This is a genomic window from Halorhabdus tiamatea SARL4B (assembly GCF_000470655.1).
Taxonomy (GTDB): Archaea; Halobacteriota; Halobacteria; order Halobacteriales; family Haloarculaceae; genus Halorhabdus; species Halorhabdus tiamatea.
The window spans coordinates 2,750,451-2,808,121 of sequence record NC_021921.1; the positions used below are offsets into that span (position 1 = coordinate 2,750,451).

Annotated in this window: 51 protein-coding genes and 2 tRNA genes (2 of these 53 cut by a window edge); 25 read left to right on the forward strand and 28 right to left on the reverse strand. The window is 60.4% G+C overall.

What is annotated here, in order from left to right:
* The 5 genes from HTIA_RS13550 to HTIA_RS16470 form a co-directional block, all read left to right on the forward strand.
* Positions 1-462, forward strand: the end of a protein-coding gene (locus tag HTIA_RS13550) for a tyrosine-type recombinase/integrase (RefSeq protein ID WP_021029403.1). The gene continues 645 nt to the left of window position 1, outside the view; only the last 462 of its 1,107 coding nucleotides appear in the window; its start codon lies off the left edge, out of view; its stop codon occupies positions 460-462.
* A gap of 89 nt (positions 463-551) precedes the next feature.
* Positions 552-785 carry a hypothetical protein gene (locus HTIA_RS16460; protein ID WP_021029404.1) on the forward strand — a complete coding sequence of 78 codons (234 nt, stop codon included), beginning with the start codon at positions 552-554 and terminating at the stop codon, positions 783-785.
* Entirely contained in the window at positions 775-1,161 is a 387-nt protein-coding gene (locus HTIA_RS16465; protein ID WP_148290967.1) for a zinc ribbon domain-containing protein, read from the forward strand. The genes HTIA_RS16460 and HTIA_RS16465 overlap by 11 nt, the downstream gene beginning before the upstream one ends.
* 4 nt (positions 1,162-1,165) lie before the next feature.
* A complete protein-coding gene (locus tag HTIA_RS15990) occupies positions 1,166-1,537 on the forward strand; it encodes a DUF2085 domain-containing protein (protein WP_008525387.1) in 372 nt (123 codons plus the stop codon).
* 1,304 nt (positions 1,538-2,841) lie between these two features.
* Positions 2,842-3,513: a hypothetical protein gene (locus HTIA_RS16470; RefSeq protein WP_008525386.1), complete on the forward strand. Its 672-nt coding sequence runs from the start codon at positions 2,842-2,844 to the stop codon at positions 3,511-3,513.
* Positions 3,514-5,217: 1,704 nt separating this feature from the next.
* Here HTIA_RS16470 and HTIA_RS13560 read toward each other — a convergent pair.
* The gene (locus HTIA_RS13560) at positions 5,218-5,844 is read right to left on the reverse strand and encodes a tyrosine-type recombinase/integrase (protein WP_021029408.1); all 627 of its coding nucleotides are present in this window, start codon (positions 5,842-5,844) and stop codon (positions 5,218-5,220) included.
* Between the two features lie 528 nt (positions 5,845-6,372).
* Here HTIA_RS13560 and HTIA_RS13565 point away from each other — a divergent pair.
* A tRNA-Leu gene (locus HTIA_RS13565) sits at positions 6,373-6,457 on the forward strand.
* A gap of 542 nt (positions 6,458-6,999) precedes the next feature.
* Here HTIA_RS13565 and HTIA_RS13570 read toward each other — a convergent pair.
* From HTIA_RS13570 to HTIA_RS13590, 5 genes are all read right to left on the reverse strand, one after another.
* Positions 7,000-8,829, reverse strand: a complete 1,830-nt coding sequence (locus HTIA_RS13570; protein WP_008525383.1) for an FAD-binding protein — start codon at positions 8,827-8,829, stop codon at positions 7,000-7,002.
* A 4-nt stretch (positions 8,830-8,833) separates the two neighbouring features.
* Entirely contained in the window at positions 8,834-9,769 is a 936-nt protein-coding gene (locus HTIA_RS13575; RefSeq protein WP_008525381.1) for a succinate dehydrogenase/fumarate reductase iron-sulfur subunit, read from the reverse strand.
* Entirely contained in the window at positions 9,766-10,134 is a 369-nt protein-coding gene (locus HTIA_RS13580) for a succinate dehydrogenase hydrophobic membrane anchor subunit (RefSeq protein ID WP_008525379.1), read from the reverse strand. Before HTIA_RS13580 ends, HTIA_RS13575 begins: the two co-directional genes overlap by 4 nt.
* Positions 10,135-10,137: 3 nt before the next feature.
* A complete protein-coding gene (gene sdhC / locus HTIA_RS13585; protein ID WP_008525377.1) occupies positions 10,138-10,527 on the reverse strand; it encodes a succinate dehydrogenase, cytochrome b556 subunit in 390 nt (129 codons plus the stop codon).
* A 91-nt stretch (positions 10,528-10,618) separates the two neighbouring features.
* Positions 10,619-12,847 carry a beta-glucosidase gene (locus HTIA_RS13590; RefSeq protein ID WP_008525375.1) on the reverse strand — a complete coding sequence of 743 codons (2,229 nt, stop codon included), beginning with the start codon at positions 12,845-12,847 and terminating at the stop codon, positions 10,619-10,621.
* A gap of 252 nt (positions 12,848-13,099) precedes the next feature.
* Here HTIA_RS13590 and HTIA_RS13595 point away from each other — a divergent pair, with 252 nt between their 5' ends.
* Both HTIA_RS13595 and HTIA_RS13600 read left to right on the forward strand, forming a co-directional pair.
* Entirely contained in the window at positions 13,100-13,351 is a 252-nt protein-coding gene (locus HTIA_RS13595; protein WP_008525374.1) for a type II toxin-antitoxin system HicB family antitoxin, read from the forward strand.
* Positions 13,348-13,593, forward strand: a complete 246-nt coding sequence (locus tag HTIA_RS13600) for a type II toxin-antitoxin system HicA family toxin (protein WP_008525373.1) — start codon at positions 13,348-13,350, stop codon at positions 13,591-13,593. Before HTIA_RS13595 ends, HTIA_RS13600 begins: the two co-directional genes overlap by 4 nt.
* Positions 13,594-13,941: 348 nt before the next feature.
* Here the strand turns inward: HTIA_RS13600 and HTIA_RS13605 are convergent.
* Positions 13,942-14,025 (reverse strand) — tRNA-Leu (locus HTIA_RS13605).
* 122 nt (positions 14,026-14,147) lie between these two features.
* On the opposite strand from HTIA_RS13605, the gene HTIA_RS13610 reads away from it, so the two are divergent.
* Positions 14,148-14,630 (forward strand): DUF309 domain-containing protein, encoded by a 483-nt coding sequence (locus HTIA_RS13610; protein WP_008525372.1) that lies wholly within the window; start codon positions 14,148-14,150, stop codon positions 14,628-14,630.
* Between the two features lie 7 nt (positions 14,631-14,637).
* Here HTIA_RS13610 and HTIA_RS13615 read toward each other — a convergent pair whose 3' ends face one another.
* The 8 genes from HTIA_RS13615 to HTIA_RS13650 form a co-directional block, all read right to left on the reverse strand.
* On the reverse strand, positions 14,638-14,898 hold the full coding sequence (locus tag HTIA_RS13615) for a hypothetical protein (RefSeq protein ID WP_049816611.1): 261 nt from the start codon (positions 14,896-14,898) through the stop codon (positions 14,638-14,640).
* Positions 14,899-15,372: 474 nt separating this feature from the next.
* Complete coding sequence (locus HTIA_RS13620; protein ID WP_008525370.1) at positions 15,373-16,176, reverse strand: CBS domain-containing ParB/RepB/Spo0J family partition protein; 804 nt, start codon at positions 16,174-16,176, stop codon at positions 15,373-15,375.
* A gap of 48 nt (positions 16,177-16,224) precedes the next feature.
* Positions 16,225-17,889 carry a DHH family phosphoesterase gene (locus HTIA_RS13625; RefSeq protein ID WP_008525369.1) on the reverse strand — a complete coding sequence of 555 codons (1,665 nt, stop codon included), beginning with the start codon at positions 17,887-17,889 and terminating at the stop codon, positions 16,225-16,227.
* 101 nt (positions 17,890-17,990) lie between these two features.
* Positions 17,991-20,006, reverse strand: coding sequence for an acetate--CoA ligase (acs, locus tag HTIA_RS13630; RefSeq protein ID WP_008525368.1), 2,016 nt, complete (start codon positions 20,004-20,006; stop codon positions 17,991-17,993).
* 207 nt (positions 20,007-20,213) lie between these two features.
* The gene (gene lrpA1 / locus HTIA_RS13635; protein ID WP_008525366.1) at positions 20,214-20,642 is read right to left on the reverse strand and encodes an HTH-type transcriptional regulator LrpA1; all 429 of its coding nucleotides are present in this window, start codon (positions 20,640-20,642) and stop codon (positions 20,214-20,216) included.
* Positions 20,643-20,741: 99 nt separating this feature from the next.
* Positions 20,742-21,677: a thiamine pyrophosphate-dependent enzyme gene (locus HTIA_RS13640; RefSeq protein ID WP_008525364.1), complete on the reverse strand. Its 936-nt coding sequence runs from the start codon at positions 21,675-21,677 to the stop codon at positions 20,742-20,744.
* A gap of 2 nt (positions 21,678-21,679) precedes the next feature.
* The gene (locus tag HTIA_RS13645; RefSeq protein WP_008525361.1) at positions 21,680-23,575 is read right to left on the reverse strand and encodes a 2-oxoacid:acceptor oxidoreductase subunit alpha; all 1,896 of its coding nucleotides are present in this window, start codon (positions 23,573-23,575) and stop codon (positions 21,680-21,682) included.
* Between the two features lie 289 nt (positions 23,576-23,864).
* Positions 23,865-24,935: a Gfo/Idh/MocA family protein gene (locus tag HTIA_RS13650; protein ID WP_008525360.1), complete on the reverse strand. Its 1,071-nt coding sequence runs from the start codon at positions 24,933-24,935 to the stop codon at positions 23,865-23,867.
* Positions 24,936-25,060: 125 nt separating this feature from the next.
* On the opposite strand from HTIA_RS13650, the gene HTIA_RS13655 reads away from it, so the two are divergent.
* Positions 25,061-26,092 carry a sensor histidine kinase gene (locus HTIA_RS13655; protein WP_008525357.1) on the forward strand — a complete coding sequence of 344 codons (1,032 nt, stop codon included), beginning with the start codon at positions 25,061-25,063 and terminating at the stop codon, positions 26,090-26,092.
* A gap of 136 nt (positions 26,093-26,228) precedes the next feature.
* Positions 26,229-26,642 (forward strand): universal stress protein, encoded by a 414-nt coding sequence (locus tag HTIA_RS13660; protein WP_021029763.1) that lies wholly within the window; start codon positions 26,229-26,231, stop codon positions 26,640-26,642.
* Positions 26,643-26,679: 37 nt separating this feature from the next.
* Here the strand turns inward: HTIA_RS13660 and HTIA_RS13665 are convergent, their stop codons facing one another.
* The 6 genes from HTIA_RS13665 to HTIA_RS13690 form a co-directional block, all read right to left on the reverse strand.
* Positions 26,680-27,282, reverse strand: coding sequence for a chemotaxis protein CheC (locus HTIA_RS13665; RefSeq protein WP_008525354.1), 603 nt, complete (start codon positions 27,280-27,282; stop codon positions 26,680-26,682).
* A 104-nt stretch (positions 27,283-27,386) separates the two neighbouring features.
* Positions 27,387-28,049, reverse strand: coding sequence for an O-methyltransferase (locus HTIA_RS13670; RefSeq protein ID WP_008525353.1), 663 nt, complete (start codon positions 28,047-28,049; stop codon positions 27,387-27,389).
* Positions 28,050-28,117: 68 nt separating this feature from the next.
* Complete coding sequence (locus tag HTIA_RS13675; protein ID WP_008525352.1) at positions 28,118-29,062, reverse strand: mechanosensitive ion channel family protein; 945 nt, start codon at positions 29,060-29,062, stop codon at positions 28,118-28,120.
* A gap of 76 nt (positions 29,063-29,138) precedes the next feature.
* Positions 29,139-29,720, reverse strand: coding sequence for a thioredoxin family protein (locus tag HTIA_RS13680; protein ID WP_008525351.1), 582 nt, complete (start codon positions 29,718-29,720; stop codon positions 29,139-29,141).
* Between the two features lie 145 nt (positions 29,721-29,865).
* Complete coding sequence (locus HTIA_RS13685; RefSeq protein ID WP_044950824.1) at positions 29,866-31,131, reverse strand: MFS transporter; 1,266 nt, start codon at positions 31,129-31,131, stop codon at positions 29,866-29,868.
* Between the two features lie 81 nt (positions 31,132-31,212).
* Positions 31,213-31,527 carry a hypothetical protein gene (locus tag HTIA_RS13690; RefSeq protein ID WP_008525349.1) on the reverse strand — a complete coding sequence of 105 codons (315 nt, stop codon included), beginning with the start codon at positions 31,525-31,527 and terminating at the stop codon, positions 31,213-31,215.
* A 108-nt stretch (positions 31,528-31,635) separates the two neighbouring features.
* Between HTIA_RS13690 and HTIA_RS13695 the strand changes: the two genes are divergently transcribed.
* From HTIA_RS13695 to HTIA_RS13710, 4 genes are all read left to right on the forward strand, one after another.
* Positions 31,636-32,124 (forward strand): Lrp/AsnC family transcriptional regulator, encoded by a 489-nt coding sequence (locus tag HTIA_RS13695; RefSeq protein WP_008525348.1) that lies wholly within the window; start codon positions 31,636-31,638, stop codon positions 32,122-32,124.
* Positions 32,121-33,266 carry a pyridoxal phosphate-dependent aminotransferase gene (locus tag HTIA_RS13700; RefSeq protein ID WP_008525347.1) on the forward strand — a complete coding sequence of 382 codons (1,146 nt, stop codon included), beginning with the start codon at positions 32,121-32,123 and terminating at the stop codon, positions 33,264-33,266. The genes HTIA_RS13695 and HTIA_RS13700 overlap by 4 nt, the downstream gene beginning before the upstream one ends.
* 95 nt (positions 33,267-33,361) lie before the next feature.
* Positions 33,362-35,896: a type II/IV secretion system ATPase subunit gene (locus tag HTIA_RS13705; RefSeq protein WP_008525345.1), complete on the forward strand. Its 2,535-nt coding sequence runs from the start codon at positions 33,362-33,364 to the stop codon at positions 35,894-35,896.
* Positions 35,893-37,932 (forward strand): type II secretion system F family protein, encoded by a 2,040-nt coding sequence (locus tag HTIA_RS13710; RefSeq protein ID WP_008525343.1) that lies wholly within the window; start codon positions 35,893-35,895, stop codon positions 37,930-37,932. Before HTIA_RS13705 ends, HTIA_RS13710 begins: the two co-directional genes overlap by 4 nt.
* Before the next feature lie 25 nt (positions 37,933-37,957).
* On the opposite strand, the gene HTIA_RS13715 is transcribed toward HTIA_RS13710, so the two are convergent.
* The 5 genes from HTIA_RS13715 to HTIA_RS17225 form a co-directional block, all read right to left on the reverse strand.
* Complete coding sequence (locus HTIA_RS13715; RefSeq protein WP_008525341.1) at positions 37,958-38,824, reverse strand: DUF7289 family protein; 867 nt, start codon at positions 38,822-38,824, stop codon at positions 37,958-37,960.
* A complete protein-coding gene (locus tag HTIA_RS15510; RefSeq protein ID WP_020936477.1) occupies positions 38,824-39,252 on the reverse strand; it encodes a DUF7266 family protein in 429 nt (142 codons plus the stop codon). The genes HTIA_RS13715 and HTIA_RS15510 overlap by 1 nt, the downstream gene beginning before the upstream one ends.
* Positions 39,253-39,317: 65 nt before the next feature.
* A complete protein-coding gene (locus HTIA_RS13725) occupies positions 39,318-40,214 on the reverse strand; it encodes a DUF7261 family protein (RefSeq protein ID WP_021029669.1) in 897 nt (298 codons plus the stop codon).
* Complete coding sequence (locus HTIA_RS13730) at positions 40,208-40,780, reverse strand: DUF7288 family protein (protein ID WP_021029668.1); 573 nt, start codon at positions 40,778-40,780, stop codon at positions 40,208-40,210. The genes HTIA_RS13725 and HTIA_RS13730 overlap by 7 nt, the downstream gene beginning before the upstream one ends.
* 1 nt (position 40,781) lies before the next feature.
* Positions 40,782-41,630: a DUF7287 family protein gene (locus HTIA_RS17225; protein ID WP_242401903.1), complete on the reverse strand. Its 849-nt coding sequence runs from the start codon at positions 41,628-41,630 to the stop codon at positions 40,782-40,784.
* A 100-nt stretch (positions 41,631-41,730) separates the two neighbouring features.
* On the opposite strand from HTIA_RS17225, the gene HTIA_RS13740 reads away from it, so the two are divergent.
* From HTIA_RS13740 to HTIA_RS13760, 5 genes are all read left to right on the forward strand, one after another.
* Positions 41,731-47,355, forward strand: coding sequence for a CARDB domain-containing protein (locus tag HTIA_RS13740; RefSeq protein WP_008525334.1), 5,625 nt, complete (start codon positions 41,731-41,733; stop codon positions 47,353-47,355).
* Between the two features lie 509 nt (positions 47,356-47,864).
* Positions 47,865-50,054, forward strand: coding sequence for an elongation factor EF-2 (locus tag HTIA_RS13745; RefSeq protein WP_008525333.1), 2,190 nt, complete (start codon positions 47,865-47,867; stop codon positions 50,052-50,054).
* Between the two features lie 292 nt (positions 50,055-50,346).
* The gene (locus HTIA_RS13750) at positions 50,347-51,318 is read left to right on the forward strand and encodes an aldo/keto reductase (RefSeq protein WP_008525332.1); all 972 of its coding nucleotides are present in this window, start codon (positions 50,347-50,349) and stop codon (positions 51,316-51,318) included.
* Positions 51,319-51,404: 86 nt separating this feature from the next.
* Positions 51,405-51,620, forward strand: coding sequence for a ribbon-helix-helix domain-containing protein (locus HTIA_RS13755; protein ID WP_008525331.1), 216 nt, complete (start codon positions 51,405-51,407; stop codon positions 51,618-51,620).
* Between the two features lie 137 nt (positions 51,621-51,757).
* The gene (locus tag HTIA_RS13760; RefSeq protein WP_008525330.1) at positions 51,758-52,036 is read left to right on the forward strand and encodes a UPF0058 family protein; all 279 of its coding nucleotides are present in this window, start codon (positions 51,758-51,760) and stop codon (positions 52,034-52,036) included.
* An 87-nt stretch (positions 52,037-52,123) separates the two neighbouring features.
* Here the strand turns inward: HTIA_RS13760 and HTIA_RS13765 are convergent, their stop codons facing one another.
* Positions 52,124-52,906: an enoyl-CoA hydratase/isomerase family protein gene (locus HTIA_RS13765; protein WP_008525329.1), complete on the reverse strand. Its 783-nt coding sequence runs from the start codon at positions 52,904-52,906 to the stop codon at positions 52,124-52,126.
* Positions 52,907-53,013: 107 nt separating this feature from the next.
* Between HTIA_RS13765 and HTIA_RS13770 the strand changes: the two genes are divergently transcribed.
* The 4 genes from HTIA_RS13770 to HTIA_RS13785 all read left to right on the forward strand — a co-directional run bounded on the left by HTIA_RS13770 (position 53,014) and on the right by HTIA_RS13785 (position 56,532).
* Positions 53,014-54,426, forward strand: a complete 1,413-nt coding sequence (locus HTIA_RS13770; protein ID WP_008525328.1) for a cryptochrome/photolyase family protein — start codon at positions 53,014-53,016, stop codon at positions 54,424-54,426.
* A 214-nt stretch (positions 54,427-54,640) separates the two neighbouring features.
* Complete coding sequence (sod, locus tag HTIA_RS13775) at positions 54,641-55,252, forward strand: superoxide dismutase (protein ID WP_044951224.1); 612 nt, start codon at positions 54,641-54,643, stop codon at positions 55,250-55,252.
* Between the two features lie 207 nt (positions 55,253-55,459).
* The gene (locus HTIA_RS13780; protein WP_008525325.1) at positions 55,460-55,732 is read left to right on the forward strand and encodes a DUF5827 family protein; all 273 of its coding nucleotides are present in this window, start codon (positions 55,460-55,462) and stop codon (positions 55,730-55,732) included.
* Positions 55,729-56,532, forward strand: a complete 804-nt coding sequence (locus tag HTIA_RS13785; protein WP_008525323.1) for an ATPase — start codon at positions 55,729-55,731, stop codon at positions 56,530-56,532. Before HTIA_RS13780 ends, HTIA_RS13785 begins: the two co-directional genes overlap by 4 nt.
* Positions 56,533-56,551: 19 nt before the next feature.
* Here HTIA_RS13785 and HTIA_RS13790 read toward each other — a convergent pair whose 3' ends face one another.
* Positions 56,552-57,127, reverse strand: coding sequence for an MBL fold metallo-hydrolase (locus HTIA_RS13790; RefSeq protein ID WP_008525321.1), 576 nt, complete (start codon positions 57,125-57,127; stop codon positions 56,552-56,554).
* A 144-nt stretch (positions 57,128-57,271) separates the two neighbouring features.
* Between HTIA_RS13790 and HTIA_RS13795 the strand changes: the two genes are divergently transcribed.
* A protein-coding gene (locus HTIA_RS13795) for a response regulator transcription factor (RefSeq protein WP_008525319.1) crosses the window boundary here: on the forward strand, positions 57,272-57,671 show its 5' portion. It continues 185 nt past the right edge of the window; only the first 400 of its 585 coding nucleotides appear in the window; it begins with the start codon at positions 57,272-57,274; its stop codon lies off the right edge, out of view.

Consider the following 57,671-nt stretch of genomic DNA (forward strand, 5'->3'; position numbering starts at 1 on the left):
GGCCTTCGACCTGTTGAAGTCGGACGTGCCCGTGTCTCGTGGATCGACCTGTCCAATGCACGACTGTTGATTCCCGCAGAAGAGGCATCGAAGAGTCGTGATAACTGGAAGGTCGCTTTACGAGAACGGACAGCAACCATGTTAGAACGGTGGCTTGAGGAACGTGAGTTGTACGACAAATACGACGAGACAGATGCACTATGGTTGACCCGTGAGGCACACCCCTACTCGTCACGGTCCCTCAAGTACCTCTTGGGGAAGTTGTGTGAGACGGCAGGGATCGACACGTCGAATCGGCAAATCAGTTGGTATGCCATACGCCACTCGACGGGCACGTACATGACCCGCCAAGAGGGGCTTGTAGCCGCCAGTGAGCAATTGCGTAACTCACCGAAGACGATGCAACGGTACGACCAAGCTCCGACAGAGGACAGACGTGACGCCCTGAATCGGATGGGGTAAGGCAGGAATCTATTCGCACTCACCGATATACAGGGGCGAATTCTAACCCAACGGTAGTTTTTTGCCTCTTTCCTGAATGGGATTAAGATATGATAGTTGAATCGTTATGGATTCCCTTATCAGGGCTATCCCTTCTCACGCTCGGGTTCGTAAGCTGTTGTTGTGGGGGGAGTCAACAACAACAGCAACAAATCTTAAAAGATGACGACGACGAGCCAAAACGAATATGTCCTGAATGTGGGTTAGAAAATCCAAGAGAGGCTGAATACTGTGGTGACTGTGGATTTTCGTTTAAGAGGGACAGTGAAGACAATGACAACTGAAGAAGACAAGTCATTCACTGATAGCGTAGAAGAAGTTCCAACAGCAAACTACGAAGAAGATCAAAGTCAAAAGGATAGTGACAATTCAGATGGGGCTTTAGTCGGTGGATTAGGGTTACTATTGGTAGTAGTTAGCTGGTTTTTCTTCGCTCAGGGACAAGTAGTTATCGCCGTGTTTTTTCTTGTTCTTGCATTTGTGATTTTGATTGTGTTTAAACCAGAAGATGCTACACCTTTCAAGGATATTAGTGAAGGTTTGGAACAGGCACAGTCATCTTCTAAACCCAATCAAAAGAAGATTTGTCAAAATTGTGGGTGGCAAAATCCCAAAGATAACAATTATTGTCATGACTGTGGGGAAGAATTGAATCCATAGACAAATGAGTCAGATTCTTGAATGGGTATTTCAGAAGTCGCAGCTGTTCCGTTCCTATCCCTTCTGCCACTCACGTCCAGATCGTTCCTTTTGTTACAATGGTCGATATTTTGGACTCTGTGCCCGTTGCACAACGATGTATTTGGGCGGCATTCTGACTATACTATCCTCCCCAATTTGGTCAATACTCAGCCCGCAATACGCGATTGTATTAGGAGCCATTTCACTAGTTCCAGGGGGGCTTGACGGAACAACTCAAATGTTTGGTGATCGGGAAAGTAATAACAGACTGAGAGCAATTACAGGATTTCTCTTAGGTGTCGGAATAGTATTCATTTCTTATGGAGTAGTCACACTTATCACAAACATTGGGTAGTATTTTATCTGATAGGATTTCCCAAACTCTGTTATAGATGTTTCTTTCTCTCTAAGGCTGTCATAGGGCTCTCACGCCGTTTGATGAATTATACAATGGTTGGCACTCGATTGGCGAACAAATCGATTGTTTCCCTATTCACGGCCCTTAGAATTGACTGTGGGGGCAGTGACGTGGGGCACAGTTGGTTTGAAATGAGAATAGGATGGTTACCACTTGTTTTCTCAACAAACTTCACAGAACACCACTCACGCCGATATTTGAGGGACTGTAACGATCATGATGGTACAGGGGCTTGGGGGTCTCCGTGCAGAGCGACACGACCACTCGGGGATCATCTCCACTACGTTCCGATGCTTTCCCCAACGCTGGGTCGTCTTCTCTGCTCGACCCCAACAGCATTAGGAAGGCAGGCAACCAACTCAATCGACCCGCAATACCGTGTAATCAGCTGGGGGCCGTCTAACAGAGATTTGAAGGCATACGTTCGAATGAACGTGATAATCCATATCTCTGTTCTCAACTAGGTAACTGTGACATGGGAGTGAAACAGCGGGTGAACGTCGATTACGAAGTAATCGTAAGTGAACCCCGTTGTTGAACGACTACTTACCTGTTGGCGTTACACCCAACTAGTTCTAGTACAAGTATGTATAGTAGGTATCTACGCGCGTAACCCTCACTCCCCTGCCCCCCATATGATAACATTGTAGGCCAAAGATATGACGTATTAGCCACTCTACTGTTTGATTTTGAGGGGTGGTTTATATCAATAGTTTACTAATTAATTACAGTATTGTTAGAGTAGTAATTTAACCCCGAAAAAATAGTCTGTTTAGGTATACTACTGCCGAATCATATGTAGTCAGATACTATCAATATTCAAATCATTTAAGTATCTCTCGTTACAATGTCTAGATATGTGGGGGAAGTAATGACAGAATGAGTATGCAACTACGAACGGGCAAGTGGTGTCGATTGCAAACAACTAATCGCAGTACATCGCCGTGTAGTCAGATATTTCACTCTATGTCACGCAAGTCTATCCGCGTTGATCGACAGATTGCTGACCAGTTGAATAGTCAGTTTGACGACAAAACATACTCCCAAACAATTGCAATATTGGCGGGAGAGTTTCTTGGACGGTCAGGTTCGTGTAGTCACGGCCACATTGAACGTTCGAGGGAGGAAACTACGCCGATCAAGGTTTCCAGTAGTTGTTACACAGTTTTGAATGAAATGAAATCAGACATTTTCCATGAGCCAGATACGGTTTCGATTAACGACGTGCTTGAAGTGATAGCATGAGTCGGAGTGACAGATGGGTCAATAAGAATGACCCGACAGACGTAGGTAAAGATTTTGACAGTGATTATATTAATCAGGATAATGACGGTGAACCCGCAGACGATTGCATTTCAGACACCGTTGGTCCGAGAGAACACCTGTTTGACCCGAAAACAGATCCCGATGACGAATTTGAACATGGGGACGATACAGACGAATATGAGTCAAACACTTCACTGCCGAATGAGTCGGGTGCCCGTACAATTTGGGACGGGAAAGACGCTAATGCGTTCGAGAAAGGTGGATTGCGCTACAAACACCATGTAGGTCTGCCGACTATTCGGGGTGATGGTGGTGAGTTTGACCGAAACAAAGACGATAATTACCGATACGTCAATACGATAGTTACGAAACTGTTCCCATCGAAAGAAGAGTGGTTTACAGATCGGGTGACGTACATGGTGATGGATGACCCGTATCTAAATTCAGCATGGTCACGTCACTACGACGGTATCATTGGAGCAACAGTCGGCTATTGCGGGGTGATTATGGACGATGACTCCCCCATAGAGACGATTGTGAGTGAGATAGGTGTTCAACCTAATTTCGAGGAAAAGACCGACATAGCCGACTGTATTGGCTATGCTGAAAAACGGATTGAAGAACGTAAAGATGTAACTACACCTTAGTAAAGGGGCAACAGGGAGAAATGATAACCCCCGTTCCCCTGGAATTTGACATTGATTTGACGACCTCTCCACGGAAGCCGCAGAGAGTTGAGTGGGGAATCTCACCCCACTCACTTACAAACCTTCTAGGCCAAAGACAGTTGTATTAGTCTCTCTACTACACGTTTCTGGCCTAGAAGGTAATGATATGAAGAGGTTGAAAGTATGAGATATTTGAAGCAAGGTCTTGAAGTTGGAGAGGAAATCGAGTTTGGAGAGCTCAATCACGTCGAATTGAAGTCGTCTAGTGGGGGTGTGGCGTTAGAAGCAATCTCACAGGGCGAAGAGGAACCTCACGTTATTCTAAAAGAAAGTGGACTTGACAGAGGAGAGTCGATCGACCTGCATGAAGACGCCAAATTGCTAGGTCTTTCGTCGGGCAATTCGTTTGTCGGGTCAAGTGTTTGGTATGCGTTGCCAAGGAGCGTGTATAACGAATGAACCTGTCGTCTAAGATGATTCAAGAGTGCGATGGGCAGGTTCGTGACGATCGGCCAGATTATGTTGAAGAACTTACCTTACAGAGAAAGGTCGGGTGGCAGGAAGGTTCCCCCATCGTTGGCGATCCCGTTGGGCTCGGAGACGACTTGAGTCAAGGTTACGAACATTACCGACGTAGGGACGAATTGTTTCAACCTGATGCGGGCAAGTTCCTATCTGAGTTATTCGAGTCAGACTATATCACGTCACTCGAAGACGCTAGTGAAGAGTTAAATACGGAAAAATCTACCCTGGAAAAAGCCTGTGACCTTCACGGTATTGACCTGCCTGAATCACAGTCGAGTGACCCACAGGAACCTGAATCCGATACGTTCGTATTCCCGAATGGAGAGAGTTGGCCCCTCGAATTGCTACAAGAGCCTGTATACGCCGACGTGAGGGTCCTTAGTCAGCTGTTGGCTACGAACGGTATGTCCGTTGAGGAATCCGCCAGGTACATATCAGACCGCTTTGAGAGCAACGTGACTGCTAGTGACGTTCGGCAAGAGGCTCAGAGAGTGAACATTCTCTAATGCCAATATCCCGTGACGACTTGTGTGACGGGGAGAGAGTGAGGGAATTGCACAGAGAGGCACAACTGTCTGATAAAGTTGGTGACAATCCCGTCATGGCACTCGATTTCTACCTAAGACATGAATACGAAAAGGATGGGAACATCCGTATCTGTGATGTCGCTACTGCCCTAGGTAGGTTTACTGACGTTGACCCACATGACTCTCTGAAATCATCTGCTATGGTTGCCCGCATACACAGGGAGAGCGAGCGAAGTTGAGTGGTGGACTCCTGACAATTACGTAACATCTTTTTTGACAGAGTTAATCAAATACGGGTGAGGGGGCGGGGACACACCCATTTCCTGTTAGAAATATAATGAGAAAGTCGGTTGATCGGTACATTCCCGTGTCGAAGGTGGGGGTTGACCCGAAAGATCATGGTTCCAGTAGGACTCTGACCCGTAACCGACTCTCTTTTCACATATTTCTACTAGAAACAAACCTATGATAGTCTCTGTTCTCACATTTTGTTCTTCCTCTTTCCAATGCTGTTGCTGGCGAGAAGACGAACCGAACGTTGGGGGAAACTCACGGAGTGAGGAAACCCGAGTGTTCGTGTCGCTCGCCAGATAACTGTGCTGTCACTTTCTTCGAGAGAAACAATTCCGTATTAGACTCGACGGAAGTGATCGTAAATCTGTTCTGTGGTTTGAATACTTCTGTGCCTGAGACGGTTTCTCACATCGTATAGCGTGTTCCCCTCTTCAACGTTCATCATGCGATATGCAACGCTGTGACGGAGCGTGTGAGGAGTTACGTTCGAAGGTCCCACAGGTTCGTTTTTCTTCTTTGTCGTTAAGGGACGTATCTCACCCACCTCTGCCGCCTTTGAGACGACATTACGGACGGATTCCGTTGTCATCCGTGCCGACTGGCGTGACGGGAATAATGCCTCACTGTCTTTCCACCGATTCGAGAGGTATTTCCGTAGGTCCCTGACTGTCGAGTCGGCTAATTCTATTTCTGTGTACGTCGGGGAATTGTCGTTCGGATAATCCTTCTGGATGTCGGGGGGTAGCCGTATGATCCCGTCATCACAATCAACCATGTCCACGTCGAGAGCAACTACTTCCCCGACACGTAACCCCGTGTCATAGATTAACTCAATCAACACGTCGTTCCTGTCGGCCAAGTAGCTGGCAGAGGTTTCGATTGTAGCGTCACGGAGCTTCTCGACTTGCTCAGGTTTCAACCAGTAGGTGGCTGTCTGAGTTTGGGAATTTGTTGATTCGGGCATGATCGTACCCCGTCGTATATAAACGAATGACCCGCAGGCACTTGTGAGTTTGGGTTTCTATTAGAGAAGTCCCAATGACACTCATTTGATAGTTGTGAAAGCCAAATCCGTTGCCATACGCGCCTTACGCGCACGCAGACGCTTCTAATAGATTTTTCTGGCCCTTTCACACCCGTTTTCTAATCAAATCTCTGGCTACTTTCATACGAATCATGTTCAAGTCGAATAAAATGTTGTGTATTGTTGGCAATCGGAAAGTTTCGTGAAGGCACGTTCCTACTGGACCCGAAGAACCTACCCCCCGTCACAGGCCTTCACCCGTTTACGGGCTTGCGATTTGACGAACGTGGGTAGCCTATGGACAATCGACACAGTGATTTAAGGCAATCGGGTGATTGAGTCTACAGTGACGGCAGAAAACTATCAGTCATGTCCACTGTGAGAGTGAAGGAATGTCGGGGACGGAAGCCAAACGAAAGCGACTTTAGTATGCCGACTACAACAGTGGAATGCAGACAGCGAACAAGCGCGTGGGTAGCCAAGCCAGGCCAACGGCGCAGCGTTGAGGGCGCTGTCCCGTAGGGGTCCGCCGGTTCGAATCCGGTCCCACGCACTATTCTAATCGAGCAACGCGAGATTTGATAGTGGTCAGACCGGATTCGAATCCTGAAAGTCACAGCCCGGAACGGCGCGTAGCGCCGCATGCCCGGAATGTCTTCATCCTGTTCAAATCCGGTCCCACGCATCTTCTGAAGGAACGGACGTGACTGAAGAGATGCATCACGTCCGATTCGAGCATCGTCACGAGTGGAGCGAAGTGACGGAAGTTCGAATCCGGTCCGATACTCGATTTGAGAACGTTGGCTGTTTGCGAACAGCTGGGACGTCTGAACCCGATCTCCGCACCGATCAAGCGACCCATGTGCCTCATCTTAAAATCAGATATGATAATTCCAGAGTAACATTTATACCATTCCATGCCACTAATGGAAATGTGGCACCGCAAGGTGCCCGACTTTCCCACCCCCCCACCCCCACCCCTATTCGTTCGCCGTGACCAACGTTCGGAAGCGACTGCTCGCACTGTTTCGCTACTACACGTAATTCTGGCAGAGACGACGGTTCGGTTCGACCACGAAAAGTGCAATCGGCGTCCTAGTAACTGCGATCGACTGGTTCGTAGGTCTTCTCGTCGCCTTCGAGGATGACCGGGACGAAATAGAGGTCGAGGTCGCCGTCGTCCCACGCGATCATCGTGTGTTTGAGCCACTCGTCGTCCTTGCGGGTCTGGTGTTCGGCCCGCCAGTGTGCGCCGCGGAACTCCGTCCGGGCGAGTGCGCCGAGCGCGATCGTCTCCGCGAGGTCGATGATGTTACGCGTCTCCAGGGTGTGGATGAGATCAGTGTTGAAGGTTCTCGAGGGGTCCTCGACGGCGACGTCCTGATAGTCCCGTCGGGCGTCCTGGAGTTCCTCGAGTGCCGTCTCGAGCCCCGTTTCCGTCCGGAAGACGTTGACGTGTCCGGTCATCGTCTCCTGGACGTCAGCCCGGACCTCGGCGTGGTTGGTGCCGTCGCGTTCGAGAAGGGTTTCGATCCGTTCGCGTTCGGTCTCGACCTGCTGTTCGACGACGGCTGCGGGGTCGGCGGCGACGCCGCCGTCGGCTGCCACGTCCTCGTTCGCGTTTTCGAGTGCCCCCGGCTCGACGCCGGGTGAGACGTCACTGGTCTCCGTACGGGCAGAGGGGCCGACCGGGATTTCGGCGGTCTTCATGTCCCGGCCGGCGGCGTGATAGCCAGCGCGCTTGCCGAAGACGAACAGTTCGGGCAGGGCGTTGCCACCCAGCCGGTTCGCGCCGTGGACCGAGACGCAGGCACACTCCCCGGCGGCGTACAGTCCCTCGATGCAGGTCTCGCCGTTCTCGTCGGTCTCGATGCCACCCATCTGGTAGTGTTGGCCGGGCTTGACCGGCATCGGCTCTTCCAACCCGTCGACACCCTCGAAGTCCGCCGCGAGGTGGAGGATGTTCTCCAGACGATCCATGATCCGCTCCTCGCCGAGGTGACGCATGTCGAGGTGGACGTACTCGTCTTCGATGCCACGTCCCTCGTTGACTTCGGTGAGTTCCGCCCGCGAGACCACGTCTCGGGAGGCGAGTTCGCCCTCGTTGTTTGCGTAGCCGTGCTCGAACATGAAGCGCTCGCCCTCGGCGTTATAGAGGATCCCGCCTTCACCTCGGACAGCCTCCGAGATGAGGACGCCCGTCGAGGGCAGCGACGTCGGGTGAAACTGGACGAACTCCATGTCTTCGAGAGGCACGCCCGCCCGGTAGGCCATCGCCTGGCCGTCGCCGGTGTTGGCGACAGCGTTGGTCGTGTGGTCGAATACCTGGCCGAGCCCGCCCGTCGCCAGGATGACGCCGTCCCGCGCCCGGAATCCCTCGACTTCCCCTGTCTTGATGTCGTAGGCAGCTACGCCGTGGCACGTCCGCTCTTCCGGATCGTCCTCGTCGGTCACGGCGAGGTCGGTGACGTACCACTCCTCGTAGACCTCGATGCCACGTTTGACCACCTGCTCGTACATCGTGTGGAGCAGGTGATGGCCCGTCTCCGCGCCGGCGTAGGTCGTCCGCGGATACGACAGGCCGCCGAAGGGACGCTGGGAGACTGTGCCGTCCTCTTCGCGGGAGAAAGGCATCCCCCAGTGTTCGAGTTCGATGACGTCCTCCGGGGCGTCCCGTGCAAGGGTCTCGATCGCCGGCGCGTCTCCGAGGAAGTCCGAGCCCTTCATGGTGTCGTAGGCGTGGTCTTCCCAGGAATCGTCGTCCTGGAGGGCAGCATTGATCCCGCCTTCCGCTGCGCCCGTGTGACTTCGGACGGGATGGAGCTTCGTGACGATCGCTACGTCTGCGCCCTCTTCGGCGGCCGCGATGGCCGCCCGGAGTCCTGCGCCGCCCGCACCGACGACGATGACGTCGTGTTCGTGCATTTTATCACCAGAATTTGATGTCTTCTTTGATCGCTTCACGCTTGAGTTCCTGAATGTGTTCGGTCAGCGGGATGTCCTTCGGACAGACCTCGGTACAGGAGAACTGGGTCTGGCACCGCCAGACGCCGTGTTCGTCCTCGACGATCTCGAGGCGCTCCTCCCGGCGTTGCTCGCCCTCCCGCTCGTCCATGACGAATCGGTAGGCCTTGTTGAGTGCCGCCGGGCCGAGGTACTCGTTGTCGCCCGCAGCGACGTTGCACGAGGACATGCACGCGCCACACTGAATGCACCGCGTCGAGAGCTTGACTTTCTCTCGATTCTCCCGGGTCTGGCGTTGCTCTTCGAGTTCGTCTTCGGGCAACTCGTCGGGCTCGAAGTACGGCTCGACGGCATCCATCTGCTCGTAGAAGTGCTGCATGTCCACGACCAGATCCTTGACGACGTCCTGGTGGGGGAGCGGCTCGACCCGGACCGGCTCGTCGAACTCGTTGAGCTGGGTCTTACACCCCAGGTACTGCGAGCCGTTGACGAACAGCGCGTCCGACCCACAGACGCCCTGCTGGCAGGAGTGCCGGAAGGTGAGCGTCGAATCGTAGTGATCGCGGGCGTAGATCAGCGCATCGAGGACAGTCATCCCCTCCTCGTAGGGAACGTTGAAGTCCTCGAAGCGCGGTTCGGTCTTGCCCTCGACTTCGGGGTCGTACCGGAAGATCCGGAGGTGCGTCGTCTCCTCGTCGAGGTCGGCCCCCGCGGCCGCCCGCTCGTCGCGTTCGGCCATTCGCTCTTCCTTCTCGGCCAGCCGGCGTTGCTGGTGGGACGAGACTTGCGGTTCGGGGATCGCCGGCTCGGCTTCGGTCTCCGTGTCTGTACTGGCTTCGACGTCAGTCTCTGGCGCCGATTCGGCGTCCGACCCAGCTTCTCCGTCTGACTCTGTGCTCATAGTGAAATCCCTGCCATTGCGAGTGCGACTCTGATTCCCTGTCCGATCAACAGCAACCCGGCGACCGTGAGTCCGTACTTCGCGACGCGCTTGCGGGCCCCGGAGATGCCCTGATTGATCAGCGCGTTGTAGATACCGTTGACGCCGTGGAACGTCGCCGTCACGAGAAAGACGACCATGGTCGTAAAGTACCCTACCTGTTGCATCCGGGCCTGCGTGCCGGCAAAGGAAATCTCAGCGGCGTGATTGACGAAGTGCAAGAGGAAGAAGTGAAACGCGAGCGTTCCGATCAGGATGACGGCGGTGATCCGCTGGAGGAACCACCGCGTGCCGCCTGACTCGAAGGAGGAGTAGTACTCGGCCATGACTTACAGCCCCCCGAGGAACGTCGGCACGCTGGCGACGGCGATCGCCCCGGTGATCACCAGCGACGCGTAGAAACTCTGGTCTTGTCGCTCGAGTCCGAGACCGAGGTCGACGAACAACAGCCGGACGCCGTTGAGCATGTGAAAGACCGCGACGGCGAGGAGTCCGACTTCGAGCAACCGGACGATCGCCAGCGCTTCGAGGCCGCCCAGTGTGCCATTGTAAAGCTCCGCGCCGCCCGTCGCCGTACTCAACACGGCGATGTGCGTGAACAGGTACCCCACGAGCACCCAGCCGGTGAACTTGTGGAGCACCCACGCCCACATCCCGGCGGAGAACTCGCGCCATCGCCCGAAGTCCTCGACGGCTCCGCGGTCGTAGGTTTGGGCCATACTGGCACACGACGGCCCGGACTATCATAGTTGTTGTCCCCGGGTTACGATTCGCCGGTTTCGGGTGGCGATCGTCGGCTGGAATTGTGCCTCACTCGACGACGGTCGTCTCTTCGACGGCGACTGTCTGCTCGGCGACGATATCGCGAGCAGACCGACCCACGAGAACGGTGTAGTCGCCGTCCGTTGCGACCCAGGCACCCTCTTCGACGTCGTAGTAGGCGAACGCACGAGCGTCGACGTCCAGTGACACTGTCGTCGTCTCACCCGCGTCCAGTTCGACCGTCTCGAAGCCGGCGAGGGCTTTCGGCGGCCGGTCGAGCGGCGCGTCTGCCGGGCCGAGGTACACCTGGACGACATCTCGCCCCGGGCGGTCCCCAACGTTCTCGACGTCTACTTCGACGGTCGCGCCCGGTTGGCCGTCGTTCTCGACAGTCACGTCCGCGTACGTGAAGTCAGTGTAGCTCAGGCCGTGGCCGAAGGCGAACTGCGGTTCGATCCCTTCGGCGTCGAAGTGGCGGTAGCCGACGAAGACGCCCTCGTCGTACTCGGCTTCGAGCCCGACTCCCGGGTAGCGCTCCTCGGACGACGCCGGGTAGTCGTCGAGCCGGCGGCCGAACGTGACCGGCAACCGGCCGCTCGGGTCGGTGTCGCCGAACAGGACAGACGCCGTCGCGTGGCCGTCTTCCTGACCGGGATACCAGGTCTCGACGATCGCGTCGACGTCGCCGGCCCACGGCATCCGGATCGGGCCGGCCGTGTTACAGACAACCACAGTCTGCTCGGCGGCGTCGGCGACGGCCGCGACGAGTCGGTCTTGTTCGCCCGGGAGCCACAGTGATCGGTCTGCGCCTTCCGTCGCGTCGTCCTGGACGACAATCACTGCGACGTCTGCCTGCCGGGCAGCGACGACTGCATCGCCCACCCCTGGCGCGCCATCGTCGCTACCGGATGCTCCTGGAGCGAACTCCGAGAGGTCGAAGTCCATACCCGCCACGCCTTCGGTGTCGTCGATCGGTTCGGTTCCGCGGGCGAAGGCGACGCGGGTGTCGCCGTCGACGCGCTCGCGAATTCCCTCGAGCGGACTCACCGTGCGCTCCGGCGTGACTCGCGAACTCCCGCCGCCGCCGACCTTCGCCGTGTCGGCGTTGGGTCCAATCACGGCGATCGAGTCAGTTTCGGGCGAGAGCGGGAGTACGTCCCCTTCGTTCCGGAGGAGGACTGCGCCGCGCTCGGCGACCCGCGTTGCCACGTCGCGGTGTTCCTCGGTACCGAGCGCACCGCTTGGCTGCTCGTCGTCGAACAGCCCGAAGCGATCCATCTGTCCGAAGACGCGCCTAATCTTTTCGTCGATGTCCGACTCGGCGACCTGCCCGCGCCGGACTGCCTCCGGGAGCTCGACTTCGAACGGGCTTCGATCGAAGAGGTTCGGATTGACGTTCTCGCCGAGCCACGGCGACGTCGCGAGTTTCGCGATCGATTGTTTGGGCAGCGCGTCGGGCAATCCGTCGATTACGTCGTGTAAGAGACTCTCCTCTGCGTGCCACTGAGTCACCGGGATCCCGGGCATGTCGACGTCGAGGCCGGCGTTGGCAGCGGCGACGCCGTCGGAGGTCGCCCACCAGTCGCTGACGACGTACCCTTCGAATCCCCACTCGTCTTTGAGGAGGTCTTTCAGCAACCACTCGTGTTCTGTCGCGTAGGTTCCGTTGATGCGGTTGTAGGCAGCCATCACCGACCCGACATCGGCCTCTTTGATCGCCGCCTCGAAGGCCGGCAGGTAGATCTCCCGGAGCGCGCGCTCGCTCACCTCGGCGCTCACTTCGTGGCGATCCTGCTCCTGGTTGTTGGCGACGAAGTGCTTCGCGGTGGCGATCGCGCCGGCGTCCTGGACTCCCTCGACGGTCCCGACAGCCAGCCGACTCGCCAGGTACGGGTCCTCGCTGTAATACTCGAACGTCCGGCCGCCCTGGGGCACTCGAACGATGTTGAACCCTGGCGCGAGCAAGACGTCCTGGTCAGCACCGAGTGTCTCCCGGCCGAGAGCCTCGCCCTGCTCGTGGGCGAGGTCGTCGTCCCAGGCGGCAGCCAGCGCGATCGACGCCGGGAACGCCGTCGCCGTGCCCGGCCGAACGCCCAGCGGCCCGTCGACCATCGAAACTGAGGGAATGTCGAGCCGTTCGACGCCCGGGAGAAATCCCGTCGCGAGTTCGGCCGGGTCGTCCTCGCCGTGAACGAGGTCGAGTTTCTCTTCGAGCGTGAGTCGGTCGATCAGCGCCTCGATCCGGTCTGTCGTATCGTCCGTGTCGGTGGTGGCCATGGTGATTGTCCTGCCGTGGTCTCACTGTCGGAATCCAGTGTCGAACCACTGTCTCTACCAGTACGTACTGCACCGTGCTACTAGTAGTTGTTGTACTATCTCTTCGATGTTTACAAGGTGACGATATCGAGCTGGTCGACCGGCCCGTTCGAGTTCTCCCCGTGTGGTACTGGCGTTCGCCCTCGTTGGCCGTGAGATTCACTGTGTGAGTTTCACAGAACGTTTATTTGGGTCGTGCACGTAATTTGTTTCATGAGTACAGGTCGGGAGATCAGCCTGATCGAGAACGATTCCGGCCAGTGGTCGGCGATCGACGAGGAAACCGGCGTCGCCAGCCAGGGTGAAAGCCGCCAGGAAGCACTCGAAAATCTCGACGAGGCTGTCGCGCTGCACAAGGGTGAGATCGGGGACCCCGTCGACGACGATCTCCGAGAGTGGGGGATCGATCCGGAGACGGTCCCCGACGAACCCCGCGAACCCGACGCCCCCTGGTTTGAGGAATGAGCCGGCGACGGTTCACGGGCGAAGACGTGGCGTCAGTGTTGATCGATATGGACTACTATCCTGTTGATCGAACCGGGAGCCACCTCAAACCCCGCTATCAACACCCCAACACGGGCGAAGTACGGAACGTGACCGTGCCGATGGGGGGCGAAATCCAGACTGGAACGTTGCGAAATATCGCCGATCAGTGCGGCGCCCAGGACTTCGAGGCGTTCTGCGAGTGGATCGACGACCATCAGTGAGTGATGACATTCCGCCGACTGACTTCCGAGCTCTCGTTTGCTCCGTTCACGGCGGAGCCGTTCACATTTCCGAGACGCTTCTGACGGTCGCGTCTCGACGCATCTTCGCGCGGCCTTGCCGCGAATGGTCCGAGAGAGCGTACGCTCCCTCGCTACTCACGAGAACCCTACGGGAGCGGATCTTGCGTCCGCGGCTGTGTATAGATTTGTCTACGCGATGACTTTGTCCGAGAGATTTTGCGAGGGAAGACCGCTCCAGCTCACGGCGCGACGCGCCGTTCGCTTCGAGGTCGCTTCGCGACCTCGCCGACCTTCCTGCACTTGCGAGGGGCCGCGTGGGCCCGCCAGTGCGAGGGATGCGATTTGAACGCATGGACCCCTACGGGAGCGGATCTTGAGTCCGCCGCCGTTTCCAGGCTTGGCTACCCTCGCACGCATCCGAATCCAGTCCGTTCTGGGGGTTAAATGGCCCGGTTTCGATCGGGGGTGACGGCGGTCGTTGGAAGTTGTCACAGCCGACGGAATTACCCGTTTGTGAGTCGTCCTCCCCAGTAATGGACGAACATACGCGCGACGACAGCGTCGGGCCGCCGGCGGGGTCGCCGACGGGGTGGGACCCCGACGCCGAGCAATGGGAGCACGCGACCCTCCGGCGTGCAGTCGTCCACGGCGTCGCGCTGTACAACGACGGCGCGTTCCACGAATCGCATGATTGCTTCGAAGACGAGTGGTTCAACTACGGGCGTGGCACCACCGAGAGTGCGTTCCTCCACGGGATGGTCCAGGTCGCTGCGGGCGCGTACAAACACTACGACTTCGAGAACGACGACGGGATGCGGAGTCTCTTCGAGACTGCCCTGCAGTACCTCCGGGACGTTCCGCGTGACTACTACGGGATTGACCTGCTCGACGTGCGAACCACCGTCACGAACGCGATTGCCGATCCGGACGCGCTCGATGGGTGGATCATTACCCTTGACGGCGAAGCCCCTGAGGCCCGGGACGCCGATTATCAGTACGCCGAACGCCTTGGGTAAGGAGCGATCAGTCGTCGTCCTCGTCGCCGGGTATGCGCCGAATTGCCTTTCGCCAGTTGTCTTTGGCCATCTCTCCTGGCGAGAGCGGATTGTACGCGACATCCGCCGCGGTCCGGGGATGCTCGTCGTCCCTGTCGGTTAGCTTTCGCCAAACGCCAACGACAGCGATGATTGCCAACGACCCGAAGAAGATGACTAACGGCAGGTCGGCCACCTCTTCGACCTGCGGTATCATGATGAGCGTGATCGCGACGAGCGGACCCGCCATGACGACGAACATGAGAGACCAGATGAGCGAGTTACGCGATATCCCAAACCCACGATTCATTCCTACGCTGGTGCTTCTATATCGAGTCGTATGTTTCCACTGATTTGTGATTTCCATGTGATGGTAACTCACTTGCCTCGCGTCGATATCGATCAGTCGATGTCAGAAGGGGGTTGATCAACGGGTCCCATTCGAGCGATACCGCAAATCGTGCGGCCTGAGGTGCTTCAGCGTTCGCTTTGGGGAATCGCCCTCGACAATCAGCCCCCGTCGAAACCATCAAGTTCTGTGTCCGGGATCATACTGGAGAATGTATCTCCACACCGAGAGCCGCGAGACGAGCACGCTCGACGTCGTCGGGATCAACGAATACTATGGCTGACACGCCGGCGTGCGGGCGATGTGCGCGCGTTCTCAGACCTTCGCGAACACTACCGTCGTCGATGGGTGGCCCGGACAGTCTTCGGCGATCGGTCACTCCGTGTCGCCGGTCTCGCGTTCGGTCGACTCGACGAGCGGGTGTCGCGCGTAGTCGACGATTGTGATGTCCTCGATCGACTCTAAGCCTTCCTCCGTCGTGGTCTTGGCCATCTCCAGGTCGACTGGCTCCTCGACGGCGATGACGTAGGCGTCCATCTCTTCGATACCGAGCTCGGCGGCGGCTGTCGTCCGGTGGTGGCCGTCCGCGAGCAGGAGATTCCCGGCGTTGTCGATGACCACCAGGGGCTCGGCGAGGCCGCGTTCGAGTTCGTACATCCGGCCTTCGAGTTCGTCACCGTACACTTTCGTCTGGGTCGGCGTGAGGTCGGCGAGGTCGACGACCCGACGTTCCTGACGGGCATCGACGTCGTGGACGTCCTCGATCGTGTTCAGTAGCTGTTCGACCTTGTCGGGGGTCGCCCGCTCGATCTGGCTCCGAATGACGTCGGCGTTGGAAATGATCCCGACGAGCTGGCCGTCGTCGTCGAGGACGGGCAACCGCTGGATCCCCGACCGGAGGATGACACGGGCGACGTCGTCGAGATCCATATCAGGGTGGGCGACCATCAGGTCTTTCGACATCACCTCGGTAACCGGCAGGTCGTCGGCGGCGAGCAGAAGATCGCTCGCGCTCACGAAGCCATGTACGTCTCGACCACTGCAGACCGGAAATCCGGTGTGGCCCCCGCTGTCGGCAATGCGACTCGCTACGTCCGCAACTGTGTCCTCCGGCGCGACCGTCGAGACCTCGTGGGTCATGTAATCTCCGACGGTCAGAGACTCCTCAGAACTGGCCATCACTATCGGTGCGTGATCCGCAGGTAAAAATCTCTCGCTGGAAGCGCGTCACGTCCCGTCGTTGTCGTCTACTGCGCTCCGGTCCGGTTCGTCGTCTACTGCGCTCCGGTCCGGTTCGTCGTCTCGCTCCGTGGCCGAGTCGGACTCCCCGACTCGATAGCGGTCCACGGGATCATCGGACCGGTCCGCTCCCGAATCGCTGGCGCGGATCGTCTCGGGGCGGGACGCCGTCGGTGTGGCGGCCTCCGGCAAGTCAGTGTCCACTCCCAGGAGGTCGAAGGGCAACTGGGACGGATGCATTTCGAGGACGTCGAGGAACCGATCGGTGACGATATCCCCAACGATGTGCTGGAGATCGTCGTTGCTGCTGTCCTCTAAGACCCCGAGTTCGAGTTGTGCACCGGCCATGTCAGCGTGGCCGCCGGCGCTGCCGATCTGGCCGAAGGCGGTCCGCAGTGTCTCTCCGAGGTCCAGATCTGTTCCCCGTGAACGTGCGGAGACGTACACTGTCCCGGCATCCAATCCGTAGACCAGCGTCGTCGTGACGTCTTCGATCGCGAGCAGGCGGTCTGCGGCCTGTGCGAGGGCGTCCCTGTCACGTAACTCGCCGACGCCGCTCACGACCACGGGACCGTGGCGCGTCCGACTGTGGATCGCTTCGGCGATCGTCTCGAGAGTATCGGAACTCATACTTGGCTCCTCGATCCGCTCGAGGACGCCTAAATCCGCGTTCTGGAGCAGGAACGCGGCGGCCTCGAAGTCGGCGACTGAGACCTCCCGCGTGAACTCGTCGGTGTCGACCCTGATCCCGAACAACAGTGCCGTCGCGAGCGTCTCTGTGGGGTCGATATCGAGCCGTCTGAGGTAGTCCACTAGTAACGTACTCGTCGCTCCGACGCCGCTTCGGAGGTCGGTGAAGGCTGCGCTGATCGGACCGCGTGGCGGATGGTGGTCGATGACGACATCGACTGTTGTCTCTGGTGGCAGCCCGTCGTTGATCCCCGGGCGGCCGTGATCGACCAGCGCGAACCCGCCGAACTCCGAGAGGTCCGCATCCGGCTCCAGCGCCCTGAGATCGAGTTCGAGCAAGTTGACGAACGCGCGGTTCTGCTGGTGGTTGATCGACCCGTAGTAACACGCTGTGGCCGACTGGCCCATGCGCTCGGCGATCCGGACCAGCGCGAGGGCGCTCGCGATGGCGTCGGGATCCGGATTGTCGTGCATCACGACCGCGAGCGTCCCCTCGATGTCTTCGATCACACGACGGAGTTTGTGGACTGAGATGCCACCCGTCTCGATGCGCTCACTAAGATGGGAGCCAAGCACCGCGCCAGGATCGACGACTCGGTCGGCGACGGATCTGAGATCGGCCAGTGCCGCCTCACGCTGCCCGGTTTGCCCTTCTCTCCCGTCGGCACCCGCGTACACCAGCAGGAAGGCGGCTGGGAACGCCCGACGAGCCGCATGTGCGATCAGCAGGTTCTCCGCAAGTGTCTCGGCCGTAACGACGACTGTCTCGACGTCTGCCTCGACCGCCGCCAGTTGTGTCTGAGAGGTCGGATCGACGGACAGTGTCTCGGCCGCGTCGGTCTCACAGGGTTGATCGGTCTCCTCGTCGGATCCAGTGACCAGCAGACGGCCGGGTCGGTCACACAGCGAGTCGATGACGGCCCGAGCGATCGAGCCGGTTCCCACCACCAGCCGCGTGCGCATGGTCTGACCATCGGGCCAAGGAACCTAAAACCCCTGTCTCATCGTTGGACTGGTATTCGGGTGTTGGATTGTCGAGTTCTGGCGATGGAGTCCCGCCGTGGCTACGAGCGTGGGGACTGGCCACCGTTTGTCTGGACTTGCTCGCGGATTTGATCGGGGACGGACGGGTCACGGAGCGTTGTCGTATCGCCGAGGTCCTCTTTGTTCGAGATGTTTTCGAGGACGCGACGCATGATCTTCCCCGAGCGGGTCTTCGGGAGAGCCGAGACAAACAGGACGCGATCGGGGCGGGCGAATGCGCCGATCTCGTCCTCGACGGACGCGATGACCTGCTTTCGGACGTCGTCACTGCCCTCGACGCCGTCTCTGAGCACGACGTAGACGTCCGGGACGTGCCCCCGCTCTCGATCCTCGCGGGCGACGACGGCGGCCTCGGCGATCGCCTCGACCTCGGCGACGGCGCTTTCCAGTTCCATCGTTCCGAGGCGATGGCCGGAGACGTTCATGACGTCGTCGAGCCGGCCGAGGACGCGATAGTAGCCGTCCTGGCCGTGGACTGCGCCGTCGCCGGTCTTGTACACCCAGTCACGCCAGTCGTCGCTGTCGGTGTCCGAGAAGCGCCGCCAGTACTCGTCGATAAACCGGTCGTCGTCGCCATAGACCGTCTGGAGCATCCCCGGCCAGGGGCGCTCGATCACGAGGTTGCCGGCCCGGCCACTCGCCGCTTCGATCTCCGTGCCGTCGTCCTCGTAGAGTGCCGGTTCGATCCCGGGACACGGTCGGCCTGCACTGCCCGGTTTCATGTCCTCGAGGGCAGGGAGGTTGGTGATGAGGTGGCCGCCGGTCTCGGTCTGCCACCACGTGTCGACGATGACCGCATCCTCGTCGCCGACGTGGTCGTAGTACCACTGCCAGGCTTCGGGCTGGATCGGTTCGCCGACGGTCGTCAGGTGGCGAAAGTCGAAGTCATAGCCCGCGAGGTGCTCCTCGCCCCACTTCATGAACTGCCGAATCGCTGTCGGCGAGGTGTGGAAGATGTCGACATCGTAGCGTTCTGCGATCTCCCAGAGCCGCGAGCGGTCTGGATAGTCCGGTGTTCCCTCGTACATGACGCTCGTCGTGCCCAGGGCGAGCGGGCCGTAGACGATGTAGGAGTGGCCGGTGATCCAGCCGATGTCCGCCGCACACCAGTAGGTGTCCGTCGTCTTGATGTCGAGGACATACTTCGAGGTGCCCGCGGCGTACGCCAGGTAGCCGCCCGTGCGATGTTGACAGCCCTTGGGCTTGCCCGTCGTGCCCGAGGTATACATCAAAAAGAGGGGGTCCTCTGCGTCGCGGGCGACGGGTTCGACGTGGGCACCCTGCTTCTCGGCGAGCACGTCGTCGACGAGGACGTATGGATCGTCGCCGGTGAGTTCGACGCCCTCGTGAAGGTCGTCGTGACGCGACCACAGCAGTGCGGTCTCGACGGCCGTCTCCTCGGTGTCGATTGCTTCGTCGGCCTTCGCCTTGTGATCGAGCCACTCACCGCGACGGTAGTACCCGTCGATCGACACGAGGACGTCGCTGTCCGCGTCGACGAGACGGTCGGCCAGGGCGTTCGCCGAGAAGCCCGCGAAGACGACCGAATGGACGGCACCGATCCGGGCACACGCGAGCATCGTGATGGGCAACGCCGGGACCATCGGGAGGTGCAGCGTGACCACGTCGTCCTCCTCGACGCCGACCTCGCGCAGGACAGCCGCCATCTCGTTGACCTGCCGATAGAGATCCTGATACGTGATGGTCCGGGCCTCGCCACCCTCACCTTCCCAGATGAGGGCGGCCTGGTTCTTTCGCTCTTCGAGGTGTCGATCCACGCAGTTGACCGACGCGTTCAGTGAGCCGCCGACGAACCACTCGAAGAATGGCGGGTCGCTCCCGTCGAAAGTTTCGTCCCAGCGTTCGTCCCAGGTCAGCAGTTCGGCGTACTCACTGAACCCGTCCGGAAAGTCCTCGAAGCGCTCGTAGATGTCGGGATCGGTACCGTTCGCCTGCCCGACGAACTTCGGGGGCGGTCGATAGTACTCCTGATCCGGTAACCGGGCTTCGAGCCCGATAGTATCATCTTCGTTCATGTTAGACCCACGCACGTCTCGTGTACGCTGGCCAACGTGAACGTGCGCAAAGAGGCGACATTCCCCCCTATCGAGGGAAAAGACGGAGCATCAACGGCCTGCTGACTGATACTGTCGGGGCTACCTTTGTGAAGATGTTCGGCCCACCGTGGAGCCGATAGTGCTCACAGGCGTCTAGCCGACAGTATGCATTGCGGGATATGGATTCTACTTCAAGCGTTCTTGCAAAAACGATGGGTGGACGGCGGCGACGCCCTCGAGCGACCTGATCTCGTCGTTGATGACGTCCCCGAGTGCGTCACCGTCCGGCGCGCGCATCTCGGCCATCAGCGTATGGTCGCCGCTGGAGGTGTACAACGCTTCGATCGCGTCGACGTCCTTCAGTGCACGCGAGATGTCGACGTACGCCTCGCTCTCGACGTCGACGCCGACGATCGCGATGGTTTCACCGGGGAGCTTCTTCGGATCGACGTCGGCAGAGTACCCCACGATGACGCCGTCGTCTTCGAGTCGCTGGATATATTTCCGGACAGTCGGTTTCGATACACCTACCTGGTCGGCGATCTCGGCGTAGGAGGCCTGGGCGTCCGCCTCTAACACCTCGAGTATTCGTTTTTCCGTCGCTTCGGCGCTCATGAACGTTCTTTTCCGTTACGTCGAAAAATATCTTCCGAACGTGAAAGTAATATCCGGCTTCGGGCGAGCGGGACGGCCGATCGGCGTGACGTGGGACGTTTACGTGTGACGTTCGAGGAGGTCGTAGCTGCGCTTCCACTCGGCGTCGTCGTCGAAGTACTTCCCGGCCAGCGGATCCTCGGGCATCTCGTCGGTCGCCTGCTTCTCTTCGGTGTAGGACGGGCGGTCCTCCTCGACGTAGAACCGGCCTGTGAGGATCTCGCCCTCGTAGAGCTTGTCCTCGACCTCGTGCATCATCTCGCCGGCTTCCCGGCGATCGGTGACGTCGAAGTCGTAGTCCTCGGACTCCTGGACGTCAGTGTAGGGGACGTACTGCTTTGCGTCCTTGTTCCAGGTCGGACACTGCGTGAGGAAGTCGACGTGGGCGAACCCGTCGTGTTCGATTGCTTCCACGAGAATCTCCTTGGCCTGGTTGGGGTTGACCGCGGCCGTCCGGGCGATGTAGGACGCCCCGGATGTCAACGCCAGGCTCAGCGGCCGGATCGGGGACTTGGCGCTGCCGTGGGGCTGGGTCTTGGACTTGTGGCCCTTGGGGCTGGTCGGGGACGTCTGGCCCTTCGTCAGCCCGAAGATCTCGTTGTTGAACACGATGTAGGTCATGTCGTGGTTCTCCCGGGCCGTGTGCATGAAGTGGTTGCCACCGATGCCGTAGCCGTCGCCGTCGCCGCCGGCCGCGATCACTTCGAGGTCGGGGTTGGCGAGTTTGGCGGCCCGGGCGATCGGGAGCGATCGACCGTGAATCGAGTGGAATCCGTAGGAGTCGAAATACGAATTGAGCTTGCTCGAACACCCGATCCCGGTGACCGTCAGCACTTCCTCGGGCGTGCGGCCGACTTCCGGCATCGCCTGCTTGAGCGCCTTGAGGACGCTGAAGTCACCACAGCCCGGACACCAGGTGGCCTGCGGTTCGATGCCGGGGGTATACTCCTCGCTGTCTATCTCGCGATCCTCGCCGATTGCGCTGAATGCACTCATGGTTAGTCACCTGCCGCTGGGACGAAGGTAGTCGAATTGCCGGGGATGTCGGGCTCGTTCTCGACGATGGCCTCGAAGCCCTCGACGATCTCGGCCGGCTCGAAGGGGTTGCCGTTGTACTTCAGGAGACTCGAGAGTTTGTCGCCAAAGCGTCCGAGTTCCTTCTGGGTCAGCCCCTTGAACTGCCCGCTGGCGTTCATCTCGACGACGATCGCCTCCTCGACACTCTCTAAGAATTCGGTCATCTCGGCCTCGGGGTAGGGCATGAGATCGCTGACGCCGATGGCCTTCACCGAGTGGCCCTCGTCGTTGAGTCGATCGACGGCCTCGAAGACCGTGCCCTGCTGGCTACCCCACGTGACGATGCCGTACTCGGCGTCCTCGGGCCCACGATACGCCTGGTTGGTCTCGCCCGCGTCGAGATCCTCGCGGATGGTATCGAGTTTGCCGATCCGACGCGACATGTGGGCGACCCGGTTGTCCGGGTCCTCGTCGATGTGGCCGTAGTCGTTGGTCTCGTTACCCGACGTGAGGTGGCGACCGCCCTTCTGGCCGGGGACGGTCCGCGGACTGACGCCGTCCTCGGCGTTCGGGTCGAAGCGCTGGAACGCGCCCGCCTCGTGGTGGGCTGCTTCCTTGATCTCCGCCTCGGAGAGGACTTTGCCGAGGTCCGCGTCGGGTTCCCGGTCGAAGAACTCGACCGGCACCGAGCGGAGTTCGCCCTCGATCTTCTGGTCGTAGACGACGATCGCCGGGATCTGGTAGTCGTAGGCGATCTCGAAGGCTGTCCGGGTTTGCTCGTAGGCTTCCTTGACGCCTGCCGGCGCGAAGACGACGCGGGCGGAGTCGCCCTGGCTCGTATATAGAACGTGTTCGAGGTCGCCCTGCTCGGGCTTGGTGGGCATCCCCGTGGAGGGACCGGCCCGCATCGCCTCGACCAGCACGATCGGCGTCTCGGTCATCTCAGCGAGGCCGAGTGGCTCGGACATCAGGGCGAATCCGCCGCCAGAGGAGCCGGACATCGCCTTGACGCCGGCGTGACTCGCGCCCAGCGCCATCGCCGCGGCGGCGATCTCGTCTTCGACCTGCTCGGCGACGCCGCCGAACTCGCTCATGTGCTGAGACATGATCGTGAACACTTCTGTCCACGGCGTCATCGGATAGCCGGAGATGAACCGACAGCCCTCGTCGAACGCGCCGTAGGCGATCGACTGCGAGCCGTTCATCAGGGCCATCTCGGTCTCGTTGTCGCCGGTGGGAACTTCGAGATCGTGGGTGAACTCGAAGTCCTGGGCCTGCTCGTAGGCGTCGGCGAGGACGTTCAGGTTGTCTTCCTGAATGTCACCGGACATGTTCTGGGTGATGAGCTCCTCGAAATAGGAGACGTCCATCCCCAGCAGCGCGGCGGTAATCCCGACGCCGGCCGTGTTCCGCATGACGTCACGGCCGTGTTCGCGTGCGATCTCCCGGAGATTGACCGGGTAGACGTGCCAGTCGTTCTCCGCGGCACGCTCTTCGAGGTTCAACTCGGCGACTTCGTCCTCGTCGAACAGGCCGGTATCGTAGACGATGACACCACCCTCCCGAAGTTCGTCGAGGTTCTCGGCGAGGGGTTTGCGTTCCTCGTTGCCGTAGTAGGCGTCTTCCGCGGGGTTCCGGGCGAAACTGTCACCGAGCGACAACAGGAAGTTATACCCGTCTCCACGGGAGGTTACCTCCTCGTCTTTGGCCCGTACTTCGACGTACGTGTGGCCACCGCGAATCCGCGACGGGTAGTGTCGGTGCGTGAAAATGTTGAGCCCAGCCCGCATCAGGGCTTTGGCGAAATTCTGGCTCGTCGAGGCGATCCCGTCGCCGGAACCACCCGCGATTCGCCAGATGAGTTCGTTGTCTGTCATTGGTAAATCATCGGCCCCAGTAGGCGCCGTGTCTTAATCAGGGGTGGGTCGAACAAAAGGGTTTCTGTTGTGTCAATTACCGAATAATTATGATAGTTCCCACGAGCGAGACAGGGGTCCCCCTGAGAGTAGCCGCGTCACTCGATTTCGCCTGGGTATTGTCGTCATTGCTCGACGCGCCGATCCGCCGTGATTCGTGCCAACGGCACCCAGATCTGACACGTGTGGGAGAGTTCGCTGGCGCTGACCTGGCGGATGTTTCTCTCGATCTGACGGCTGATTCTCCCGGTCACTGTCCGGGCGCGTTCGCTTCTGGAATCCGCCCCATACGAACGTTCGCGACGGCGACTGCCTCGTCCCGGACTGCGGCCGCCTTCGCGGCGAGAATCACGTCGACAGCCCGGCGCGCTTCCCGGCCAGGGACGGCGGGGTCTCGGCCCTCGCGAAGCGCCTCGACGAAGTCCTCGACGGCCAGCGCGTGGCCTTCGCCCCACGCCAGGGTCGCGACGTCGACGTCGACGGTAGTCGTCTCGGCCCCGTAGTTGGTTTCCTCGCCAGTGCCGACCTCGAAGGCGGCGATATCGCCGCCGGCGAGCGTGATCGACCCGTCGGTGCCGTTGATCTCGATACGGTCGTCGCCACCTTTCGTCGCCGTGGTCGCCGAGACTGTCCCGAGCGCACCGTTCGCAAATCGCAGGGAGAGTGCCGCGGTTGTCTCACACCCGTCCGCGAGATCGCGGTCGTGGGTGGTGGTCACCGCTCGTACCGACTCGACGCCGCCCACGAGCCACTGTAGTCGGTCGATCGTGTGGATCGCCTGGCTCAGGAGAACACCGCCGTCGAATTCGCGCGTCCCTTTCCAGTCGGCCCCGTCGTAGTAGGCCTGTGGTCGGAACCACTTGACCTGGGCGTCGCCGAGTACCGGCCCGCCGAGGTCGCCGGCCTCGATCGCCGCCTTCGCCCGCCGGGTCGCGGGCTGAAAGCGCTGCTGGAAGACGCCCGCCAGCGTCACGCCGGCGTCCTCGCAGGCGGCGATCATCCGATCCATTCGGTCGGCGTAGACGTCGAGTGGTTTCTCACAGAGGACGGCCGCACCTGCCTTCGCTGCCTCGATCACGACTTCGGCGTGGGTCCCGCTCGGTGTGCAAACGCTGACGGCGTCGAGATCGCTGCCCTCGATCATCTCGCCAACGTCGTCGTATGCCCCATCGAGGTCGTATGCGTCGGCGAACTCCCGTGCCCCGTCGAGCGATCGGCTCGTACACGCGACGAGCGTCGCTCCGTCGGCCGATTCGACGGCCTCGGCGTGTATCTCCCCGATCGCGCCACAGCCGACGATGCCGTACCGAATGTCGTCCATCGGCTCATCGAGCGTGTCACATCCTCAAGAGTGTTCCGGGACCGGGGAGTCGAGAACGCGTCGCTACGCCCGCGACGATTGTCGGCGTCGTCATCGTTATCCAGGCGACAGCCAAACCCTGGGCTATGGATTTCGTCCGTCTCGGCAGTGGGGCGTCGGTGAGTGCGACCGGTGCCGTCGTCTTCGCGATCGCGCTGTCGGCCGTCTGGAACGGCTATGCCTCACTCTATGACCTGGCGCTGGCCGGCCTCGGCATCGTCGTCGGCCTCACGCTCGTGGCCGCAGGCGCGGCGCTGGTCGTGCTCGACGCCCTCCGGACCAATCACGTTCTCCGCGTGGCCGGCTGGAACGCGCTCGGTGTCCTCGTTCTCGGGATTGTCCTCGCTCTGGTCGCCGCGAGCCCGTCGGTTTCGCTGCCACCAGCCGTCGTCGCCGACGTGCTCGGCGTCAGTGCCGTCGCACACGTCCTCATCGGCGTCAACGACGTCCGCCGGATCAGGGTCGGCGAACTGGCACGCGAACGTCAAAAACTCGCCGTCCTCAACCGGATCGTCCGTCACAACCTCCGCAACGACGCCCAGGTACTGCTGGGAAACGCCGAGGGACTCACTGCCGAACTCGCGGACGACCGCCTGGCCAAGATGGCCGAGACGATCGCGGCGAAAGCGACCGGACTGGCGTCGATGAACGAGAAACTCGGCGTTTTCCAGGCTGCGATCGACCACGATCCTGACGCCGAACGCGGAGTCGACGTCCGCGAGATTGTCTCCTCGGTTCGCGAGAATCTCCTCGCTGACTATCCCGACGCCGACGTCGAACTAGCTGTGCCCGACTCACTGGCCGTTCGCGCGGACGACAAACTCGCCGCCGCGCTCGAAGAGGCAATCGAGAACGCGATCGTCCACACTGGCGGGCCGGTGACGGTCTCGGCCGCCCGAAGTGACGGCCACGTCGAGATCAGCGTCACTGACGAGGGCCCCGGAATCCCCGAGCACGAACGCGTCTCGATCACTGGTGACACCGAGATTACTCAACTCGAACACGGAACGGGTGTCGGCCTGTGGGTCATTCGCTCGGTCGTCGACGCTTACGACGGCACTGTCTCGATCGACACGACCGACGGCACGACGGTGACGATCCACTTGCCGGCAGCCTGATTGAATCGGCCTTCCTGGGCGGCATTTCTCGCCAGGAACGCACTCTGCGGTCACCGACACACCCCTCGGATTACCATACTTATTAATAGAAAGATATATCGGTGTGGGCGACCAATTGGAAGGTAGTGAGCGGAGCATGGCAACACAAATATTGGTCCCGACGGACGGAAGCGGCCGGTCAACCGAGCGGATCCAACACGCGTTCGATCTCGCGGCTGATCGAGAGGCGATGGTCCACGTGCTGTACGTCGTCGACACCCAGCGGTACGGCGAGCCGGCACTGAGTAGCGCCGAGGTGTTGATCGACTGTCTCGAGGACGACGGTCGCGAGCACTTGCGCTCGCTCGTCGAAAGTGGGGACCGTCGCGGCGTGACCGTCGAGGAACACTGTCGGCATGGTCGTCCAGCCGACGAGATCGCCGCGGCGGCCGAGGAACTGGCCGTGGACCTGATCGTCCCCTGTCTGTCCGACGTGACACCCGCACAGCTCCGTCACCAGGGTGTCGACTCGAATCGGATCGCCGATCCACGCTCGCCGATGACAGCCTGAGTCGATTCGATCCGGACACTCCGTCGAGCTGCCGATTCTACACTTCGATTTCCTGCATCAGTTCGACGAGTTCTTCGAGTTCCGGGAAGGTGTAGACCTTCACGTCGATGTCTGAATCGAGTGCCTGGACCCGTGAGTCGAACATGAGTGCCATTTCGGAATCCCGTTCGCCGACGAGTTCGTCGACCATGCCGCTGCCTGGCCCGTAGGTGAACGTCGGCGTCGAGATGTCGATGGTCGTCTCGAGGACGTTGGCCCACCCGTCGATGAACCCCGAGGTCATGATGTTGCCGATCTCCTGGATCGCCGACCGCTCCATGTCCGTGAACCCGTCCTGGTCGGGCTCTCCCCCACCCATATCGCCCATCATGCCCTGAGCGAGATCCTTGGCGCTGTCGGCGTTCAGCAGAAAGAGAATGTGGCCGTGGGGTGGCTCTTCGAGTTCGATGCTGATCCCGATCTGTTTCTCGTCGCCGATGTGGGTCTTGATGTCGGGGACGTCGATGAAGTTGATCTTGGTGATCTCCATCTCGGTCTCCATCCCGGTCATCGTACTGAGGTGCTCGGCGACCGTGTTGCCCCCCTCCTTGGCCATCTTGTTGAACAACGCGAGCTTCCGGATGTCGATCATCAGACTCATGGGTACATTGAACGTTATTCCCCCTTTCCCGCCCTCCCATATAAGTCATTGACCTGCAGTTTTCAACGCCGAGAATCGGCCCGCGGCCGGAACGCGGGTGCCGATCAGTCGGTCCGGACCGCGACGACGACGCCCTCACCGACCGGCAACAGCGAGGCCACGAAGCGCGGATCGCCGTGGATCGCCCTGACGAACGCCGCGATTCCTTCCGTCGACGCGCCGGCCGTCTCGGCCTCGCCCGTGAGCAGTTCCCTCACCCGATCGGCGTCGATCCCGCCGCCGGCGATCGCGTTGTCGGCGACGACGATCCCACCGGGGGCGACCTTCTCGCGAACGGCCTCGAAGGCCTCTCGATAGCGCGTTTTCTCGTTGTCGATCAGGACCACGTCGAAGGGGCCGTCGTAGTCGTCGACGATCTCGATGGCGTCGCCGTGTTCGTACTGGAACGTCGCGTCGAACTCGCTGCGTTCGAGGTACTCCCGCGCGAGGTCGAGTTCGTCCTCGTCGATCTCCGTGAGGACGATCTCGCCGTCCGTGGCGAGTCCGCGCGCGAACCAGTACGCCGAGTAGCCATACCCCGATCCGAACTCGAAGACGGACTCGGCATCGACCATGCGCGCGAGTACTTCGAGCCAGCCGCCGACTGCGGGGCCGACCGTCGGGAACCCTTCGCGTTCGGCGTATGCGTCCATCTCCTCGATAACGTCGTCGGGTTCCGGGCCGACGACTGTCGCGTACTGTTCAATCCATGCAGGGACGGTTGGCATACCCTCACTGGGTTCGCTCCGGTCAAAACGGCGTCGGTCGTTCGGCCCGTGTCGCCACCGCGATCGGCTCACCGACTCCGACTGACCGGAAAGCCCACGCGATCTGGATTGTCGTTGAACCGTCGAAGAATCGCCTCGTACATCGCGTTTCGAGCGCGGGTCCCCCGCCGGGGATGGACGAGATACCGGAGGCGCAACTCGACCCAGGACTCCGCCTGGCGGACGTTGACCGTCGGCTCCTCGACCACGTCGAGTTCGACGGGCGTTTCCGCGAGGCGATCGCGGTACTTCGCGATCTCTCGGGCCATCTCTTCGCCGAGGTGATCGTCTGCGACGTCGATCATCACGTCCGTCGCGAAGTCCAGATCGGTCTCGTAGGCGACCTGGACGGATAGCTCGTTCCAGACGTACGGGACGCCCTCGCCGTAGAAGTTGACGACGTGACTCGAGAGGACGCCGCTGTTCGGGACGGTGATGATCCGGCCCGAGGGCTGGTTCGTCGAGACGAGCTCACCGTCGATCTCCCAGACCTCCGTGACGAAGAAGCCGATCGAGACGACGTCCCCGCGCGTGTCCTCGATGGCGATCCGATCGCCGACCTGGTAGGGGCGGTTGACGAGGATGTAGAACCAGCCGATCAGCGAGAACAGGGGCTGCTGGAGGGCGAAAGTGATCGCAAAGCCGACGACGCCCAGCGAGACGAGCATCCCGACCCACTGGTCGGTGAGGGCCCCCAGCGTCGCGACGGTCGCGACGATCCCGAACGCGAGTCGAAGGACATTCCGGGCGTCGTGGCGGCGGCGCTTGTCTACCGCGTGGGACGCGAGGTATGCCAGGACGAGCCAGTAACTCCCGAAAGCCGCCGAAAGGATCGCAAGGACAGTCAGTCCCTCGACGAGCAATGCCTCGCCGTCAGGGCCGAACCACGGCACGCCGGCCCGACCGACGGCAAGGGCCGAAAGGGCGCTTGCGACGGCAAGAACGACGAGCGCGGAGGAAAGTCGTCGCGCCATACACCGCGATCGCGGGGCAGCGGGAAAACGGTTGTCCCGCGAGTTTGACTGTCCGACAGTCTGGAATCGGTGACGCTCACTCGGGCCGGACGCCGCCGTCCTTCCACTTGATGTTGCAGCCACGCGACGGCCGGAACTCGTCGGTAAGTTCCCGGCCGGCGAGCAGATCCTCGACGACCTCGCGCATCTCGAACGTTTCAGGTTCTTCGTCGGGGCTCATCGCGTCGTCGATCCGGCCGTGATAGGCCAGGCGGAACTCGCCGCCGTCGTTCTCGAGCAGGAAGGGATCGGGCGTACAGACAGCGCCGTACGCGCGGGCGACGTCCTGGGACTCGTCGCGGAGGTAGGCGTCGTAGGCGATGGTGCCGTCCTCGACGAGTTCGACCATCCGCTCGAAGGAGTCGTCGGGGTACTCCTCGCTATCGTTCGAGTTGATGCCGACGACCGCGAGGTCGTCGTATTCGGCGGCGAGTTCGTTCAGCGGGTCGAACTTCGCTTTGGCGTACGGGCAGTGATTGCAGGTGAACACGACGAGGACAGCCTCGTGGTCGGCAAAGTCCGCGAGCGCGTGGGTCTCGCCGTCGGTTCCGGGGAGTTCGAAAGCCGGCGCGACCTCGCCGCGTTCGATGGCCTCGGGTTCGGAGTCGAGTGCAGTCATGGTTCGAGCGGGGATACACCGTCTCGACACAAAAACGTGGAGACACCGGCGATATCGCCTCGAAGGACTGTCGCCGACCAGCCCCGGGAGGCCGACTGACGTCACTCGGCTGGTTGACTGACGTCACTTGGCCGGTTGACTGACGTCACTTGGCCGGTTGCGTCGAGCCGTCCAGGGACTGTTCGCCCACGGAGACGACGACCAGCGTCATCGCGACCGCGAGGACGCCGACGCCGGCGATGATGCCGAAGACGGTCTCGATCGAAGTCCAACCGAGAACGACGCCGAAGGCGGGCGGCGCGACTGCACCGCCCCCGGAGATGCCGATAGTGAGCAGGCCGAAGTTCTTGCCCACGTCGCCCTCCGCCGAGAGCGCGTCGGCGAGTTTTGCGCGTGCCGGTCGACTTCCATCGACGGTCGCGCTCAGGACGAGCACCACCCCGAGCGCAGCGACCGTCGGGAGCGCGCCCCAGGCGAGGAGACCCGCCACACCGATCAGCGCGACATAGCCGACGAGCAGGACCGCTCCGGCCGAAACCCGGTCGGACAGCCACCCGCCGAGGAAGATCAACAGGGCCCCGGTCGTCAGCATCGCCGCGACCACGAGGTTCGCCGTCCCGTCGGCCACGCCGTAGGTGCCCGAGAGCAGCGGCGCGGTGTAGGCTTTGATCCCCCAGGCGGCGACCGACGTCAGGAACCACAGGATTCCGAGGAGGACGAACGCGGGCGAGGACAGCACGGACTGGAACCAGCGGGCCGCGCGAGAGGGTACTGCGGCAACGTCGAGGCCGTCTTCGGGGCGCTGGTCGGGATCGGGGTGAGTGACGTCGGTACTGACCGCGCGGCGGAAGGTCATCAGGCAGACCACGCCGTAGATCCCCCCGACGGCGGCGATCGCACCGATGGCGACGCGCCAGTCGAACCCGAGCGCGCTCGCCCCGCCGACGATCGCCGGCGGCGCGGCGAACCCGAGAACACCGGTGAACCCGTGGACGCTGTAGGCTCGCCCGCGCGTCGACGGGTCGGTGGCCGCCGCGAGCAACGGGTAGTGTGCGGGGTGGTGGCCGGCGATGCCGAGTCCCGTCACGGCCGCGGCGACGAGCAACCACGGGTAGGAAGTCGCCGTCGCCGTCAGCGCGGCCCCGAGTGCGCCCATCGACAGTGAGAGTCCGAGGACGGCCGTCCGACTGTAGGCGTCGGCGACGTACCCCAGTGGCAACTGCAGCGCCGTCACCACCACGCCGACCAGCCCCAGCGCCGCGCCGGCCTGTGGATCGCTGACGCCCAGATCGGCCTTCAACGCCCCGAATATCGGCGGCAACAGCATGAAGTACATGTGGTTGACGACGTGAGAGCCGCCGACGAGACTCACGACGAGCGAGGATTCATTTGTGGACGCAGCCGAAGACACGTTCCGAGGGGACGGACTCGCGTGGCTTAGCTATCACGGAACGCGGTCGATCGTGAGGCAGTTCGCTCCGCAGTGAGAAACTCAATCGGACGCCAGGCGTTCAGTCGCGATCTCCTCGAAGCGGGCCGCGGCCGCGAGGATGTCGCTGTCGTCGTTAACCGTATAGACGGGCTCGGATTCGGTGTCGACAGCTTCGAGCACACCAAGCCTGACGAGATCGGAGACGGTGTCCTCGAGGTAGAGTCGTTTCATCGGGACGTCGGCCGCCGTCGCGAGTTCCGAGCGCGTGACTGTCTCCTCGGGATCGAGTTCGAGCGTCGCGCCGATGAGCGACGCGGCGGCCTCCTTGCTGGCGACGAATTCCCAGCCGGAGGTGACGGAATCGATCTGCTGCATGGCTGGTGGATTACGCGGTCAACTCCTTAAACAAACGGTTGTTGCTGGGCGAGCCCCATCGCAGGAGAGGTAGCAAACCTTATTGGCGACCCTCGCGGGTCGGTGCATATGGACAGTCGCGACGAACTCCTGGAGTTGCTTCGAGAGAACGCCCGGTACTCGACGGCCGAACTCGCCCGATTGGCCGACATGGACGAAGACGCTGTCGAGGAGACGATCGCCGACCTCGAAGCCGCCGGGGCACTCCGGGGCTACCAGGCCGTCGTCGACTGGGGTGCGCTCGATCGGGAGCGCGTACGCGCGACGGTAGAACTCAACGTCACGCTCGATCGCGAGACCAGCTACAGCGACATCGCCGACCGGATCGTGAAGTACCCCGAAGTCACCACGCTGCGGCTGATGAGCGGCGACTACGACTTCCTCATGGAGGTGGAGGGCGACTCGATGAGCGAGGTGTCGTGGTTCATCAGCGAGAAGGTCGCGCCGATCCCCGAGATCACCCAGACCGTGACGCATTACGTGATGGACTCCTACAAGGAGAACGGCATCGAGTTCGGCGACGGCGACGACGACGATCGTCTCTCGATCTCGCCATGACCCTCGAGCCCTCCCAGCGTGCCGAGGCGGTGCCGCCCTCGGGGATCCGGCGGTTCTTCGAACTCGCCGAACAACAGGACGACATCATCTCCCTTGGCGTGGGCGAACCCGACTTCTCGGCCCCCTGGAGCGCGCGTGAATCCGCGATCGCCTCCCTAGAGCAGGGAAAGACCTCCTATACGGCCAATCGTGGCAAACTCGAACTCCGCGAGGCGATCGCCGAAACCGTCGATCGACGTTACGATCTCACCTACGATCCCGACGACGAGATCCTGGTCACGACCGGCGTCAGCGAGGCGCTGGATCTCGCGCTCAGAGCGATCGTCGATCCCGGCGACACCGTCGCGATCGCGAAGCCGGCGTACGTCTCCTACGAACCCGGCGTGATCTTCGCCGGCGGCGAACCGCTGTCAGTGCCGACCAGACGTGAAGACGAGTTCACGCTGACGCCTGCCGTCCTGGCCGAACACGGCGCGAGCGAGGCTGACGTCCTCGTCATGAACTACCCGAACAACCCCACGGGCGCGACGATGACCCGCGAGGAACTCGCCGGCGTGGCCGAGTTCGCCCGCGAGCACGACCTCGCGGTCCTGAGCGACGAGGTCTACTCGGAGCTGAGTTACGAGCACGACCACACCTCGATCGCGACGCTGCCGGGCATGCGCGAGCGGACGATCGTCTTCAACGGGTTCTCGAAAGCCTACGCGATGACTGGCCTTCGACTCGGGTACGCACTCGGACCGCCGGACGTGATCCGGGCGATGAACCGCATCCACCAGTACACGATGCTTTCGGCACCCACGACGGCCCAGTACGCGGCTATCGAGGCCCTTCGTCGGTGTGACGACGACGTCACCGAGATGCGAAATCAGTACAACCGGCGACGCCGGTTCGTCCTTTCGCGCTTCGAGGAGATGGGCGTCGACTGTTTTCCGGCCAGCGGCGCGTTCTACGCCTTCCCGGAGTCACCGTGGGACGACAGCGAGGCGTTTGCCGAAGCGTTACTGGAGGCAGAGGGCGTCGCGATCGTGCCGGGGACGGCCTTCGGCGAGGCAGGCGCGAATCACCTCCGGGTCTCCTACGCGACGGGGCTGGGTGACCTCAAGGAGGCCCTGGCACGCTTTGAGTCGTTCGTCTCTTGATTCTCTAGTTTCGGTTCTTCGGTGTCGCTGTCTGACGCTGATGTGACACGCGTCTTACGTAAACTTTTTTCGTCCGAGTGAGAGAACTAAGGGCAATGGCAATTGATGATGAAAGTGGTGGGGGCGACACGATTCGGTCGCGGGCCACCTCGCTGTTCGGGGACAGCGACGACGAACAAACCAACGAGGGCGGTGACGAAGCCGCCTACGACTGGGTCGATTTTCGGCGTGAGTTCCACGACGGGGGAGCCTTCGACCGGAGCGAGTACCTCGGGTTCGATCCGCATCGAACAGCCGCGATCCTCCAGGAACACGCGAGTGACGCAAAGACGCTGAACACACACTGGCAGGACTTCGTCGATCCCGAGACCACGCCGGTCGTCAGGGGAACGTATCTTTGGGAACACTTCAAACAGGAATACTACTACGAACCGGACGGGTCAGTCCCGCGTGACGACGAGGGGGAGCAGATCGATTTCGAGAAGCGCGACCATCTCGGGTTCGAACCCGACGAAATCGAGGGTCGATTGAGTCACGGTCAGAACCTGGCGGACGAACTCGCGGATTTCGTCGACGAACGGACGGTCGACGTCAACGAGGACCTCGACGAGGACGCGTTCTTCTCGACGGTCGAGGGCCACACGACGGTGGTCAACCGCTACGACCTCGAGCGGGCCGTCCCGATGGAGAAAAAGCTCCATTTCGAGGAAGTCGAGCGCTACTGGGTCAACAAACCCTACGCCTGCGTCATCCTCTTTCACTCGAAAAAGGAGAACGAGCGAAAGTACTACGTCATCGAACCAGCGCTCAACGACATCGAGCGCGAGTTGAAGGACTTCCTTGGGAACAAGCTCAAGACGGCCATCAAGTACGCGGAAGAGGGGGTCAGCGTCGAGGACGGTGAGGTCGATCGGGCCGGCGTCATCGAACGTGAGGCCCAGGACCTCCTCGCGCGCTACGACATCTACGAGGAGCCGATCCAAACGGATGCTGGCATGGGTTCGACCGAGTGGCTCAAGGGGCTGGTGGGGATGGACACCGAGACCGACGCGATCGAACCGGTCGCGGAGTCGAATGGTCTCGACGGGATCTCGGCGCGACCGGAACCGGCGATCCTCGCGGACGATCCCGACACGCTCAACGAATACCAGGTCGAGAAGCTGCTTTACTTTCTCAAGCGTGATTACATCGGCTACAGCAAGATCGACCCGATCAAACACGACATCAACGTCGAGGACATCTCGTGTGACGGGTACAACTCCCGGGTGTTCGCCTATCACACCGACTACGAGCAGACCATCACCAACGTCGAGCACGGCGAGAGCGACCTCGACGACTTCGTGGTGAAACTCGCCCAGCGTTCCGGGAAGGGTATCTCAAAGCGCCAACCGCAGGTCGACGCGACCCTGCCCGACGGCTCGCGTGCCCAGCTCACTCTGGGGCGGGAGGTCTCCGATCACGGGACCAACTACACGATCCGGCAGTTCAAGGACGTCCCGTTCACGCCGGTGGACCTCATCAACTGGAACACATTCAGCTTAGACGAGATGGCGTTCCTCTGGCTCGCGATCGAGAACAACAAGTCGATGATCTTCGCGGGCGGGACGGCGTCGGGGAAGACGACCTCGCTGAACGCGATTTCGCTTTTCATCCCCAGCAACGCGAAGATCGTCTCTATCGAAGACACCCGCGAGGTCGAACTCCCACAGCGCAACTGGGTCGCCAGCGTGACCCGTCCGTCCTTCGGGGAGGACCAGACCGGCGACATCGACGAGTTCGACTTGCTCGAAGCGGCACTCCGTCAGCGTCCGGATTACATCGTCATGGGCGAGGTCCGTGGTGAAGAGGGGCGTGACCTCTTTCAGGTCATGTCGACCGGTCACACCGGGTACTCGACGTTCCACGCCGACACCGTCGGGGAGGTCATCAAACGGTTCACGACCGATCCAATCAACGTTTCGAAGACCCTCTTCACCGCGCTGGATCTCGTGTCGATCCAGACCCAGACCCGGGTACAGGGTCGGAAAGTCCGCCGGAACAAGACCCTGACCGAGATCAACGAGTACTCTCCGGAGAACGACGAGATCAACGTCAGGGACGTCTACCAGTGGCAGGCTGAATCCGACGAGTTCCTCCAGATGGGCTCTTCGAGCACCCTAGAGGAGATCAAGTTCGACCGCGGGTGGGATCAGGACACCCTCGACGAGGAGCTGTTCATGCGGAAAGTGGTCCTCGCGTACCTCATCGAGCAGGGACTGAACACCTACACCGAGGTGGCAGCGACGCTGCAGGCGTTCATCAACGATCCGAAGACGATCATGACGCTGATCGCCAACGACCAACTCGCACATAGCCTCGAGGATCTCCGGGAGATGGAGTCCGTCCAGATCGAGGTCGACCCGGAAAAGGAGGAGATGGTGCCCCGACCGGACCCGCCAGACGAGTTACTGACAGAGGCCGAGGACGTCCTCGAGAACGCGACGCCGCTGTTCGACCGGTACAAAGACCAGGCCCGGAGTGACATCGTGAGCGCGCTGGCCGACGACGGGGTCGATGAAGGGGACGATGAGACCGTCGACTTCGGTCGGTTCGTGCCGAAAGCCGGCTCCGACGGGGTCGAAGAGGCATGAGCTTACAGACGCGTCAGGCAGGGTCGCCGATCGGTGAGGCCGGGGGTCTCGGCGATACGTTTTACCCGTTTTTTCGCCGACTGTTCGACGAGGACGGCGACTTCGTCGCCAACGTCGAGACGAAACTGGCGGAAGCCCGCATGGCCGACAACGTCGAGATGTTCCTCTCGCGGGCGCTTGCCGTCGGTACGATCGCCGGCACGTCGCTGTGGCTGGTCGGCATGTTGCTCGGCTATCTGCTGGTGGCGACGCTGTTCGCCGATCAGATGCCGTCGTTTCTCGGGCTTGGCCTCCCCAGGAGCGTGCTCCCCATCATTCAGGCGCTAAAGCTCCCGTTCCTGATGGTCGTTTCGGGGCTGTTGTTCGGAACGATCGGGTTCGCTGTCGGGTTCGGGTCGCTGGTCTCGATCCCGTACTTCCGGGCGAGTGCTCGCGAACGCGAGATCAACGTGATGCTTTCGGACGCCGTCTCCTTTATGTACGCGCTGTCGGTCGGTGGGCTCAATCAACTCGACATCCTCGAAGCGATCGCGGAAGCCGACGACACGTACGGTGAGGTCGCAAAGGAGTTCCAGAGCATCGTTCTGGAGACGACGTACTTCGATACGGACTACCGGACGGCGATCAGAAATCAGGCGATTCAGACACCGAGCGACGAGTTGAGTCAGTTCCTGACGGACATGCTCTCGATCGTCGACTCCGGCGGGGACATGACGTCGTTCCTCGAGGACCAGAAGAACAAGTACATGCGCACGAGCAAGCAGACCCAGGAGCGCATGCTCGAGACCCTCGAGTTGTTCGGGGAGATGTACATGACGCTATCGCTGTTCCCGCTGCTGCTCATCATCATCCTCGTCGTGATGAGTATGATGGGCAACGCGAGTACCCAACTCATGTATATTACCGTCTATGGGTTGATCCCGATGATCAACGTCGCCTTCCTCGTGTTGGTTTCGACGGTCACTTCAGACGAGAGCAGCGACGGCTTCCTGCTCCCGGACGATCCCAAAAAGCGCGCCCAGATCGAGGGCGAGACGGACCTCTTCAGCCTCGGTCTGATCGAGCAGTATACGGATGGGTACAACATTTTCGATCGAATCAACGACCGCGAGGGGACTCATCAGGTACTAGAGATCCTGAAAGCGCCCCACATTTTCCTTCGGGACAACCCGCCGTACGTGCTCGCGGTGACAATCCCCATCACGCTGGTGGCGTTGATGGTTGCCGTGGTGGTGGGATGGGCACCGACGTCTCTTGGGGGGATGCAATCCGATCCGCTTCAGGGGACGTTCTTCTGGCTGTACATGCCGGCCTACATCAACTTCATTCCGTTGTCGATCTTCCACGAGTGGAACGTCCGCTACCGCCGCTCGATCATCGGCAAACTCTCGGAGAACCTCCGGAAACTCTCGAGTGCCAACGAGACGGGGATGACGCTGCTCGAATCGCTTGACATCGTCGCCCAGACGTCCTCGGGACGCCTCGCAGACGAGTTTTCGGTCATGCACCGGAAGGTCAACTACGGGACGAACCTCAAACAGGCCCTCCGGGAGTTCAACAACAAGTATCATGTCCCACGTCTCAGCCGAATCGTCAAGCTCATCAGTGAGGCGCAGGAGGCCTCCAACCAGATCCAGGACGTCCTCTCGACGGCCGCCCAGGCCAGCGAGAACCAGGACGACATCGAACGCGATCGGAAGTCACGGACGCGGATGCAAGTCGTCATCATCATCATGACGTTCATGACGCTTTTGGGCGTCATCGCCATGCTCAAAGTGCAGTTCTTCGAGACGATGGCCGGCCTCTCGAGTCAGGCCTCGGGTTCCAGCGGGGCGATGGGCGGCCAGAGCTTCGGGTCGAACATGCCAGGCAACGACATGCTGTCGATGCTGTTCTTCCATGCCGTCTCGTTGCAGGCCATCTTCTCGGCCGTCATCGCCGGATACATCAGGAACGTTCGGATCATCTCCGGACTGAAGTACGCGGTCGCGTTGATGACCGTGTCTCTCGTGGTGTGGATTGCCGTCGGGGGATAGCCAGTTCCGAACCCTTCCGCGATGACTACTCCATCGGATAACTGAGTTCGATCGTGACGACCCGTATCAACACATCGTCGTTATTTTCGCAGACTCCTTTCGTGTCTCCGGTATTCCAACTCCAGCCGTCGGCATTCTCGAAGAATTGCTTCCACTGCTCGGGATGGGCCGTCTTCGAGACGTCGAGTTCGATATCGAGGTCGACACTGGGATCACGACGGTGGATCCGGTCCTGATCGACGAGTTCAGCCTCGAACGTGGCGTATTCGTTGTTCGGAGCGAACGGAACCGAATCAGGGACGTTTGACGGCTGGATCGCGTATTCATTGCTGAAGACACCCGTCTCGTAAATCGACTCGTCCGTTGTCAGGTTGACGAGTGACACGATTGTGGTCTCATCGGGCGAACATGTGATCGAGGGACTGTACCGCGGCGTGGCGTAGTCAGTCCGGAAGACGCCGCCACCTTCGTAGGCGATCTGTACTGTGCGGTCGGATCGCTCAAAGCGGGTTTCTAAGGCTCCAATCGAAACCTCGGCAGTATTGGCGGTTCCGCTGATGGCGCGTAGGTCCACCTGGGAACTTTCGATCGTGATGTTTGTCCGGTTGAAGAAGAGGTGTCCGTCGCCCGGAGAGATATCGAACTGCCGGTACGCGTCCCCACTTCGATGAATCTCATCCAGTGTTGAGGCGACAGCCTGTGTGCCACGATCGTTATTCTGGATGTGTTGGGTGCCGGCGAGGTCGACGAGTGACCCGACGGCGAACATAGAGACGAGCGAGACGCTGACGATGATGATCGAGAAGGTGAGCGTGAACGCGACGACGTCGGAGAGCGCCCGCTCATCGAGTGGTTTCCCCGCAACGACCGTGGTGGGGAGGTACTGCTTCATCAGGAGCACCCCCCAAGCGTGATCGATCCATCACAAAGCGAGATGGTGATCTCCGGGCCCGAATCCTGTGCCGGATCGATACCGGCCTTGGTTTCGAGTTCGCGAGTGATGGACTGATCGAGACGAGGGACACGCACCTCGAGAACCGCCGGATCACCATTCCCGCGAAGATCAACCTGGTAATTATACGATCCCATGATGCGGTCTGGATAGCTCAGCGTTACGTTGAGGCTGGCGGCCTCACCGTTCGCTGCGAGGCGATCGACCGTGTTGATGTGGGATAGTATGTCTCCGTTGATCTCCGAGACCTGATCGTGACTGATACGCTCCTCCTGACTGTCGAGCAGTGCGCCCGACGCATTGAGCAAGCCTATCAACAGCACACCCGTAATCGCGATGGTGAGCCCGTGTGTGATTGCGACCGACACACCACGGGTATCTCCAGTGAAGGACTCGGATCGTCGGTCGAACGACGGCCATCCTGACCAGTCCCTCATGATCCGCTCACCTCGAATAGCGTGAACTGCGTTTCGTACGTGACGCTTGGATCTGCCGTCCTGACGATGAACGTCGGATTGAGGTCCATGCCTGCATCGTCAACACACGGGACGGATCCAGATCCACATGTGGCCCCCTCGGCAGATATTTCGATGGTCGAACCCACGGACGTGGAGCTGTCGTGGAGCGTTACGTTGTTGAAGTCGCCGAAGTCGACGTTGGCATTGCCATAGAAATCGTCTACTGTCCTGATTTCACCGGTGCCATTGTGGAAATCCACCTGGACAAAGCTACTGGTGTTGAACGTGTGGATGTCACTGCCGTTAAATTCGACGCTGGTACTCGTCACGTTCAGGAACCGGCTCGTGTTCGTGTCTGTGTCGTTGAATTCGAGTGTGAGGTCGGTGGTTGCGTTCAGCGAAACCAGCGGTGCCTTCCCATCTGCATCTTCCAGGAGCGTTTCACTGCCGCTCAATGACATACTTCCACTCCCGCTGTAATACGTGAGCGCACCCTCCACGGCAGCACTGTGGTTATACGTGACGTTGACGACCATCGCCCGATCGGTGCTGGCGAGATCGTTGTACTCGGTTTCGATGCTTTTGACGACGCTTTTAAGATGGGTCTGATCGGCGTACGCGAGTCGATTATCGTTCGTTGTCATTTCGCTGGCATTCGCGGCAAGGAACGCGGTTCGGAGTTCGTCACGGAGCTCTGTCGCACTTCGATCGGTATCCGCAAGACCCGATGCGTCAGAACGAACGGTGACGTCAGGTGAGGTATGGACAGTGTTGAGCAGGACCACACTGGCGAGTACTGTCAGGGCGATCATGAGTGCGGCAATCACGACAAGTTGTCCTCGGTCGCCTCCGGGACCGCCCCTGGTTACCATACGATCACCCGGAGTTTGACCATGCCGTAGACCTCACTGTCCGTGTCGTGATCCTCGATATAGAACTCGTCGCTACTGGCGTTTTCGAGTGTCGTCCCTGTTGGCACACACGTCTCACCGCTTCGAACCTGATCCGTATCGTACATCACAACCTGTTCCGTCACTGTTCCTGTCGCGCGCTGCGGTGCCGACCGACTCATCAACGATTTGGTCCGGACAACTCCGCTGGCGTTGATGAACTCAAGCTCAATAGTGTACGTGCCACGATTCTCGAGTGTCTCGTCCAGCAACGCTCCGAATGCCGTGTCGGGTGGATCACCGGGGCTCAGCATCGCCGGTTCGCCATCGCTGTCGACGCAGGCTACCGTCGAGTGAATGCGGTCGTCTTCTCGGGCGATATGCATGACGTCGGCCGCTTGGGTTTCGATTTCCGCAAGATGTCCACCGGCGTTGCTCGCTGGTGTCACGTCGACGATCTGCATCCCCAAGATGAGGGCGATTCCGATAATGAGTACCCCGATAACCCCTTCGAGGGCGTAAGCTTGCCCCCTCGTAGTCCCCTTCATATTACCACACCCGGACGACTAGGTCACAGGCAGTTGTACAGTTGTCGAGATTCCCTGCCTGGGTTGTTCGGACGGTCCGGACACTGCTAGCGAGTGGTTTTCCGGACGGCTCGGACGGCCCCCCGCTCGCTTCGATCGTTCCGGATCTACGTAGCGTGAGGTTGACTTTGCGCAAGTCTGGGACGCCACTTCGGTCTTTAAGCTCTGCCAGGTACTTGGCCGTGAATGTTCCAGTACTCACGTTGAGGGTCCGCTCTCCAGTGGTCGTAGCATTCGTCTCGATGACCTCGGCCGCAAGCTGGTCGGCCATCTTGTCCTGATCGCTCGATACCGGATCGAAGAACGGATCGAACACCTGTGGAAACAGCCAGAAGACAGCCGTTATCGCGATCAGGAGGAGCGATATCCCGAGCAGATAGTCGTAGGTCGTTTGACCACGTACACTCATGTATTCCCTACCGTTGATTGATACTGCCGGCTGTAACAACCCGACGGAATTCCCCACCACGGGGCGACAGATCTGTTTGCGAACTCGCCACCGGTAGTACGAGGGCACACTCTCGGTCCGTTCGACGTTTTCATCCTCTCCGTGCCCCGCTGATTCGGTTGCTTCTTCAATTGTTGTACGTTCACGTGATCCATTCCCCTCGATGCGTGACGACGCCAGCATCTCGCTGGATCCGGATGGGCCCATCGACGTAGCCTTTCCATCTCGATATCCGGAATCCCCCTCGGAGTCCGTGTCACGTATATGCGTGTCAATACGGCGACTCCATACTTTAATCCTCCCATCGATCGTTGCTTCGTTCTCGTACTGCCGTTCTGCACTTGATACCCCAATACGGCTCATCACTGCCTTATTAAATCTCTCCACAGTTGTCTGAATAAAATACACATCTGGTTATATAGATAACGTTTATATCCTTACAAGGCGTACAATTTTAATCAATATGGGGAATCGGACAACAAGGGGACAGTACGACGAGATCTGTGCTGACGAGCGAAGTGTTTCGGAGATCCTCGGGACGATTCTGATATTTTCGTTCGTGATTTTCCTGGCGGTCGGTCTGATCGTGATCGGGTTACACGCTTTCGAGGGGGCGACAGCCCAGACCGAGGACCGTCTCGCACAGGACTCGATGCAGGAGATGGGAAATCGCTTGCATTCACTGACAGGCAGTCAGATCGATACCGCAACCGAGTTCGAATTTCCGACCGGGACTGGGGACGATATCAAAGCACTCGACGAGGGGACTGTAAATGTCAGTATTAAGACCGATCCAGATTATGTTGGACTCGTAGAAGCCAGCAACCAAAGCAATTACACAAGGATCGATCTCGGCACCATCGAGCACGAAGCGGCGGACGGCACCGTAACTGCCTATCAAGGGGGTGCACTGTTCGAAAAGCAGGGGGATCTCATCGAGATTGTCCAGGAACCGACGTTCGATTACAGGGGAGAGGTGGTCGATCTATCGTTCCGATCGGTAAATCTCTCTCAGATGTCGGATTCGGAGTCTATCACGGCAAAACGCCTGCTCGAGAAGTCCGCGAATCAGTCCGAACAGATTCGGGAGATGATGCGCCCGCACTGGAATCTGACAGGCTATAGCGACATCATGGCACCGGTCACGATCAAAGTCACGATCGAAAGTGAGTACGCCGATGCCTGGCAGATGTACGCCGAAAATCGGATGACTGAGACGCCTACTGTCAATCGGATTAGTTCGAACGAAGTCGAGATCGTCTTCGACAAGTTCGACGGCGGCTTCACGTTAACGAATCAGACGTTCGACGACGGCGTCTTCTATTCCGGAGAGGCAGCATTGACTGGGCTGGTCAACGTCTCGAACGCGACGATCGATGGTTTGGGCGGGAAAGTTAACGTGTCTTCTATCAAGGGATCCGGGGCAGGAAGCCCCGTTCCACAGTCACAGTATATGTTAGGAATCTACGATGACGGCTTCGACGAATGGCTAATCTACGATACGAGCGGATCTGGGCGATGGTTTAACCTCACCGGTAGTCCAGTCACTCCGAGTGCAACCAACGGTGCTGTCACCTCCCTCAATAACGATACCTACCCGATCGACCCGAAAGAAACCTTGACCTGCGTCGTGGAAAGGGACCCCTCTGGTGGCCCTGACCACGAACAGTTCGTCGACTACGTCGATGCGCCTAACGAAGGCTGTTTGGCAGATCCGCTGGCCAGAAACGTCCCGAAAAACGCCACCGTCAATCCACATTTCAACGTGTCCTTCGATGACGTCAGGTTGGCCGGGCCGAAGAATATCACCACTGACGACGTCGTCGCCGGACAGGACAAGATCGAGCTCGAATGGACAGTCGAAAACGACTACGTCAGCAACGGAACGACGCCCGTCGTTCTCCTCTTCAGTGAGGACGGTTCGAGTAACTGGATCCCACTCGATAAAACGGACGTCTATCTGGATGGGTATGGTGACAGTAAACCGGGTAGTTTCCAGGTCAACGCGACGGGGAGTAGCAATGTCACGTTCCAGGTGGTCACGCTGGATACGAACGACAAGTACGGCCCGGTCGACATCGTCAAACGACCGGAGCGCGGGAAATTCCAGATCGACAGCCTCTCTGTCCCCGATTCGGATCTCACCGCCGGCGATGATCTCCAGGCCGACGTCGAGATCACCAACACCGCGGCAATCAACGACACCCAGCTGGTCGAGTTACAGTTCGACGACAACAGTGGGAGTGGTCCGGCGCCAGTCGCCTGGAAGAAAGTGAGCATGAACGCCGGAACGACGAAGACGGTTTCGATCAACTGGACGACCACGAACGCTTTCAACACGTCCAGCGGCGAGGTGATCGCCGAGACGTATCACGACACTGCATCGGAGAGCCCCATCGAGATCGACAAGGGGATGGCCGCGAACGCGACGTTCGAGGTCGCCATCGACAATATCAACCCGAGTCCCATCTGGGACGGCGATTCGGTTACCGTCGACGCGACCGTCGAGAACGTCGGCAGCCAGGCGACCGAGCAGGACATCGCGTTGCTTGCGGACGGCAAGGTCGTGGACGCGGTACTCGACGAGAATCTCTCGAGTGGCGCGTCAACGACAATGTCCTTCCCGTGGGACAGTACCGGTCACGGTGGACAAACCGTTGACCTGACCGTGGCAAGCGCGGACGATACCGTGACTCAGCCCGTCACTGTTCAAACGCCAACGCCCACTGACTTCGACGTCAACATCGACGAGGTCCGTGTCGACGGTGTGCCTGGCGGTGCGGTGGATCCCGGAAACTCCACGGTGACCGTCGAGGCGACGGTCTCGAACAGCGGCGATAGCGACGCACCGACGGTCTGGCTCAACGGCTTCGAGGACAGGGTCGTCGCCGTTGACGACACTGTTCAGACGATCGGACTGCGATCTGGTGATCCGAGTAGCACCAGCGTGACGTTGCAGTGGAACGTCCCGGCGGACGTCAACACGTCAGATACGGAGATCGAGATCGCGGTCGACGGCGACAGTGAGACGCGAGAGCTCGATATCGAATCACGACTGGTGGTCGAGAATATTCAGACGTCGAAGAATACGGCCCAACAAGCTACGTTTACTAATATTTACGTTACTGATAATTCATACGATTGGAGTCAGCAACCAAGCTCTTTCTCGGTCGATTATAATGTAAACCCTGCAAGTGGGTTCGATCATGTATCATTTGTGTTTGACGGGGCATATAGTTATACGTCAAAGGATATTCAAAATTCGACCAGTACGACCGGAACTCTGTCTCATTCTCAATCTTACGGGTGGTGGCAGGACTATACGATCACTGGTCGGATCATCGATGACGGTAACGTGATCGAAAAAGAGACCTTCAACGTTCTAGCTGACGGGAACGATCGGAACGTCAATGTTTCGGGGGCCAATGTAGTCACCGAATCCGTCGACGTCCAAGCGTACCTCAAGAACATCGGTGACACGACAGCATCCGGACCCGTTGAACTAAAAGACCCCTCCGGCTCAGGTGAGGACACCGCCTACGTCAGTGGTCTTCCCGGCGGCCAGATGACGATGGTCGACATGACGTGGAACGATCCGACTCGAACGGGTTCGGTGACGGTCGCGACACCCGATGATCAGGCGTCCGAACGCGTGGTCATCAAGCGAGACGGACCTGATTGTTCAAACGTGATTTGGACGACAGATTCACAGGGTCGGTACGAAATCAGCAACGTCGACCAATTGCAGTGTATTCCACAGAACGGTCTCGATGAAGACTACAAACTCGTTGACGATATCGACGCGACTGGCACAAAATATTGGAACAACGGGAAGGGATTCGAGCCGATCGGCGATCAGTCTCGAGGTGGTGCCGAGTTCGAGGGCGACTTCGACGGTCAGGGACACAAAATAGAGAACCTCTACATCGACCGTCCGAACGAAAACTTCGTCGGTCTGTTCGCTGTCGTCCATGACTTCGATGCTGCGAGTTACGTCGGGAGCGGCTCAACGATCGAAAACCTCCGTTTAGAGGGTGTTGACATCCACGGGCAGCAGGTCACTGGGGGTGTTGCGGGCGCTACCGGTGGCATCATCGAAAACACCCGAGTCGAAGGTAGAGTCGAAGCCGAATATCAGGAAGTCGGTGGAATCGTGGGGTCCACCCACAATGCAGACCTGGACAACAGGTTAGTCGTTGATGGCGAAGTCATCGGTGGTATTCCGGCTGGTGCTGTCAACGGGGTTAGCCATCCCTGGAATGATCGAAATCTCGGAATCGGCGGTATAGTCGGATCGACTGGTTACAACACTGAAGTCTCGACCGTGTACTCCCTCGCGGACGTCAAAGGTGCGTTCAGCGTCGGCGGTATCGTTGGGTGGACCTCGGACTACGCTAGCGACAACCGGCAGATGTACTGGGCCGGTGACGACATTGTCGTAACTGCGACGCAGTCGGAGATCGACGGCTATCTTAATGACCTCGGCCGGACCTCGTACGGGACCGCTACTGGCGGAGCGATTTTCGGCCGGGGTGATGACAACCAGGACACGTTCCAAAATAGCGTCTACTACAATAATCAGCATCACCCGTATGGCCTGGGAGAGCACGTCATTGAAGATCAGATCGACATCAACGATCGGACGACTGACGAGATGATGGGTCTCGGCGTTACCGACCGGGGTAACATGTCAAATCTAGATTACAATGACGAGGGCGGACCCTGGGTCGCGATTCCGGGCGAGTACCCGCGTTTCCAGTGGGAACTCGAAGCCGAAGGTCGCGTCGGTGTCGACATCGACGAGAGCAGTCTCAATTCCGTCGAGGCTGGCGACCCCTTGGACGTTCCAGTAACGGTCACGAACAGCAACTACGAAGAGGTCACACAGACGATCCGGCTGTTCGCCGACGGAACTCCGGTCGACAGCACGGAGGTGACGGTTGACGCCCGGGATCTGGGAGACCCACCCGAAAGCAAGTACCTCTCCAGTGCGCTGACCTGGAATACGAAATCCGACGACGATGGCACGGTACAACTCGAAGTCCGCAGTGAGGACGCGATCGATACGGAAACGGTCACGATACAGACACCGACGACGGGTGACTACACCGTCGACAGTATCAGTACTACCGGTCCGACGACTGCCGGCGATGTGCTCACCGTCTACGCTGACATCAACTACACCGGATCGAGTCCCGCCCCCTCTGAACTCGTCACACTGCAGAATTTCGACGGAGGCGTGGTCGATAGCAAGAATATCTCTAACGACTGGACCAATTTGCCACTCGAATGGGACACCAGCGAGGGCTTGGTCTCGAGCGGGGCCATCACCGACGATATCACTGTCGGGACGAGTGACGATTTGGAGACGGAAGAGGTCACGATCCAGGCAGCGGGCGACGGTGACTTCCAGATTCAGAACCTCACCGCGAACGATCCGGTCACGGAAGGCGATGCGTTAAATATCACCGCCACTGTTGAGAATGTCGGCTCGAAAAACGGAACCCAGAATCTCCTGTTGCGGGACCACGGGGACAGTCCAGTCGACATCACGTCCGTGTCGCTGGATCCGGGCGATTCGACGACCGTCACGCTCACCTGGAACACGGCCGTCGGCGACAACGGTCAGGACGATGTCACCGTGACCACCATGGACGACACTGAGACGAAGAATGTGAAAATAGAAGAACAACCCGAGGAGCAACTCGATGTGGTTGTCAAAGAGGTACGTTACAACGGCTCGCAGATCTCCAATGGGACGACCGTCGAGGCGGGAGCAACCCTCGAAGCCGACGTCGCAGTCAGCAACGCAACCCAGCCAGTCACGAAGCCGGTGTGGCTCGAGTTCGCTGGTGAAACGGTCGCGTTCAACTCCGGCGTGACTGTCAATGCGAATTCGAGCCACACCGTGACCCTGACGTGGAACGTTCACGAAGCGATGAATGGTTCCGATTTGGTGGCGAAGACAGCCCACGATAGTGATCTCTTCGACCTGACGATCGAACCCGTCCGGACGTCGACGATGCCGTTGACGACACCCGGCGGGGAGCCGATAGACGTCGACCTCGATAAACTCGCAATCGGATAACCCGCTCATCTGGCACCTCCGCTGGCCCGACGGGCGTCAGGCGAGTCAAATCGACCAGTGTCCCCCAGAACTCACGTCCAGTCGGTCTCCGAGCGGGCGTCCGGAACCGCTCCCGGTACTCGTCGAGTCCGTGGTGTGGCGTCCGCTTCGGTCGCGTGCGCATCGTCGTACTATCCAGTCGCTCTCTTTCGAGCTTCCAAGCGGGTGTCCACTTTGTCGCACCCGCTTGGAAACACCAGCAGACGCCTCGCACTGCTCGGCGTCTCCTGATACTGCCGGCTGTAACAGACTGAAGGAATTCGCCACCCCGGTGTGGCGTATATCTTTACGAACTTACAGCCGGCAGTATGAGCCTCCGCGTTCGCGTGTCTTTGACACGCTTCACGCGGAAACACCGATAGACTCCTTCGAGAGGTCGTCGTCTATCGAGCTTCGCCGTTCGCATGCTAATCGCATGCTCACGGCGAAACACTACCCTTTTACCACGCCTACCGGTAGGAACGCATATCATGGGCCGACGCAAGAAAATCGTACAGGAATGTGAGACGCTGATGGACAAACCGGAGAACATCCGGAACATCGCCATCGCGGCTCACGTCGATCACGGAAAGACGACACTGACTGACAATCTCCTCGCTGGTGCGGGCATGATCTCCGACGAGACCGCCGGCGAACAGCTCGCGATGGACACCGAGGAGGACGAACAGGAACGCGGGATCACCATCGACGCGGCGAACGTCTCGATGACCCACGAGTACGAGGACACCAACCACCTCATCAACCTCATCGATACCCCTGGCCACGTCGACTTCGGCGGGGACGTCACCCGCGCGATGCGGGCCGTCGACGGCGCACTGGTGGTCGTCGACGCCGTCGAGGGCGCGATGCCCCAGACCGAGACGGTGCTCCGACAGGCGCTCCGCGAAGGCGTCAAGCCGACGCTGTTCATCAACAAGGTCGACCGCCTCATCTCCGAACTCCAGGAAGGGCCGGAGGAGATGCAGGAGCGCCTGCTCGCGGTCATCCGCGACGTGAACGAACTCATCCGCGGGATGACCGAGGAGATGGACGACATCGAGGACGACTGGACGGTCTCCGTCGAGGAGGGCACCGTCGGCTTCGGGTCGGCGCTGTACAAGTGGGGCGTCTCGATGCCCTCGATGCAGCGCACCGGGATGGACTTCGGCGAGATCATGGAACTCGAGCGCGCGGACAAGCGCCAGGAGCTCCACGAGCGCACGCCGCTCAGCGACGTCGTCCTCGACATGGTGTGTGAGCACTTCCCGAACCCCGTCGACGCCCAGCCCCGTCGTATTCCACGTATCTGGCGTGGCGACGCCGACAGCGACGTCGCCGAACAGATGCAGTTCGTCGACGAGGACGGCGAGGTCGTCCTGATGGTCACCGACATCGGCATCGACCCCCACGCCGGCGAGGTCGCCGCGGGTCGCGTCTTCTCCGGGACGATCGAGGAAGGCCAGGAACTGTACGTTTCGGGAACCGCGGGCAAGAACCGCGTCCAGAGCGTCGGCATCTACATGGGTGGCGAACGCGAGGAAGTCGACGAAGTCCCTGCCGGCAATATCGCCGCCGTGACTGGCCTGAAGGACGCCATCGCGGGCTCGACGGTTTCGAGCCTCGAGATGACGCCCTTCGAGTCGATCGAACACATCTCGGAGCCGGTCATCACCAAGAGCGTCGAGGCCCAGCGCATGGACGACCTGCCGAAGCTCATCGAGACGCTCCAGCAGGTCAGTAAGGAGGACCCGACCATCGAGATCGAGATCAACGAGGACACCGGCGAGCACCTGATCTCCGGGCAGGGCGAACTTCACCTCGAAGTCGTCACCCAGCGCATCGAGCGCAACCAGGGCATCCCGATCACGACCGGCGAACCGATCGTCGTCTTCCGGGAGGCACCCCAGGAAGCCAGCCGCGAGGTCGAGGGGATTTCGCCGAACCGCCACAACCGCTTCTACATCACCGTCGAACCGCTTTCCGAGGACATCGTCGACGCGATCCAGCTCGGCGAGGCCTCGATGGACATGCCCGAACTGGAGCGTCGTGAAGCACTCCAGGAAGCCGGCATGGACAAGGACACGTCCCAGAACGTCGAGCACATCCACGGGACGAACGTCATCATCGACGACACGAAGGGGATCCAGCACCTCAACGAGACGATGGAACTCGTCCTCGAAGGGTTCGAGGAGGCCTTGAACGACGGGCCACTGGCCGCCGAGCCGGTTCAGGGCTCGCTCATTCGCCTCCACGACGCCCGGCTCCACGAGGACGCCATCCACCGCGGTCCGGCCCAGGTCATCCCGGCCGTCCGCCAGTCGCTGCACAACGCCCTGATCGACGCCGAGATCCGCCTCCTCGAACCGATCCAGGACGTCCGCATCGACGTCCCCAACGAGCACATGGGTGCCGCGAGCGGCGAGGTCCAGGGTCGTCGTGGCCGCGTCGACGACATGTACCAGGAAGGCGACCTCATGGTCGTCGAGGGCATCGCGCCCGTCGAGGAGATGATCGGCTTCTCCAGCGACATCCGGAGCGCGACCGAGGGTCGTGCGTCCTGGAACACGGAGAACGCCGGCTTCCGCGTCATGGCCGACAATCTCCAGCCGGAGAAGATCACCGAGATTCGCGAACGCAAGGGCATGAAGACCGAACTGCCCGAAGCGATCGATTACTTCTAGAGACCACCTTTTTACTTCAGAGGGTCGCCGACGGCGACCCTCTGAAGTAAAAAGGTGGTCTTGCTGAGCGAAGCGAAGCAAGGCTCGGAAGACGAACGGAGTGAGTTTTCTGGTGGACCAAAAACATCCGAGCGCCTTCGGCGCTCGGGGAAACGACGGCGCAAGCGCCGTCGTATGCTTGTCGCTTGTTGTTTGTTGATTCAACAACTGGTCCGGGGGCCCGCTATCCGTTCATGGTCGGTGCTTTTCACGCCGGTAGATATATTTCATCGGACGTCGTGTGTCGGAGGGCATGGAGTACACGACACTCGGTTCGACCGGAATGGAGGTCAGTAAGATCGCGCTGGGCTGTATGAGTTTCGGGAGTCAGGACGACTGGATGCTGGATGCGGAGGAGGGCCGGGAACTCGTCGAGCGGGCGATCGACCTCGGCGTCAACTTCTTCGACACGGCAAACACGTACTCGTCGGGCGAGAGCGAGGAGATCCTCGGCGACGTCCTCGCGGAGTACGACCGTGACGAGCAGGTCGTCGCGACGAAGGTCCGCTTCTCGGGGGCGAAGGAACACCGCAATGCGGAGGGCCTCTCCCGGAAGACCATCGAGCAGGAACTCGACGCCTCCCTGGAGCGTCTCGGCATGGACACCGTGGATCTCTACCAGATCCACCGCTGGGACTACGACACGCTGATCGAGACCACGCTCCGGGCGCTCGACGATGCGGTTCGGCGTGGGAAGGTCCGGCACATCGGAGCCTCCTCGATGTGGGCCCATCAGTTCCAGAAGGCGCTGCACGTCAGCGATCGGGAGGGACTCGCGCGCTTCGAGACGATGCAGAATCTCTATCACCTGGCCTACCGCGAGGAAGAACGTGAGATGTATCCCGTCTGTGACACGGAGAACATCGGCGTCATGCCGTGGTCGCCGCTGGGGGCGGGCTATCTCACGCGTCCGCACGACGAGTTCACGTCGACAGCGCGTGGCGAGCACGAACTCGACTACGGAACGCCGTATCACGAGGGGCCGGGCAGCGAGGAGATCAACGACCGCGTCGCCGAACTCGCTGCCGACTACGGGGTGACGATGGCCCAGATCGCGCTGGCGTGGCACTTCCAGAACGAGTACGTCGACGCGCCGATCGTCGGAACCTCGAGTATCGAACACTTAGAAGACGCCGTCGAAGCGCTGGAGATCAACCTCAGCGCCTCGGACGTCGAGTACCTCGAAGAACCCTACGAACCAGTCGAAGTTTTCGGCCACGAGTGAGCCATCGCGGGTTCGGTGGAGGTCTCCCGCCGAGGCACGTCGCCCGTCAGGCTTAACTCCCCCTCCGTCGAAGGCCGGATACTCAGATGCCAGAAGTAGAGATCACGATTCCGGATCATCTGGAGATGCAGATCGCCCAGCTAGTCGAGGAAGGCGAGTTTCTCAACCGCGAGGAGGCGATCGAGGACCTCCTCTCAACGGGGCTGAAGGCGTATAAGACGAGTGGCCCGATCGACGACGAGGAGGAACCGGGCCTCGAAGAAGACGGCATGATGGGACACGACGACGAGTACGTCTTCTGAGACGAATTTTCAGACCGCCGGGTGCCCGAAGGAGTGGCCGCCCGGCTGAGAGCAAACAGTCGTTCGGCAGGTCTGTGACGTCTGGTAGGTGTTCCCGGGTAATCCTTATGCCGGACTCAACCTAACGTATCCGTACCATGCATAAAGACGAACTGCTCGAACTTCACGAGGAGATGGTAACGATCATGGACTATTTCGACCGGCAGGAAAGCGTCGACAGCGAGTTGTTCGAACCGTACAAAGAACTCGACGTGACTCCCGCCGACGTTCATATGTCCAAAAGCGAGCACAAACACGCCGTCTTCGTCCTCGGCAACGCGCTGGCGAACGCGATGAGCGAAGACGAGTTCTCCGACGCCGGCCGCGTCGGCAAACGGATGAAAGAACTCGCCGAAGACGCCGAAAGTAAGCTCTGAGGTGGCGGCGTCTATTGCCATCCGGGCGGGAAATCGTCGAGACAGCAGACATTCGCCCGTTTTCTCAAGTTTACCGTCGCCCAGCGCTCATTCATTTTCGAACGCGGGCTCGCGCTGGTCGATGAACGCGCCCGCGCCTTCGACGTGTTCGCTCGTTCCGAACCGGCGTCGCCGGGCGGCGCGTTCGGCCTCCATTGCTGTATGCAAAGACTGTGGCCCGTTCGCTGTGAGTAACTGTCCGGTCTCGCGCGTCGCTTCGGGAGGGCCGGACGCGACTGTTTCGACGAACGCGTCGAGTCGTTCCTCGAACTCACCGGTCGGAAACACTCGCTTGAACAACCCCAATTCCTTCGCGCGCTCGGCATCGAGTAACTCGCCAGTATAGAGGAGTTCGGCGGCCCTCGATTCACCGACGGCCGTCGGGAGGAGTGTCGAGACGCCGGCCCCGACTGGCATCCCGACGCGGTGAAAGCCAAAGCCGATCGACCCGTCCTCGCTCGCGACGACCACGTCACACGCGAGGGCGAGTGCCCCGCCGGCCCCGAACGCCGGTCCGTCGACAGCGGCGACGGTGGGTGCTGGAAACCCATAGAGGCGTTCGATCAACGCGTCGATCCGTTCGAGGCGGTCGACGAATGCCGCCTCGGAAAGCTCGCCGCGTGCGCCGGCGACGATCCCCTCAAGATCACCGCCGGCACAGAACGTCTCGCCCGCGCCGGCGACGACGAGACACGCGGCGTCCGCGACGCTATCGAGTGCGTCGTGAGCCGCCGTGACGATGTCCGGCGTGAGAGTATTGCGCCCCTCGGCGTCCGTGATCGTCACCGTCGCAACCCCGTCTTCGAGTGTCCACTCGAGCGGTTCGCTCATACGATGAGATGGTGTTGTCGACCCAAAGTATCTCCGCTGGCCCCAGTCGATGTTTCGGTGCAGGAATCCGCCCGTGGATTGACGTGGGTTCCGTTCCAGGATGACGCATGCGCATCCACTGGCACCGCCGGGACCTCCGAGTCGCCGACAACCGCGGGCTCGCTGGCGACAACATCGAAGCGGGCGAGGGACCTGTCCTGCCGGCGTTCGTCTTCGATCCGGCCGTCCTCGCTCACGCCGGGCCGCCGCGAGTCGCCGCTCTCCTCGAAGCCGTCTCCGAACTCCGGGACGCCTACCGCGAACGCGGGAGCGACCTCGTCGTCGCCCGCGGCGACCCACAGACTGTTCTCCCGACGCTCGCCGACGAGTTCGGGGCTGAACGCGTCACCTGGAACCGTGATTATACCCGACTCGGCCGCAAGCGCGACGCGGCCGTCCGGGAGGCGCTCGACGACGCCGGCGTCGAGCGAGCGGCTGTTCACGACGCTGTCCTCCACGAACCGGGGACGATCCGGACGAACGACGGCGACCCCTATCAGGTGTTTACGTACTTCTGGAAGAAGTGGCGCGACCGCGAGAAGTCACCAGCCGTGGACGCGCCAGCGCCCGCTGCCCTCGCCGACGTCGAAGACGATACACCGGTTCCGACGCTTGCGGATCTCAGTGTCGACGAGCCGGCGGCGTCGCTTCCGACCGTCACGTCGACTGCAGCCCGCGAACGTCTCGCGGATTTCTGTGCCGAAGACATCTACCGCTACGAGGACCGCCGGGACTACCCGGCCGACGGTTGCACCTCCCGACTCTCACAGCACCTCGCGTACGGGACGATCGGGATTCGTGAGGTCTACGAGGCGACAGAAGAGGCTTACGCACGTTCCGACAGCGACGCGGAACGCGAGTCCGTCCGAGAGTTCCAATCCCAACTCGCGTGGCGGGAGTTCTACACCCAGGTTCTGTGGTTCAATCCCTCGGTGGTGACCGAGAACTTCAAAACCTACGAGAACCCGATCGAGTGGCGGTCGGATCCGGAGGGCTTGCAGGCCTGGAAAGACGGCGAGACTGGCTACCCGATCGTCGACGCCGGGATGCGCCAGCTCGAGGCGGAGGCGTACATGCACAACCGCGTCCGAATGATCGTCGCGTCGTTCCTGACGAAGGATCTGCTGATCGACTGGCGGAAGGGCTACGACTGGTTCCGGAAGCGACTCGTGGATCACGACACCGCAAACGACAACGGCGGCTGGCAGTGGGCCGCCTCGACCGGCACCGACGCACAGCCGTACTTCCGGATCTTCAATCCGATGACCCAGGGCGACCGCTACGATCCGGACGCAGAGTACATCCGGGAGTACGTCCCTGAACTCGACGGCGTTCCGGCCGACGCCATCCACTCCTGGCACGAACTCGACCCCGGGACGCGCGAGATGCACGCCCCCGACTACCCGGCCCCGATCGTCGACCACGCCGAGCGACGCGAAGCGGCGCTTGCGATGTTCGAGGCAGCGCGCGGCGAAGACTAGCCCACAACCACCGGACGATCCGCTGACCAGTCGTTGCAGTGGCCCGAAATTTACGGCCTGGAGATACACCGATCGACGGCAGCTCGCTGACCCGCTGATCGACTGGTGTTTCGGTCCAACGCCACGCTTTCCGTCGGTCCATGTTCCACGATAGCATTTGGCTTCTAAAGGTTTAACAGGAGTCCGTTCGTCAGAAAAGATGGAGGAAATTCACATGTCCGAACGTTCAAACCCCGAACTGCCGTCCCTGCCGTACGACTACGACGCCCTCGAGCCGCACATCTCCGAGCAGGTCCTGGAGTGGCATCACGACACCCACCATCAGGGCTACGTGAACGGTCTCGACGCCGCCGAGGAGACCCTCGCCGAGAACCGCGCGTCGGGCGATCACAGCACGACCGGCGGCGCGCTGGGTAACGTTACCCACAACGGCTCCGGTCACTACCTGCACACGCTGTTCTGGGAGAACATGTCCCCGAACGGCGGTGGCGAACCCGAGGGCGCTCTCCTGGAACGGATCGAGGAGGACTTCGGCTCCTACGACGCCTGGAAGGCCGAGTTCGAGGCCGCAGCCGGTGCCGCGGGTGGCTGGGCACTGTTGGTCTATGACCCTGTCGCCAAGCAACTCCGGAACGTCGCGGTCGACAAACACGACAACGGTGCGCTGTGGGGCTCCCACCCGATCCTGGCGCTCGACGTCTGGGAGCACTCCTACTACTACGACTACGGACCGGACCGCGGCAGCTTCATCGACGCCTTCTTCGAGGTCCTCAACTGGGAGAAAGTCGCCGAGGAGTACCAGAAGTCCCTCGATCACTTCGAGTAAGTCCCTCGATCACTTCGAGTAAGTCCCTCGATCACTTCGAGTCAGTCGCCCGGTCAATTCGAGTCAGTCGCTACCCCTACCTCACGTTTTTGCGGTCAGATCACCACGATGTAGCTCGCCTTCGGTCGTGAGCGCGACGCACATTCAGAACAGACCGTCCGGCCCTCGAACGTGACCTTTAGGCATCCCATCGGCGTATCGAGTGGTATGCCACGCCCGAGAGACGAGTTCGACGACCTGCGACCGCTGGAGTTTCGCGAACCCGAAGACGTCCTTGCGGCCGACCGGATGTACACGATCTACGAGGTAGCCAAGTTGTTGCAGGGCCTCGACCCCGAGGCCGACCTCGACGTCGAGACCGAGAACGTCCTGCTTGACTGGGCGATCCCGTGGATGCTCAAGTACGCCGAATCGTTCGTCTTCGCCGAGCCGGCCGGCGACGACGAACCCGGCTACTACGGCCTCGCGACTGACGCATGAAGCTGCTCGTCGCGGGCGCTGATCGGGTCGACGCCGGCAAGACCACCTTCTCGACGGGGTTGCTCGAACGCACTGGCGCGATCGGATTCAAGCCACGGGCGGGCAACGACTACTGGTTCGACCACGACGACTACCGCCGGGCGATCGCGGACGGTCGCCTCTACGGGAAAGACGCCAGGCGACTCGCGGCGGCGGGCCCCGGCGAGCGGTCGCCCGAATCACTGAATCCGATCCATCGACTCTGGCGGCCGAGTCCGGGAGAGGGCTCCGGCCTGCTCGGGCAAACTGACCGGGAGTTCGTCCTCGATCGGGTGGGGGACCGTTTCGTCGTCAACGGGACGGTCGAGATACCCGACTCAGCCCGCGAGCACCTCCCGATTTCGGAGGGTGCCACCGTCGAGTCGCTCCAGGAGTTCAACGCTGTCATGCAGCGTCTCCACGTCCCGGCACTGGACTCGATCCGCGAAACCGTCGAATCGGCAGATCGGGCTGTCGTCGAGTCATACGGGAACATCGCTCGCCCGGTAGCAAACCTGTCGCCTGACGCCGTCGCAGTCGTCGAACCTGGCCGTGTCCGGGTGTATCCGGGCAACCGCTACGAGAAGGCCTGTCGGGTCGCCTCCGGATCGGCCAGAGAGGGCCAACTCGAGGAGCGCGTTCCCGCGGTGGTCGATCTGATCGACCCGGTCGCCACTGTCTCGCTACCGGCACTCGACACTGATCGACGACGGGATCCGGCTGCGATCGCCGAAGCCTACGATCACGCTTACGACGCCGTCCTCGCTGCAGCCTTCGAGTGAGCACGGGTAGAACGGACGCTCAAAATCGTGCCGCCTGGCCGGCGAGTTCGATAGTCTGGTAGGGCTCGGTCTGGACCGGACGGCCGTGGCCGGCGTACATTACCTCCAGGCCGGGCTCGACAGTCTCCAGGACTCGCCGGATGCTTTCGACGAGTAGCGAACGGTCGCCTTCTTCGAGATCGGTCCGGCCGAATCCACCGTTCTCGAAGACCAGATCGCCCGCAAAGAGAATTTCAGGCTCGGCGGCGTACAGACAGAGGTGATCGTCCTTGTGGCCTGGTGTGTGCAGGGCCGTGTAGGTGTGATCGCCCAGCACGACGCTGTCGCCGTCGGCGATCGCTCGTTCGACGCCAGAGGCGTCTAGGTCGTAGCCAAAGACCGGGACGTCGAAGGCCGTCGTGACTGCTTGTAGATTGCCGACGTGGTCGGGATGGGTGTGCGTCAGGACGACGGCGTCGATCGTCTCGACGTGTTCCCGGACGCGCGCGATCACGTCGAAGTCGTTGCCGACGTCGACGAGTACCGTTCGGTCGCCGGTCACGAGATAGACGTTGCTGGTGAACCCCTCGACGCCTTCGGCGAGATTGCTGATCATACGGGCGAAAGTACGTCGAGACGCTTCAGGCGTTCGGGTCGTCGACATTCCGATACCGCTTCGACGATCGCGTCTTGCCGAAAGTAGCCATCCAGACCCACAGGGCTATGTACCCGGAGCTAAATACCACCAGATAGATGGCCGATGTCAGGTTCCGAACCACCAGTCGTCCTCATCGTTGAAGACGAGCCGGACGTCGCCGAGACGTACAAACTCTGGTTACAGGACGAATACGAGGTTCGCATGGCCGAGAGTGGATCGACGGCCCTGGAGATGCTCGACGAGACCGTCGACGTGGTGTTGCTCGACCGGATGATGCCGGGGTTGTCGGGTGACGAAGTCCTGGGGCGGATCCGCGACAGTGACAGCGACTGCCGGGTCGCGATGGTGACCGCCGTCGAACCCGACTTCGACATTCTGGAGATGGGATTCGACTCGTATCTCACCAAACCGATCCGGAGCGACGAACTCCATGACACCGTCTCAAATTTGCTCGAACGGTCGACCTACGACGACCTGCTCCAGGAGTATTACTCGCTGGTCG

Coding starts and splice junctions, on each gene's coding strand:
- HTIA_RS13640 (WP_008525364.1), bottom strand. CDS start 21,677: ATGAGTGCATTCAGCGCAATCGGCGAGGATCGCGAGATAGACAGCGAG.
- HTIA_RS13710 (WP_008525343.1), top strand. CDS start 35,893: ATGAGCTTACAGACGCGTCAGGCAGGGTCGCCGATCGGTGAGGCCGGG.
- HTIA_RS13625 (WP_008525369.1), bottom strand. CDS start 17,889: ATGCGCACGCGGCTGGTGGTGGGAACCGGCTCGATCGCTCGGGCCGTC.
- HTIA_RS13770 (WP_008525328.1), top strand. CDS start 53,014: ATGCGCATCCACTGGCACCGCCGGGACCTCCGAGTCGCCGACAACCGC.
- HTIA_RS13570 (WP_008525383.1), bottom strand. CDS start 8,829: ATGCACGAACACGACGTCATCGTCGTCGGTGCGGGCGGCGCAGGACTC.
- HTIA_RS13610 (WP_008525372.1), top strand. CDS start 14,148: ATGGACGAACATACGCGCGACGACAGCGTCGGGCCGCCGGCGGGGTCG.
- HTIA_RS13740 (WP_008525334.1), top strand. CDS start 41,731: ATGGGGAATCGGACAACAAGGGGACAGTACGACGAGATCTGTGCTGAC.
- HTIA_RS13615 (WP_049816611.1), bottom strand. CDS start 14,898: ATGGCGGGTCCGCTCGTCGCGATCACGCTCATCATGATACCGCAGGTC.
- HTIA_RS13580 (WP_008525379.1), bottom strand. CDS start 10,134: ATGGCCGAGTACTACTCCTCCTTCGAGTCAGGCGGCACGCGGTGGTTC.
- HTIA_RS13575 (WP_008525381.1), bottom strand. CDS start 9,769: ATGAGCACAGAGTCAGACGGAGAAGCTGGGTCGGACGCCGAATCGGCG.
- sdhC (WP_008525377.1), bottom strand. CDS start 10,527: ATGGCCCAAACCTACGACCGCGGAGCCGTCGAGGACTTCGGGCGATGG.
- acs (WP_008525368.1), bottom strand. CDS start 20,006: ATGAACGAAGATGATACTATCGGGCTCGAAGCCCGGTTACCGGATCAG.
- HTIA_RS13760 (WP_008525330.1), top strand. CDS start 51,758: ATGCATAAAGACGAACTGCTCGAACTTCACGAGGAGATGGTAACGATC.
- HTIA_RS13655 (WP_008525357.1), top strand. CDS start 25,061: ATGGATTTCGTCCGTCTCGGCAGTGGGGCGTCGGTGAGTGCGACCGGT.
- HTIA_RS13675 (WP_008525352.1), bottom strand. CDS start 29,062: ATGGCGCGACGACTTTCCTCCGCGCTCGTCGTTCTTGCCGTCGCAAGC.
- sod (WP_044951224.1), top strand. CDS start 54,641: ATGTCCGAACGTTCAAACCCCGAACTGCCGTCCCTGCCGTACGACTAC.
- HTIA_RS13745 (WP_008525333.1), top strand. CDS start 47,865: ATGGGCCGACGCAAGAAAATCGTACAGGAATGTGAGACGCTGATGGAC.
- HTIA_RS13560 (WP_021029408.1), bottom strand. CDS start 5,844: ATGCCCGAATCAACAAATTCCCAAACTCAGACAGCCACCTACTGGTTG.
- HTIA_RS13790 (WP_008525321.1), bottom strand. CDS start 57,127: ATGATCAGCAATCTCGCCGAAGGCGTCGAGGGGTTCACCAGCAACGTC.
- lrpA1 (WP_008525366.1), bottom strand. CDS start 20,642: ATGAGCGCCGAAGCGACGGAAAAACGAATACTCGAGGTGTTAGAGGCG.
- HTIA_RS13765 (WP_008525329.1), bottom strand. CDS start 52,906: ATGAGCGAACCGCTCGAGTGGACACTCGAAGACGGGGTTGCGACGGTG.
- HTIA_RS13725 (WP_021029669.1), bottom strand. CDS start 40,214: ATGGTAACCAGGGGCGGTCCCGGAGGCGACCGAGGACAACTTGTCGTG.
- HTIA_RS13755 (WP_008525331.1), top strand. CDS start 51,405: ATGCCAGAAGTAGAGATCACGATTCCGGATCATCTGGAGATGCAGATC.
- HTIA_RS13715 (WP_008525341.1), bottom strand. CDS start 38,824: ATGAAGCAGTACCTCCCCACCACGGTCGTTGCGGGGAAACCACTCGAT.
- HTIA_RS13750 (WP_008525332.1), top strand. CDS start 50,347: ATGGAGTACACGACACTCGGTTCGACCGGAATGGAGGTCAGTAAGATC.
- HTIA_RS16470 (WP_008525386.1), top strand. CDS start 2,842: ATGAGTCGGAGTGACAGATGGGTCAATAAGAATGACCCGACAGACGTA.
- HTIA_RS13780 (WP_008525325.1), top strand. CDS start 55,460: ATGCCACGCCCGAGAGACGAGTTCGACGACCTGCGACCGCTGGAGTTT.
- HTIA_RS13705 (WP_008525345.1), top strand. CDS start 33,362: ATGGCAATTGATGATGAAAGTGGTGGGGGCGACACGATTCGGTCGCGG.
- HTIA_RS13695 (WP_008525348.1), top strand. CDS start 31,636: ATGGACAGTCGCGACGAACTCCTGGAGTTGCTTCGAGAGAACGCCCGG.
- HTIA_RS16460 (WP_021029404.1), top strand. CDS start 552: ATGATAGTTGAATCGTTATGGATTCCCTTATCAGGGCTATCCCTTCTC.
- HTIA_RS13785 (WP_008525323.1), top strand. CDS start 55,729: ATGAAGCTGCTCGTCGCGGGCGCTGATCGGGTCGACGCCGGCAAGACC.
- HTIA_RS13620 (WP_008525370.1), bottom strand. CDS start 16,176: ATGGCCAGTTCTGAGGAGTCTCTGACCGTCGGAGATTACATGACCCAC.
- HTIA_RS15990 (WP_008525387.1), top strand. CDS start 1,166: ATGAGTCAGATTCTTGAATGGGTATTTCAGAAGTCGCAGCTGTTCCGT.
- HTIA_RS13660 (WP_021029763.1), top strand. CDS start 26,229: ATGGCAACACAAATATTGGTCCCGACGGACGGAAGCGGCCGGTCAACC.
- HTIA_RS13595 (WP_008525374.1), top strand. CDS start 13,100: ATGAGTACAGGTCGGGAGATCAGCCTGATCGAGAACGATTCCGGCCAG.
- HTIA_RS13670 (WP_008525353.1), bottom strand. CDS start 28,049: ATGCCAACCGTCCCTGCATGGATTGAACAGTACGCGACAGTCGTCGGC.
- HTIA_RS13645 (WP_008525361.1), bottom strand. CDS start 23,575: ATGACAGACAACGAACTCATCTGGCGAATCGCGGGTGGTTCCGGCGAC.
- HTIA_RS16465 (WP_148290967.1), top strand. CDS start 775: ATGACAACTGAAGAAGACAAGTCATTCACTGATAGCGTAGAAGAAGTT.
- HTIA_RS13600 (WP_008525373.1), top strand. CDS start 13,348: ATGAGCCGGCGACGGTTCACGGGCGAAGACGTGGCGTCAGTGTTGATC.
- HTIA_RS17225 (WP_242401903.1), bottom strand. CDS start 41,630: ATGAGCCGTATTGGGGTATCAAGTGCAGAACGGCAGTACGAGAACGAA.
- HTIA_RS13700 (WP_008525347.1), top strand. CDS start 32,121: ATGACCCTCGAGCCCTCCCAGCGTGCCGAGGCGGTGCCGCCCTCGGGG.
- HTIA_RS13590 (WP_008525375.1), bottom strand. CDS start 12,847: ATGGCCACCACCGACACGGACGATACGACAGACCGGATCGAGGCGCTG.
- HTIA_RS13665 (WP_008525354.1), bottom strand. CDS start 27,282: ATGAGTCTGATGATCGACATCCGGAAGCTCGCGTTGTTCAACAAGATG.
- HTIA_RS13730 (WP_021029668.1), bottom strand. CDS start 40,780: ATGAAGGGGACTACGAGGGGGCAAGCTTACGCCCTCGAAGGGGTTATC.
- HTIA_RS13690 (WP_008525349.1), bottom strand. CDS start 31,527: ATGCAGCAGATCGATTCCGTCACCTCCGGCTGGGAATTCGTCGCCAGC.
- HTIA_RS13650 (WP_008525360.1), bottom strand. CDS start 24,935: ATGGACGACATTCGGTACGGCATCGTCGGCTGTGGCGCGATCGGGGAG.
- HTIA_RS13680 (WP_008525351.1), bottom strand. CDS start 29,720: ATGACTGCACTCGACTCCGAACCCGAGGCCATCGAACGCGGCGAGGTC.